54 protein-coding genes, 1 pseudogene and 2 riboswitches (2 of these 57 running past the window's edge) are annotated in these 55,370 nt (G+C 75.5%); of the genes and pseudogenes, 25 read left to right on the top strand and 30 right to left on the bottom strand.

Annotation, left to right across the window (positions count from 1 at the left end):
* On the bottom strand, positions 1–479 hold the 5' portion of the coding sequence (locus ACFVXN_RS11325) for an HAD-IIA family hydrolase (RefSeq protein ID WP_389232601.1). It extends 289 nt beyond the left edge of the window; only the first 479 of its 768 coding nucleotides appear in the window; the start codon lies at positions 477–479; the stop codon falls past the left edge of the window.
* Positions 480–523: 44 nt separating this feature from the next.
* On the bottom strand, positions 524–1,279 hold the full coding sequence (locus ACFVXN_RS11320) for a VTT domain-containing protein (protein WP_389231888.1): 756 nt from the start codon (positions 1,277–1,279) through the stop codon (positions 524–526).
* Positions 1,280–1,341: 62 nt separating this feature from the next.
* Here ACFVXN_RS11320 and purT point away from each other — a divergent pair, with 62 nt between their 5' ends.
* The 3 genes from purT (at position 1,342) to fbaA (ending at position 4,347) form a co-directional block, all read left to right on the top strand.
* Positions 1,342–2,550, top strand: coding sequence for a formate-dependent phosphoribosylglycinamide formyltransferase (gene purT / locus ACFVXN_RS11315; protein WP_389231885.1), 1,209 nt, complete (start codon positions 1,342–1,344; stop codon positions 2,548–2,550).
* Positions 2,547–3,218 (top strand): TrmH family RNA methyltransferase, encoded by a 672-nt coding sequence (locus tag ACFVXN_RS11310; protein ID WP_389231882.1) that lies wholly within the window; start codon positions 2,547–2,549, stop codon positions 3,216–3,218. The genes purT and ACFVXN_RS11310 overlap by 4 nt, the downstream gene beginning before the upstream one ends.
* Positions 3,219–3,324: 106 nt before the next feature.
* Positions 3,325–4,347 (top strand): class II fructose-bisphosphate aldolase, encoded by a 1,023-nt coding sequence (gene fbaA / locus ACFVXN_RS11305; protein WP_389231879.1) that lies wholly within the window; start codon positions 3,325–3,327, stop codon positions 4,345–4,347.
* A gap of 94 nt (positions 4,348–4,441) precedes the next feature.
* On the opposite strand, the gene ACFVXN_RS11300 is transcribed toward fbaA, so the two are convergent.
* Entirely contained in the window at positions 4,442–4,849 is a 408-nt protein-coding gene (locus ACFVXN_RS11300; RefSeq protein ID WP_389231876.1) for an STAS domain-containing protein, read from the bottom strand.
* 110 nt (positions 4,850–4,959) lie between these two features.
* Here ACFVXN_RS11300 and ACFVXN_RS11295 point away from each other — a divergent pair, with 110 nt between their 5' ends.
* Complete coding sequence (locus tag ACFVXN_RS11295) at positions 4,960–7,134, top strand: SpoIIE family protein phosphatase (RefSeq protein ID WP_389231873.1); 2,175 nt, start codon at positions 4,960–4,962, stop codon at positions 7,132–7,134.
* 25 nt (positions 7,135–7,159) lie between these two features.
* Here ACFVXN_RS11295 and ACFVXN_RS11290 read toward each other — a convergent pair whose 3' ends face one another.
* The gene (locus ACFVXN_RS11290; protein ID WP_389231870.1) at positions 7,160–7,528 is read right to left on the bottom strand and encodes an STAS domain-containing protein; all 369 of its coding nucleotides are present in this window, start codon (positions 7,526–7,528) and stop codon (positions 7,160–7,162) included.
* A gap of 92 nt (positions 7,529–7,620) precedes the next feature.
* Here ACFVXN_RS11290 and ACFVXN_RS11285 point away from each other — a divergent pair, with 92 nt between their 5' ends.
* Positions 7,621–8,043 (top strand): DUF3151 domain-containing protein, encoded by a 423-nt coding sequence (locus ACFVXN_RS11285; protein ID WP_389231867.1) that lies wholly within the window; start codon positions 7,621–7,623, stop codon positions 8,041–8,043.
* Between the two features lie 219 nt (positions 8,044–8,262).
* Positions 8,263–9,549 (top strand): adenylosuccinate synthase, encoded by a 1,287-nt coding sequence (locus tag ACFVXN_RS11280; protein ID WP_389231865.1) that lies wholly within the window; start codon positions 8,263–8,265, stop codon positions 9,547–9,549.
* Positions 9,550–9,583: 34 nt separating this feature from the next.
* Here ACFVXN_RS11280 and ACFVXN_RS11275 read toward each other — a convergent pair whose 3' ends face one another.
* Complete coding sequence (locus ACFVXN_RS11275) at positions 9,584–10,858, bottom strand: MFS transporter (protein ID WP_389231862.1); 1,275 nt, start codon at positions 10,856–10,858, stop codon at positions 9,584–9,586.
* Between the two features lie 65 nt (positions 10,859–10,923).
* Here ACFVXN_RS11275 and ACFVXN_RS11270 point away from each other — a divergent pair, with 65 nt between their 5' ends.
* From ACFVXN_RS11270 to ACFVXN_RS11260, 3 genes are all read left to right on the top strand, one after another.
* Positions 10,924–11,523 (top strand): ArsR/SmtB family transcription factor, encoded by a 600-nt coding sequence (locus tag ACFVXN_RS11270; RefSeq protein ID WP_389231859.1) that lies wholly within the window; start codon positions 10,924–10,926, stop codon positions 11,521–11,523.
* Between the two features lie 44 nt (positions 11,524–11,567).
* On the top strand, positions 11,568–12,830 hold the full coding sequence (gene purD, locus ACFVXN_RS11265; protein ID WP_389231856.1) for a phosphoribosylamine--glycine ligase: 1,263 nt from the start codon (positions 11,568–11,570) through the stop codon (positions 12,828–12,830).
* 114 nt (positions 12,831–12,944) lie between these two features.
* A complete protein-coding gene (locus ACFVXN_RS11260) occupies positions 12,945–14,480 on the top strand; it encodes a DUF222 domain-containing protein (protein WP_389231853.1) in 1,536 nt (511 codons plus the stop codon).
* A 27-nt stretch (positions 14,481–14,507) separates the two neighbouring features.
* Here the strand turns inward: ACFVXN_RS11260 and ACFVXN_RS11255 are convergent, their stop codons facing one another.
* Positions 14,508–14,726 (bottom strand): SCO4848 family membrane protein, encoded by a 219-nt coding sequence (locus ACFVXN_RS11255; RefSeq protein ID WP_389231850.1) that lies wholly within the window; start codon positions 14,724–14,726, stop codon positions 14,508–14,510.
* Between the two features lie 34 nt (positions 14,727–14,760).
* Between ACFVXN_RS11255 and ACFVXN_RS11250 the strand changes: the two genes are divergently transcribed.
* The 5 genes from ACFVXN_RS11250 to ACFVXN_RS11230 all read left to right on the top strand — a co-directional run bounded on the left by ACFVXN_RS11250 (position 14,761) and on the right by ACFVXN_RS11230 (position 19,820).
* Entirely contained in the window at positions 14,761–15,693 is a 933-nt protein-coding gene (locus tag ACFVXN_RS11250; protein WP_389231847.1) for a phosphoribosylaminoimidazolesuccinocarboxamide synthase, read from the top strand.
* A 138-nt stretch (positions 15,694–15,831) separates the two neighbouring features.
* Positions 15,832–16,899 (top strand): iron-siderophore ABC transporter substrate-binding protein, encoded by a 1,068-nt coding sequence (locus tag ACFVXN_RS11245; RefSeq protein WP_389231844.1) that lies wholly within the window; start codon positions 15,832–15,834, stop codon positions 16,897–16,899.
* 49 nt (positions 16,900–16,948) lie between these two features.
* On the top strand, positions 16,949–17,998 hold the full coding sequence (locus tag ACFVXN_RS11240) for a FecCD family ABC transporter permease (protein ID WP_389231841.1): 1,050 nt from the start codon (positions 16,949–16,951) through the stop codon (positions 17,996–17,998).
* 14 nt (positions 17,999–18,012) lie between these two features.
* The gene (locus ACFVXN_RS11235; RefSeq protein WP_389231838.1) at positions 18,013–18,999 is read left to right on the top strand and encodes a FecCD family ABC transporter permease; all 987 of its coding nucleotides are present in this window, start codon (positions 18,013–18,015) and stop codon (positions 18,997–18,999) included.
* The gene (locus ACFVXN_RS11230) at positions 18,996–19,820 is read left to right on the top strand and encodes an ABC transporter ATP-binding protein (protein ID WP_389231835.1); all 825 of its coding nucleotides are present in this window, start codon (positions 18,996–18,998) and stop codon (positions 19,818–19,820) included. Before ACFVXN_RS11235 ends, ACFVXN_RS11230 begins: the two co-directional genes overlap by 4 nt.
* A 37-nt stretch (positions 19,821–19,857) precedes the next feature.
* On the opposite strand, the gene ACFVXN_RS11225 is transcribed toward ACFVXN_RS11230, so the two are convergent.
* The 11 genes from ACFVXN_RS11225 to ACFVXN_RS11175 form a co-directional block, all read right to left on the bottom strand.
* Positions 19,858–20,745 carry an anti-sigma factor gene (locus ACFVXN_RS11225; protein WP_389231832.1) on the bottom strand — a complete coding sequence of 296 codons (888 nt, stop codon included), beginning with the start codon at positions 20,743–20,745 and terminating at the stop codon, positions 19,858–19,860.
* On the bottom strand, positions 20,742–21,326 hold the full coding sequence (sigK, locus tag ACFVXN_RS11220) for an ECF RNA polymerase sigma factor SigK (RefSeq protein ID WP_389231829.1): 585 nt from the start codon (positions 21,324–21,326) through the stop codon (positions 20,742–20,744). Before sigK ends, ACFVXN_RS11225 begins: the two co-directional genes overlap by 4 nt.
* Positions 21,327–21,453: 127 nt before the next feature.
* Complete coding sequence (locus tag ACFVXN_RS11215; RefSeq protein ID WP_389231826.1) at positions 21,454–22,755, bottom strand: hypothetical protein; 1,302 nt, start codon at positions 22,753–22,755, stop codon at positions 21,454–21,456.
* Positions 22,756–22,891: 136 nt separating this feature from the next.
* A complete protein-coding gene (locus ACFVXN_RS11210; RefSeq protein WP_389231823.1) occupies positions 22,892–23,086 on the bottom strand; it encodes a hypothetical protein in 195 nt (64 codons plus the stop codon).
* Between the two features lie 200 nt (positions 23,087–23,286).
* Positions 23,287–24,966 (bottom strand): dipeptide ABC transporter ATP-binding protein, encoded by a 1,680-nt coding sequence (locus ACFVXN_RS11205; protein WP_389231820.1) that lies wholly within the window; start codon positions 24,964–24,966, stop codon positions 23,287–23,289.
* Positions 24,963–25,520 (bottom strand): GbsR/MarR family transcriptional regulator, encoded by a 558-nt coding sequence (locus tag ACFVXN_RS11200; protein ID WP_389231817.1) that lies wholly within the window; start codon positions 25,518–25,520, stop codon positions 24,963–24,965. The genes ACFVXN_RS11205 and ACFVXN_RS11200 overlap by 4 nt, the downstream gene beginning before the upstream one ends.
* Positions 25,521–25,524: 4 nt before the next feature.
* Positions 25,525–26,964: a serine hydrolase domain-containing protein gene (locus tag ACFVXN_RS11195; protein ID WP_389231814.1), complete on the bottom strand. Its 1,440-nt coding sequence runs from the start codon at positions 26,962–26,964 to the stop codon at positions 25,525–25,527.
* A 38-nt stretch (positions 26,965–27,002) separates the two neighbouring features.
* On the bottom strand, positions 27,003–27,872 hold the full coding sequence (locus ACFVXN_RS11190; protein ID WP_389231811.1) for an ABC transporter permease: 870 nt from the start codon (positions 27,870–27,872) through the stop codon (positions 27,003–27,005).
* Positions 27,865–28,791 (bottom strand): ABC transporter permease, encoded by a 927-nt coding sequence (locus ACFVXN_RS11185; RefSeq protein ID WP_389231809.1) that lies wholly within the window; start codon positions 28,789–28,791, stop codon positions 27,865–27,867. The genes ACFVXN_RS11190 and ACFVXN_RS11185 overlap by 8 nt, the downstream gene beginning before the upstream one ends.
* Entirely contained in the window at positions 28,788–30,206 is a 1,419-nt protein-coding gene (locus ACFVXN_RS11180) for a M14 family zinc carboxypeptidase (protein WP_389231807.1), read from the bottom strand. The genes ACFVXN_RS11185 and ACFVXN_RS11180 overlap by 4 nt, the downstream gene beginning before the upstream one ends.
* Entirely contained in the window at positions 30,203–31,816 is a 1,614-nt protein-coding gene (locus tag ACFVXN_RS11175) for an ABC transporter substrate-binding protein (protein WP_389231805.1), read from the bottom strand. Before ACFVXN_RS11175 ends, ACFVXN_RS11180 begins: the two co-directional genes overlap by 4 nt.
* 295 nt (positions 31,817–32,111) lie before the next feature.
* Between ACFVXN_RS11175 and ACFVXN_RS11170 the strand changes: the two genes are divergently transcribed.
* Together ACFVXN_RS11170 and ACFVXN_RS11165 are read left to right on the top strand one after the other, a co-directional pair.
* Positions 32,112–32,834: an FMN-binding negative transcriptional regulator gene (locus ACFVXN_RS11170; RefSeq protein WP_389231802.1), complete on the top strand. Its 723-nt coding sequence runs from the start codon at positions 32,112–32,114 to the stop codon at positions 32,832–32,834.
* A 40-nt stretch (positions 32,835–32,874) separates the two neighbouring features.
* Positions 32,875–34,353 (top strand): amidohydrolase, encoded by a 1,479-nt coding sequence (locus tag ACFVXN_RS11165; RefSeq protein WP_389231799.1) that lies wholly within the window; start codon positions 32,875–32,877, stop codon positions 34,351–34,353.
* A 28-nt stretch (positions 34,354–34,381) separates the two neighbouring features.
* Here the strand turns inward: ACFVXN_RS11165 and ACFVXN_RS11160 are convergent, their stop codons facing one another.
* On the bottom strand, positions 34,382–34,945 hold the full coding sequence (locus tag ACFVXN_RS11160; protein ID WP_389231796.1) for a cysteine hydrolase family protein: 564 nt from the start codon (positions 34,943–34,945) through the stop codon (positions 34,382–34,384).
* A 213-nt stretch (positions 34,946–35,158) separates the two neighbouring features.
* Here ACFVXN_RS11160 and ACFVXN_RS11155 point away from each other — a divergent pair, with 213 nt between their 5' ends.
* The 4 genes from ACFVXN_RS11155 to ACFVXN_RS11140 all read left to right on the top strand — a co-directional run bounded on the left by ACFVXN_RS11155 (position 35,159) and on the right by ACFVXN_RS11140 (position 37,504).
* Positions 35,159–35,596, top strand: coding sequence for a hypothetical protein (locus ACFVXN_RS11155; RefSeq protein ID WP_389231793.1), 438 nt, complete (start codon positions 35,159–35,161; stop codon positions 35,594–35,596).
* Positions 35,597–35,694: 98 nt separating this feature from the next.
* Positions 35,695–35,982 (top strand): phosphoribosylformylglycinamidine synthase subunit PurS, encoded by a 288-nt coding sequence (purS, locus tag ACFVXN_RS11150; protein ID WP_389231790.1) that lies wholly within the window; start codon positions 35,695–35,697, stop codon positions 35,980–35,982.
* A complete protein-coding gene (purQ, locus tag ACFVXN_RS11145) occupies positions 35,982–36,677 on the top strand; it encodes a phosphoribosylformylglycinamidine synthase subunit PurQ (protein ID WP_389231787.1) in 696 nt (231 codons plus the stop codon). Before purS ends, purQ begins: the two co-directional genes overlap by 1 nt.
* A gap of 170 nt (positions 36,678–36,847) precedes the next feature.
* The gene (locus tag ACFVXN_RS11140; protein WP_389231784.1) at positions 36,848–37,504 is read left to right on the top strand and encodes a hypothetical protein; all 657 of its coding nucleotides are present in this window, start codon (positions 36,848–36,850) and stop codon (positions 37,502–37,504) included.
* Between the two features lie 108 nt (positions 37,505–37,612).
* Here ACFVXN_RS11140 and ACFVXN_RS11135 read toward each other — a convergent pair whose 3' ends face one another.
* The 3 genes and pseudogenes from ACFVXN_RS11135 to ACFVXN_RS11125 all read right to left on the bottom strand — a co-directional run.
* A complete protein-coding gene (locus ACFVXN_RS11135; RefSeq protein ID WP_389231781.1) occupies positions 37,613–38,884 on the bottom strand; it encodes an O-succinylhomoserine sulfhydrylase in 1,272 nt (423 codons plus the stop codon).
* Positions 38,881–39,333 (bottom strand): rhodanese-like domain-containing protein, encoded by a 453-nt coding sequence (locus tag ACFVXN_RS11130; protein WP_389231778.1) that lies wholly within the window; start codon positions 39,331–39,333, stop codon positions 38,881–38,883. Before ACFVXN_RS11130 ends, ACFVXN_RS11135 begins: the two co-directional genes overlap by 4 nt.
* Before the next feature lie 14 nt (positions 39,334–39,347).
* Positions 39,348–39,533: pseudogene (locus ACFVXN_RS11125) on the bottom strand (DUF1737 domain-containing protein); the annotation flags it as partial.
* Between the two features lie 6 nt (positions 39,534–39,539).
* A riboswitch (SAM riboswitch) is annotated at positions 39,540–39,650 on the bottom strand.
* Between the two features lie 98 nt (positions 39,651–39,748).
* A riboswitch (SAM riboswitch) is annotated at positions 39,749–39,864 on the top strand.
* A 48-nt stretch (positions 39,865–39,912) separates the two neighbouring features.
* Here ACFVXN_RS11125 and ACFVXN_RS11120 point away from each other — a divergent pair.
* Entirely contained in the window at positions 39,913–41,307 is a 1,395-nt protein-coding gene (locus ACFVXN_RS11120; RefSeq protein WP_389231776.1) for an aminotransferase class V-fold PLP-dependent enzyme, read from the top strand.
* 57 nt (positions 41,308–41,364) lie between these two features.
* On the opposite strand, the gene ACFVXN_RS11115 is transcribed toward ACFVXN_RS11120, so the two are convergent.
* Positions 41,365–42,855, bottom strand: a complete 1,491-nt coding sequence (locus ACFVXN_RS11115) for an AAA family ATPase (RefSeq protein WP_389231773.1) — start codon at positions 42,853–42,855, stop codon at positions 41,365–41,367.
* A 77-nt stretch (positions 42,856–42,932) separates the two neighbouring features.
* The gene (locus ACFVXN_RS11110; RefSeq protein WP_389231770.1) at positions 42,933–43,556 is read right to left on the bottom strand and encodes a pentapeptide repeat-containing protein; all 624 of its coding nucleotides are present in this window, start codon (positions 43,554–43,556) and stop codon (positions 42,933–42,935) included.
* A gap of 156 nt (positions 43,557–43,712) precedes the next feature.
* On the opposite strand from ACFVXN_RS11110, the gene ACFVXN_RS11105 reads away from it, so the two are divergent.
* Positions 43,713–44,117 carry a hypothetical protein gene (locus ACFVXN_RS11105; protein WP_389231767.1) on the top strand — a complete coding sequence of 135 codons (405 nt, stop codon included), beginning with the start codon at positions 43,713–43,715 and terminating at the stop codon, positions 44,115–44,117.
* The gene (locus ACFVXN_RS11100; protein WP_389231764.1) at positions 44,107–44,379 is read left to right on the top strand and encodes a hypothetical protein; all 273 of its coding nucleotides are present in this window, start codon (positions 44,107–44,109) and stop codon (positions 44,377–44,379) included. The genes ACFVXN_RS11105 and ACFVXN_RS11100 overlap by 11 nt, the downstream gene beginning before the upstream one ends.
* Before the next feature lie 18 nt (positions 44,380–44,397).
* On the opposite strand, the gene ACFVXN_RS11095 is transcribed toward ACFVXN_RS11100, so the two are convergent.
* The 3 genes from ACFVXN_RS11095 to ACFVXN_RS11085 are packed head-to-tail and all read right to left on the bottom strand — an operon-like array spanning position 44,398 to position 48,088.
* A complete protein-coding gene (locus ACFVXN_RS11095) occupies positions 44,398–45,387 on the bottom strand; it encodes a MaoC family dehydratase (RefSeq protein WP_389231761.1) in 990 nt (329 codons plus the stop codon).
* Complete coding sequence (locus tag ACFVXN_RS11090) at positions 45,384–46,745, bottom strand: 3-oxoacyl-ACP reductase (protein WP_389231758.1); 1,362 nt, start codon at positions 46,743–46,745, stop codon at positions 45,384–45,386. The genes ACFVXN_RS11095 and ACFVXN_RS11090 overlap by 4 nt, the downstream gene beginning before the upstream one ends.
* On the bottom strand, positions 46,742–48,088 hold the full coding sequence (locus ACFVXN_RS11085; RefSeq protein ID WP_389231755.1) for an acetyl-CoA C-acetyltransferase: 1,347 nt from the start codon (positions 48,086–48,088) through the stop codon (positions 46,742–46,744). The genes ACFVXN_RS11090 and ACFVXN_RS11085 overlap by 4 nt, the downstream gene beginning before the upstream one ends.
* 117 nt (positions 48,089–48,205) lie before the next feature.
* On the opposite strand from ACFVXN_RS11085, the gene ACFVXN_RS11080 reads away from it, so the two are divergent.
* Together ACFVXN_RS11080 and ACFVXN_RS11075 are read left to right on the top strand one after the other, a co-directional pair.
* The gene (locus ACFVXN_RS11080; RefSeq protein WP_389231752.1) at positions 48,206–48,994 is read left to right on the top strand and encodes a TetR/AcrR family transcriptional regulator; all 789 of its coding nucleotides are present in this window, start codon (positions 48,206–48,208) and stop codon (positions 48,992–48,994) included.
* Positions 48,991–51,192, top strand: a complete 2,202-nt coding sequence (locus ACFVXN_RS11075; protein ID WP_389231749.1) for an acyl-CoA dehydrogenase — start codon at positions 48,991–48,993, stop codon at positions 51,190–51,192. Before ACFVXN_RS11080 ends, ACFVXN_RS11075 begins: the two co-directional genes overlap by 4 nt.
* 6 nt (positions 51,193–51,198) lie before the next feature.
* Here the strand turns inward: ACFVXN_RS11075 and ACFVXN_RS11070 are convergent, their stop codons facing one another.
* From ACFVXN_RS11070 to ACFVXN_RS11055, 4 genes are all read right to left on the bottom strand, one after another.
* The gene (locus tag ACFVXN_RS11070) at positions 51,199–52,839 is read right to left on the bottom strand and encodes a pectate lyase (protein WP_389231746.1); all 1,641 of its coding nucleotides are present in this window, start codon (positions 52,837–52,839) and stop codon (positions 51,199–51,201) included.
* On the bottom strand, positions 52,836–53,705 hold the full coding sequence (gene kduI, locus ACFVXN_RS11065; protein WP_389231743.1) for a 5-dehydro-4-deoxy-D-glucuronate isomerase: 870 nt from the start codon (positions 53,703–53,705) through the stop codon (positions 52,836–52,838). The genes ACFVXN_RS11070 and kduI overlap by 4 nt, the downstream gene beginning before the upstream one ends.
* Before the next feature lie 44 nt (positions 53,706–53,749).
* Entirely contained in the window at positions 53,750–54,514 is a 765-nt protein-coding gene (gene kduD / locus ACFVXN_RS11060) for a 2-dehydro-3-deoxy-D-gluconate 5-dehydrogenase KduD (RefSeq protein ID WP_389231739.1), read from the bottom strand.
* A gap of 86 nt (positions 54,515–54,600) precedes the next feature.
* Positions 54,601–55,370 carry the 3' portion of an MFS transporter gene (locus tag ACFVXN_RS11055; protein ID WP_389231736.1) on the bottom strand. It continues 538 nt past the right edge of the window, so 770 of the gene's 1,308 nt are visible here — the last part of the coding sequence; its start codon lies beyond the right edge, outside the window; it ends in the stop codon at positions 54,601–54,603.

Raw genomic sequence — 55,370 nt, 5'->3', positions numbered from 1 at the left:
GCGGAGATCATCGCCGCGACCGCGCCCGTCGCGGGCAGGTCGCCCTCCTGGCTCGGGCCGGTGACGTCCGGGTTGGTCGCGATGAACCGGGCGCCGCCCTGGATCAGCCGGATCGCCCGGGTGATGGCCTCGAACGAGTACGTGCGGGTCTCGCCGAGCACGACGAAGTCGGGGTCCGCGGAGGTCAGCGTGTAGCCGGCCTCGTACAGCGCGGTGGTCAGCCCGGCCTCGCCGATCACGTAGGCGGACCCGCCGGGCTCCTGGTCGCGCAGGAACTGGGCGGTCGCCAGCGCGGACGTCCACAGCGACTCCTCGGGCACCTCGATGCCCGAGGACGCCAGCCGGGCGCGCAGGTCGCGGGGCGTGAAGATCGAGTTGTTCGTCAGCACCAGGAACGGGTGGTCGCCGTCGCGCAGCGCGCGGACGAACTCCGGCGCTCCCGGCAGCGCGGTGCCCTCGTGCACGAGGACGCCGTCCATGTCGGACAGCCACGAGGTGATCGGTCGGGGGGTGCTGTGCGTGGTCACTGGTCGAAGGCCTTCCGCTCGACGTCGGCGCGCTCGGCCGGCTCGTCGTACCGCGGGTCCCGGCCGGCGGTACCGCCCGCGCGCCGGGCGGCGCGACGCCCGCGCCACAGCTCGATCGCGACGGGCACGACCGAGATCAGGACGATGAGCACCGCCAGCGCCTCGATGTTGTCCCGGACGAACGCGATGGTCCCGAGCAGGTAGCCGAGCACCGTCACGCCGACGCCCCACACGAACGCGCCGATCACGTTGTACGAGATGAAGGTCCGGTAGCGCATCCTCCCGACGCCCGCGGCGACCGGGGCGTAGGTCCGCACGATCGGCACGAACCGCGCCAGGATCACCGTCCGGCCGCCGTACTTGTCGAAGTACGCGTACGTCTGGTCGATGTACTGCTGCTTGAAGATCTTCGAGTCCGGGCGGTTGAACAGCCGCGGGCCCGCCTTGTGGCCGATGAAGTACGCCACCTGGTCGCCGAGGAACGCCGCCGCGAACAGCAGCAGGCACAGCAGCCACAGCGGGAAGTCGAGGGCCTCCTGCGCGACGAGCGCGCCCGCCGTGAACAGCAGCGAGTCGCCCGGCAGCAGCGGGAACAGCAGGCCCGTCTCGATGAACACGACCAGCACGATGCCGATCAGCGCGTACGAGCCGAACGACGAGATGAGGTGCTCGGCGTCGAGCCAGTCGGGCAGCAGGGCGGGCTGGACGCCGACGGCCGGGGCCAGGGCCGCGAGGGCGGACGAGAAGGGCATGCCGCCCAGGGTACGGCTCGGGTCCCGGGACCCCCGGCCCGTGCTGCGCGAGGATGGCGGTCGTGAACCCCGTCTCCCTCGGCACCCCGCTCACCCCCGGCGCCACCCGCGCCCTGCTGCTCGGCTCGGGCGAGCTGGGCAAGGAGGTCGCGATCGAGCTGCAGCGGCTCGGCGTGGAGGTCGTCGCCGTCGACCGCTACCCGCACGCACCCGCGATGCAGGTCGCGCACCGGTCGCACGTCGTCGACATGCTCGACCCGGACGCGCTGCGCGCCGTGCTCGACGCCGAGCGCCCGGACGTGGTCGTCCCCGAGATCGAGGCGATCGCCACGCAGGTGCTCGCCGACGTCGAGGCCACCGGCGTCCGCGTGGTGCCCACCGCCCGCGCCACGCGGCTGACGATGGACCGCGAGGGCATCCGCCGGCTCGCCGCCGAGGAGCTGGGGCTGGCGACCTCGCCGTACCGGTTCGTCGACACCCTCGACGACCTCCGGGCCGCCGTGACGGAGGTCGGGCTGCCGTGCGTGGTGAAGCCGGTGATGTCGTCCTCCGGCAAGGGCCAGTCGGTGGTCCGCACGGCGGACGACCTCGAGGCGGCCTGGACGGCCGCGCAGACCGGGGGCCGCGCGGTCGCCGACGGCGGGGCTGCCGTGCGGGTGATCGTCGAGGGCTTCGTCCGGTTCGACTCCGAGATCACGCTGCTCACCGTGCGGCACGCGGCCGGGACGACGTTCTGCGCACCCGTCGGGCACGTCCAGGTCGACGGCGACTACCGGGAGTCCTGGCAGCCCGCGCCCCTGCCCGCGGCGACGCTCGCCGCGGCGCAGCGGGTGGCCGCGACCGTCACCGAGGCGCTCGGCGGGTGGGGGCTGTTCGGGGTCGAGCTGTTCGTGGTCGGCGACGAGGTGCTGTTCTCCGAGGTCTCGCCCCGGCCGCACGACACCGGGCTGGTGACCCTGGCGTCCCAGGACCTGTCGGAGTTCGCGCTGCACGCCCGGGCCGTCCTCGGGCTGCCCGCCGGCGAGGTCCTCGAGCTCGGCCCCGCGGCGTCCTGCGCCGTGCTCGCCGAGGGGACCGGCGTGCCGCGGTTCACCGGCGTCGAGGCGGCGCTCGCGGTGCCGACCGCGCAGGTCCGGCTGTTCGGCAAGCCCGCGGTGGCCGGACGGCGGCGGGTCGCGGTCACCGTCGCGCGCGGGGCCGACGTCGCGCAGGCGCGGGACCGCGCCCGAGCCGCGGCGGCGGCGCTGACCGTGACGCTGGACCCGGCGTGACCGACCCCCGGGACCCGGACGCGGCCGAGGGGCCCGACGCACCCGACGCCCCCGAGGTCGGCGTCGGCCCCTGGCCCGGCGGCCCGGAGGCGTGGCCCGACGACCCCCGGTACGACCCCGAGCTGCTCGCGCACGGCGACCGCCGCAACGTCGTCGACCGCTACCGGTACTGGACCGTCGAGGCCGTCGTCGCCGACCTGGACACCCGGCGGCACCCGTTCCACGTCGCGATCGAGAACTGGGCGCACGACCTCAACATCGGCTCCGTGGTCCGCACCGCCAACGCGTTCAACGCCGCCGGGGTGCACGTCGTCGGCCGGCGCCGCTGGAACCGCCGGGGGGCGATGGTCACCGACCGCTACCTGCACGTCCACCACCACCCGGACGTCGCGCACCTGCTGGCCTGGGCCCGCGCCGCGGGGCTGCCCGTGATCGGCGTCGACAACGTCCCCGGGTCGGTGCCGCTCGGCGGCTACCCGCTGCCCGAGGCGTGCGTGCTGCTGCTCGGCCAGGAGTCGACCGGGCTGACCCCGGCCGCGCAGGAGGCCGCCGAGGCGGTGCTGCACATCGACCAGTACGGCTCGACGCGCTCGATGAACGCGGGCGCCGCCGCGGCGATCGCGATGCACGCCTGGGTCGTCCGGCACGCGGGCCCCCCACCCGCCTGACGACGTCCGGGCGCCCGTGGGCAGGACGTCCCGGACGCCCTGCGCGCGACTCGTGCCAGACTTGGTGCGATAGCGAAAACCCCACTTCTTCTTTGGAGCCGCTGCGATGCCGATCGCCACCCCTGAGGTCTACGCCGAGATGATCGACCGGGCGAAGGCGGGCAAGTTCGCCTACCCGGCCGTGAACATCACCTCCTCCCAGACGATCACCGCCGCGCTGCAGGGCTTCGCCGAGGCGGAGTCGGACGGCATCCTCCAGGTGTCCGTCGGCGGCGCCGAGTACGCGTCGGGCTCCACGGTCAAGGACCGCGTCTCCGGCACGCGCGCGCTCGCGGCCTACGCGGCCGAGGTCGCCCAGGGCTACGGCATCACGGTCGCCCTGCACACCGACCACTGCGTCAAGAAGAACCTGGACTCCTGGGTCCGCCCGCTCCTGGCCCTCGAGGCCGAGGAGGTCAAGGCCGGCAAGAACCCGACCTTCCAGTCCCACATGTTCGACGGCTCGGACATCCCGCTGGACGAGAACCTCGTCATCGCCGCGGAGCTCCTCGAGCTGTCGCAGGCGGCCCGCACGATCCTCGAGATCGAGGTCGGCGTCGTCGGTGGCGAGGAGGACGGCCACGAGGCCGAGATCAACGAGAAGCTCTACACGACGGCCGAGGACGGCCTCGCGACGGTCCGCGCGCTCGGTGCCGGCGAGAAGGGCCGCTACCTGACGGCCCTCACCTTCGGCAACGTGCACGGCGTGTACAAGCCGGGCGCCGTCAAGCTGCGCCCGTCGATCCTGGCGGAGATCCAGAAGGCCGTCGGCGCGGAGATCGGCAAGACCGACCCGTTCGACCTGGTCTTCCACGGCGGTTCGGGCTCCACCGCCGAGGAGATCGCCGAGGCGGTCGACAACGGCGTCATCAAGATGAACATCGACACCGACACCCAGTACGCGTTCACGCGTCCCGTCGTCGGCCACATGTTCAGCAACTACGACGGCGTGCTCAAGGTCGACGGCGAGGTGGGCAACAAGAAGGCCTACGACCCGCGCGCCTGGGGCAAGCTGGCCGAGGCCGGCATGGCCGCCCGCATCGTCGAGGCGTCGCAGCAGCTGCGGTCCGCGGGCAACAAGCTCCGCTGAGCACCCGCACCACGACGAGGGCCCGGTCACCGCGCGTGCGGTGACCGGGCCCTCGTGCGTGCGGGGGGGCGTTGCGTGCGAGGGGCCCGCGGGGTCAGACGCGGGGCTCGTCCTCGACGACGTCGAGGAGCTCGCCGATCCGGGTGACCTCCAGCAGGAACTGGACCGTCGGCGGGACGTGCAGCAGGCGCACCCGGTGCGGGGTGCGGCTGGTCAGGCGCGCGAGGAACGCGACCCCGGACGAGTCCATGAAGGTCACGTGGTGCGTGTCGACCTCGATCGGCACGCCCGCCTCCTCCGCGTCCGTGGTGGCCTGCGCCAGGTCGGGCCCGAGGTCCGCGTCGACCTCGCCCGACAGGACGATCGTCGTCCGGTCCGGGGACAGGATGACGTGGACCGAACCGGGCTCCCCGGCCGCGTCCCGCGGAGCGGGTACGGTCGGCGCGGAGGCGCCTGCGTCCCCGGTGGGCCCGCCCGGCGGTGTGCTGTTACCGTCGCGCACGATGCTCCCTTCCGTCCGGGTGGCGGCCGCATCGGCCGCACCGGGTGTCTCGGCGTCGTCCGGTGGGTGGCTTCGCCGGACATGGCTCGCACGCTAGACGATCGGAGGCGGTGGTGGTCAACTCCACGCCCGGGACCGGCGAGGACGGGGCGCTCGACGGCCTGCGGCGCGCGCTGGAGCACGTGCAGGGGATGCCCGCCGTCGTCGCGGCCGCGCAGGAGCCCGACTGGCCCGTCGTCTGGGTCAACGAGGCCTTCACCCGGGCCACCGGGCTGACGCTCTCCGACGTCGCCGGGCCGGCCGCCGGACTCGTCGCGATGTCCGCCGAGGACGGCTCCGGGCTGCGGCACCTCAGCGAGGCCGTGCAGGCCCGCCGCGCCACGTCCGCGCTGCTGCGGCTCCGGCGGGCCGGGGGAGACTGGTTCTGGTCCCGCACGCTCGTGACCCCGGTCGCGGCCGGAGGCGGCACGACGACCACGCACTGGGTCGCGGCGCTCGTCGACGTCACCGCCGAGGTGGACCACGACGCCGCGGTCGCCGCCGAGGTCGAGGTGGTCCGGCGGGAGAGCGAGGACCTCGCGCTGATCGCGACCGTCTCCGACCTGGTGATGGACCTCGACGACCCCGACGGCCTGCGCGCCATCGCCGAGCTGCTGGCCCGGCGGGTCGTCGCGTGGGCCGGGTTCTACGTCGACGACGACGGCCTGCACGCCGCGGACGGCATCGACACCAGCCGGGCAGGACGCGGCTCCGTGCGGCGCAGCCCGTCCGGCGGCGCGGCCCGGCCGGGGTACGTGCGCGGGCGGGGGACGCCGGGCCAGGACCCCGTGCAGCGGCTGCTCGACGGCGAGGGCGAGGGTGCGGCGTTCCCGCTCGACCTCGACCTCGGCGCCCCGCACGATCCCGGCTCGGCGTCCGCCTGGCTCGTCGCCGACCTGCGCGACCGCCTCGGCCTCGCCCTCGACCCCGAGCACGTCGCCGTGCTCCCGCTGCCCGGGCGGCACCGCGTGCTCGGGCTGCTGGTCGTCGTCGCCGCTCCCACGGTGCCCCCGGGCCGCCCCGCGCCCACCCGCGGCGGCCTGGACGAACGCGTCCGGACCATCTTGTCGCTGACCGCGCGGCGCGTCGGCCTCGCGATGGAGAACGTGCGGCTCTACGCCCGCGAGCACCGGGTCGCCGAGACGCTGCAACGGGCGATGCTGCCCGAGCAGGCCGAGGTCGACGGGCTCGACGTGTGGTCGTACTACGCGCCGAACGTCGTCTACGCGCAGGTCGGCGGCGACTGGTACGACGTCGTGCAGGTCTCGCGCGACGTGGTCGGGGTGGTCATCGGCGACGTGGTCGGCCACGACGTCGAGGCCGCCGCGGCGATGGGGCAGCTGCGGTCCGTCGTGCGCGCCTACGCGTTCGAGGTCACCGAGCCCGGTCCCGTCCTCGAGCGCGTCGACCAGCTGGTCGGCGGCATGCGCATCCCGCGGTCGGCGGGCCTGGTGCTGTCCACCCTGACCCGCCGCGGCGGCGAGGACGGTGCGTGCCCGACCTGGCACCTCGCGTACTCGCGCGCCGGCCACCTGCCCGCCGTCCTCGTGCGGGACGGCGCGGCGACGCTGCTCGACGGGGCCGGTGGCGCCCTGATCGGCTTCGGGGACGGCCGGCGCTCGACCGCGGCCCTGGACCTGCGGCCGGGCGACGTCCTCGTCTTCTACACCGACGGCCTGATCGAGCGCCGCGACCGGTCGCTCCTCGACGGGCTCGCCGCGCTCCGGGCCGTCGCCGAGGGCGCCACCGCCGTCGACTCCGCCGGCATCGGCGAGGAGCTGCTCGCGCGGCTCGCGGACCGGCCCGAGGACGACGTCGCGGTCGTCGTCGTGCGGGTCCCCGACCTCACGGACACCTCCGGGCACGGCGGCAACGTCCGCAGCCGCCGCTGGCAGCTCCCCGGCGAACCGGCGTCCATCGCCCGGGCGCGGCACGCCGTCGTGCGGACCTGCCACGCGTGGCAGCTCGGTGACGCCGGGAACGCCGAGCTCGTCGTCTCGGAGCTGGTCGCCAACGCCGTGCTGCACGGCTGGGGCCGCGTGACCCTGCGCCTGCACGACACCGGCGACGGCCTGCGGATCGAGGTCGAGGACTCCAACCCGACGCCGCCCGTCGCGACCGAGGGCCACCCCGGACGGATCGGCGGGTTCGGGATGCGGATCGTCGAGCAGCTGGCCGACTGGGGCTGGCGGCCCTCGCGCGGCGGCAAGCTCGTGTGGGCGCGGGTGCGGCCGACGGAGCGCTGACCGGGGTCTGGGCGCTGAGCGGGGTCTAGCGGGAGGCGTCCGTCGGGAGGTCGGCCTCGTCGGTCGACCCGGCGGCGGTGCTGCACCGGTGCTCCGCGTCGATCCGGAACAGCTCGAGCGCGCCGCAGATCTCCAGGACGAACAGGTCCCGCGGGTCCGCACCGCGCAGCACCGTCGCACCGCCGCGCTTGCGGCTCGCGTCCGCCAGCGAGATGAGGAACGCGGCGCCCGTGGAGTCCATGAAGGTGACGTCGCACATGTCGATCACCAGCAGCTGCCGGCGCAGCCCGACGACGCGCGCGGCGATCTCCGGGAACTGGTCGCGCTCGGCGAGGTCGAGATCACCGGCGATGACGAGCGTCGTCGTCGCAGCCGAGGTCGCGATCTCGATCATGGGGGGTCCTCCGGACGCGGACGGGCAGGCTGACCGACTGTAACCACCCGCCCGGCGGGTCCGCACCCGCTCGCGGCTGCCACACTGGGCGGATGACCGGTGCGAACCTCCTCGAGCCCGAGCCCACCCGCCTGCCCGTGGGGGCCGACGCCGACGCCCGGGCGGTGCTCGCGCGCGGCGGTGACCTGCGCGACGCCGCCCGCGAGGTGCCGACGTCCTCGCTCGCGTGGGCCCTGCTCGCCGAGCACGCGCTGGCCGACGACGGCGACCCGGTCGCCGCCTACGCGTTCGCCCGCACCGGCTACCACCGCGGCCTCGACGCGCTGCGGCGCGCCGGCTGGCGGGGCCGCGGGCCCGTGCCCGCCGAGCACGAGCCCAACCAGGGGTTCCTCCGGGCGCTGCTCGCGCTGGCCGAGGCCGCCGAGGCGATCGGCGAGGACGACGAGGCGCAGCGCTGCACGCAGTTCCTCACCGACTCGGGCACGTCCGCGGCGGAGGTCGCCGAGCTGCGCTGAGTCCGCGAGGGCCGTCGCGATCGGCACCGCGCCGCCCGTGTCGACGCGGGCCGACGCGCGCCGAGCCGCGGACCCGCCCGACGCCGGGCCGGTCGCTCCGGTAATCTTCCGGAGGAACCGGGGTGCCTGCCGTCCGGTACCCGGACCTCCCGCGACCGAGCCACCCGCTCGGTGCCGCGCGGGCGGGCCGCCGCCGGGCAGGGTGGGAGTGGTGATCACATGCCGGCCGTCGTGGTGCTCGGGACCCAGTGGGGTGACGAGGGCAAGGGCAAGGCGACCGACCAGCTCGGCTCGCGGATCGACTACGTCGTGAAGTTCAACGGCGGCAACAACGCCGGGCACACGGTCGTCATCGGCGGCGAGAAGTACGCCCTGCACCTGCTGCCGTCCGGCATCCTGTCGCCCGGCGTCGTCCCGGTGATCGGCAACGGCGTCGTCATCGACATCGAGGTGCTGTTCGAGGAGATCGACGCCCTCGAGGCCCGCGGCGTGTCCGCCGAGCGGCTGCTGGTGTCGTCCGCCGCGCACGTCATCGCGCCGTACCACCGCACGCTCGACAAGGTCACCGAGCGGTTCCTCGGCAAGCGGAAGATCGGCACCACCGGGCGGGGCATCGGCCCCGCGTACGCCGACAAGATCAACCGCGTCGGCATCCGCATCCAGGACCTGTTCGACGAGAAGATCCTCCGGCAGAAGGTCGAGGGCTCCCTCGACCAGAAGAACCACCTGCTGGTGAAGGTCTACAACCGCCGCGCGATCACCGTCGACGAGGCCGTCGAGGACCTGCTGCGCTACGCCGAGCGGCTGCGCCCGTACGTCGCGGACACCCCCCTGGTGCTCAACCAGGCCCTCGACGCCGGCAAGACGCTCGTGTTCGAGGCCGGCCAGGCGACGATGCTCGACATCGACCACGGCACCTACCCGTTCGTCACGTCGTCCTCGGCGACCGCGGGCGGCGCGTGCACCGGCTCCGGCATCGGCCCGACCCGGATCGACCGCGTGGTCGGCGTCGCGAAGGCCTACACCACCCGCGTCGGCGAGGGCCCGTACCCCACCGAGCTGTTCGACGAGGACGGCGAGTGGCTGCGGCAGACCGGCGGCGAGTTCGGCACCACCACCGGGCGGCCGCGCCGCACCGGCTGGTACGACGCCGTCGTGGCGCGGTACTCGAGCCGCGTGAACGGGCTCACGGACCTGGTCGTGACCAAGCTCGACGTGCTCACCGGCCGGGACAGGATCCCCGTCGCGGTGGCGTACGACGTCGACGGCCGCCGGTTCGACGAGATGCCGGACGACCAGAGCGACTACCACCACGCGAAGCCGGTCTACGAGTACCTCGACGGCTGGTCCGAGGACATCTCCCAGGCCCGTGAGCTGTCCGACCTGCCCGTGAACGCGCAGCGGTACCTCACGCACCTCGAGGAGATCTCCGGCACCCGCATCTCGGCCGTGGGCGTGGGCCCGGGCCGCGAGGCGACCGTCGCGATCCACGACCTGCTCGGCTGACCCGCAGGCCGCTCGCGCGCGGTGGGGCCGGTCGTCACCCGACCGCCGGCTCCGCCGCGTCGACGTCCCGCTGGCGCACCACCGCGAGCGGGTGGACGAGCGTGACCAGGGACAGCGCGGTCGCGCCCAGCAGCGCCGCCGCCAGCCCCCAGCGCTCGGCCGCCGCGCCGGCGAGCAGCGCACCGACCGGCATCAGGCCGTAGGCGAGCGCCCGGCCCGCGCCGCCGACCCGGCCGAGCATCGCCGGTGCGACGAGGCGCTGGCGCATCGACTGGGAGAGCACGTTGCCGACGGTGCTGGTGAGGCCGATCGCGAGGAACGCCGCGGCCACCGCCGCCGGGTACGGGGCGGCGACCGGCACCACGAGCAGCAGCGCCATCGCCACCCAGCAGCCGAGCAGCAGCCGGACCTCGCCCACGCGCCGGAGCAGCGGCTCGACGAGCAGCGACCCGCCGAGCGCCCCGGTCGCGAGGGCGACGCCGAGCAGCGGGTACGTCGTCGGGGTCATGCCGACCCGCGAGCCCGCCCCGACGACCCAGAGCACCAGGAGGGTCGTGTAGCCGGTGAAGCACATGTTGAGCACGCTCCCGGCGACCAGCAGCGGGCGGAGCACCGGGTGGCGGAGCAGGAAACCGACACCCTCGCGGGCCTCGTCGAACGCGCGGCGGGCCGGTCGGACCGGGGTCGTCGCGGCGCGCTCGTGCCGGTAGCTGCCGGGGACGCCGCGCAGCAGCGTGACCACCGCGAGCACCGCCAGCGCGGCGGGCAGGCCGAACGCCCACGCCGCACCCAGGGCGAGCGCCGCGCCCCCGAGCGGCCCGCCCACGAACGAGCCGGCGACCTGCTGCGCCGCGACGACCCGGCCGTTCGCCGCCTGCAGCCGGGACCGGGGGACGACGTCGGGCACGAGGGCGGACTGCGCCAGGTCGGCGAGCACGTCGGTCACGCCGTACGCCAGGACGAGCAGCAGGAGGGCGGGGACCGTCATCCGCCCGGTGGCCGCGAGGGCGACCGCGCCGCCGAGCAGCGCCGCGCGCGCGAGCAGCGCCGCCACCTGGACCCGACGGCGGTCGTACCGGTCGACGACCACCCCGCCCGGGACGCCCAGCACGAGCCAGGGGAGCCAGGCCAGTGCGGTGACGAGGGCGATCTGCCCGGGTGAGCGGGTCAGGGTCAGCGCGTAGAGGGGGACGACGGTCTGCACGACGCCGTCGCCGAGGTTGGCGAGCGTCGTGGCGGCGAGCAGGGCGCGGAACCGGTGGCCGAGCGGCTCGACGGTCGTGGTCGTGGTGGGGGCTGAGCGGGGCATGGGTCCTCGCGTAGAGTGGGCAGAGGAAGTTATGCAAAGAAGTCTCTGCAAAGGTATCTCTGCACATGGACGACGTCAACGCCCGCCCGCCCCGCTCCGTCGGTGCCGACGCCCTCAAGGCCTTCACCCACCCGCTGCGGCGCGCCATGGTCGACCACCTCCAGGCGCACGGCCCCGCCACCGCGACCCAGCTCGCGCGGGCCCTCGGGGAGAGCACCGGCCAGACCAGCTACCACCTGCGCCAGCTCGAGCGGCACGGGTTCGTCGAGGACGACCCGGACCACGTCGGCGGGCGGGAGCGCTGGTGGCGCGCCGTCGCGTTCTGGGTCGACGGCGTCGCCGTCCGCCAGGAACCCGGGGGCGCCGAGGTCGTCGCCTCCACCCAGCAGTGGGCCGTCGCCGAGCGCCTGCGCGTGCTCACCCGCTGGGTCGAGACCGTCGAGCCCGACCCCGCCTGGGCCGGCGTCGGCAGCAGCGCCCGCGCCACCGGCGAGCTGACCGTCGCCGAGGCCGAGGCGCTGACCAGGGAGCTCGAGGCCGTCGTGCGGCGGCACCTCGAGGCGGCGCGGGACGCTGCGGCGCGGGACGAGGGGGTGGGGGACGGGCCGGTGGACCGGCGGCGGGTGCGGGTGTACCTCGACGTGCTGCCCCTGCCCACCGACTGACCCGTCACCGCCGGCCCGTGCGCGTGGTCGGTAGGGTCGGCGGCGTGAAGATCCTCGTCGTCGGAACCGGTGCCCGCGAGCACGCCCTGGTCCTCGCCCTGTCCCGCGACCCCCAGGTCGCCGAGCTGCACGCCGCGCCCGGCAACCCCGGCATCGGCGCGCTCGCCACGCTGCACGCCGTCGACCCCCTCGACGGCGCGGCCGTCGCGGCCCTCGCCGGGCGGATCGGCGCCGACCTCGTGGTCATCGGGCCCGAGGCCCCGCTCGTCGCCGGGGTCGCCGACGCGGTCGCCGCCGCGGGGATCCCGGTGTTCGGCCCCACCGCCGCCGCCGCGCGGCTCGAGGGGTCGAAGGCGTTCGCCAAGGAGGTCATGGCCGCCGCTGGCGTGCCGACCGCCGACCCCGTCGTCGTCACCGACCCCGACCGGGCCGCCGCCGCCCTCGACACCTTCGGGGCGCCCTACGTCGTCAAGGACGACGGCCTCGCCGCCGGCAAGGGCGTCGTCGTCACCGAGGACCGCGCCGCCGCGCTCGACCACGCCCTCGCCTGCCTGGCCAAGCCCGGCGGCCGGGTCGTCGTCGAGGACTACCTCGACGGCCCCGAGGTGTCGCTGTTCGTCCTGTCCGACGGCACGCACGTCGTACCGCTCGTGCCCGCGCAGGACTTCAAGCGCGTCGGTGACGCCGACACCGGCCCCAACACCGGCGGCATGGGCGCCTACACCCCGCTGCCGTGGGCGCCCGCCGGGCTCGTCGACGAGGTCGTCGCGCAGGTCGCGCAGCCCACCGTCGACGAGATGGCGCGGCGGGGGACCCCGTTCGCCGGGGTGCTCTACTGCGGGCTCGCGCTGACCAGCCGCGGGATGCGCGTCGTCGAGTTCAACGCGCGGTTCGGCGACCCGGAGACGCAGGTCGTCCTCGCGCGCCTCGCGACGCCGCTCGCCGGGGTGCTGCTCGCCGCCGCCACCGGACGGCTCGCCGCGCTCCCGCCGCTGGAGTGGCGCGACGACGCCGCCGTCACCGTCGTCGTCGCCTCGCACGGGTACCCCGACTCCCCGCGCACCGGCGACGTGATCACCGGGCTCGACGACGCCGCCGCGGTCGACGGGGTGCACGTGCTGCACGCCGGGACCGCGTCCGGCCCCGACGGGGCGGTCGTCTCCGCCGGGGGTCGGGTGCTCAGCGTCGTCGGCACCGGGCCCGACCTCGCAGCCGCACGGGCTGCGGCGTACGCCGGGGTCGAGCGGATCGGGCTCGACGGAGCGCACCACCGGTCGGACATCGCGCGGGCCGCAGCGGAGGGCTGAGGTCGGCTCGCCGGGCGGGGACCGAACCCTCCACAGGGCGGTCTCGTGCGCGTCGTCCCCAGGCGCGCGGTCGTGGGCCGACGGGAGCCGGTTCGGCGCGCCTACGGTCACGGCATGCCACCCGACCAGCACGGACCCGCGCCCGAGGCGGCCCCCGACGCCTCGCAGGCGAGCCCGTCCGCAGCCGATGACGGGCGCGAGGCGCAGCTCGCCCGCCGGCTCGCCGAGCTGCCTGCCGGCGTGGCCCTGCTGACCGAGCTCGACCAGCTCGACCTCGACGAGCTCACCGCGTTCGAGCGCGTCGAGGTCGTCGTCGCCGCCGGCCGGCTCGAGGCACTGGCCCACGCGATCAAGGCCCGCGCCGCCGCAGCGCTCGACCGGCACCCCGACATGCGACCCCCGCGGGGCCGTCCGCTGCCCGGAGCCGCGCTCGTCGCCCGGCACCTGACCGGCGCGACCCTCGCGATGCGCCTCCAGGCCAGCACCCACGAGGCGGAGACCCTGGTCCGCGAGGGCATCGCCTACGCCGGGGTGCTCGCCGACACCGGAGCCGCGCTGTCCGACGGGCAGATCGACGTGCCGCGGGCCCGCGCGATCGTGCGCGGCCTCGCCGACGAGCCGGTGCCCGTCGCCACCGCCGCGCAGGACCTGGTCCTGCCCCGCGCACCCGGCCGGACGCCCGCACAGGTGCGGCAGGACATCGCGCGGGCGCTCAACCAGGTCGACGGCGAGCACGCCGTCGACCGGCACCGCGACGCGCGCCGCGGTCGCGCCGTGTACCGGCCCCGGGCGCTGCAGCACGGCATGGCGGGCACCTGGCTCGTCCTGCCCGCCGTCACCGCCGTGCAGGTCGACGCGGCCCTCGACGCCGCAGCCCGCCGAGCGCGCTCCGCCGGGGACGAGCGGACCTTCGACCAGCTGCGCGCGGACGAGCTGTGCGACCGGGTGCTGGGACGGGGTGACGTGCCCGAGGGTGGCGACGACGCCGCGGCGCGTGCCGCCGCGCGGACGCAGCGGGACGGTTCGTTCGAGCTGCTGGAGCCCTCCGACGACGCGAAGCAGGCGGGGTCGTCCAACGGGGCTGCGTCGGTCGGGCACGGCGAGGCACGTGCTCGGGTGCTGGTCACCGTGCCGCTCTCGACGTTGATGGACCTCGACGACCAGCCGGGCGACATCGACGGGTTCGGGCCCGTCGACGCCGTGCAGGCGCGGGCGCTCGCCCTCGGCGGGGTCTGGCGGCGGGTCGTCACCGACGACCTCTCGGGCACCGTGCTCGACGTCGGACGCACCACCTACCGCCCGCCCGCCGCCCTCGCCGAGCACGTCCGGGTCCGCGACCGCACCTGCGTCGCACCGGGATGCAGCGTGCCCGCGTCGCGCTCCGACCTGGACCACACCGAGGAGTGGGACGAGCCGCGCGAGGGCGAGCCCCCGCGCCCGCCCGGGGCGACCGCCGCCACGAACCTCGGACCGCTCTGCCGCCACCACCACCGGCTCAAGACCACCGGGGCGTTCGCGCTGCGGCAACGCTCCGCCGGCGAGTTCGACTGGCGGACGCCGAGCGGCCACGCCTTCCGGGTGCACCCCGGGACGGACGCGCCGGTCGTCCACCTCACCGCGCCGCAGCCTGAGGTGCCACCACCGTTCTGAGGGTGCGCTCCCGGGGCACGTGCACGCTCAGACCAGAGTCAGCACGCCCAGCAGCGCGACCACCGCACCCAGCAGCATCGACACGGTGATCAGCACCAGGTGCACGGTGAGGAACCGCGTGGGACGGCCCGCCGCGTCGCGGGAACGGGGGTCCTTCGCGATCCGGGCGCCGAACCGCGGCCAGACGAGCAGGCTCCAGAGGCCGGCGACGACGAGGACCACGGACCAGGCGACAGGGAGCTCCATGCGGGCGAGTATGCCCGGTGCGACCTGCGGCAGGATGTCCACCATGACCGCACCCGCGCTGCCCGGCTGGACGCACACCTACTCGGGCAAGGTCCGCGACCTGTACGTCCCGGACACGACGCAGGCGGCAGGTGCCGCCGTCGCCGAGGCGCACGGCGACGTGGTGCTCGTCGTCGCGAGCGACCGGGTCAGCGCGTACGACCACGTGCTCAACCCCGGCATCCCCGGCAAGGGCGTGGTGCTCACCCAGCTGAGCCTGTGGTGGTTCTCGCAGCTCGAGGACCTCGTGCCGAACCACGTCGTCAGCGCCGTCGCGCCGGACGTGCCGGAGGCGGTGCTCGGCCGGGCGATGGTCTGCCGGCGGCTGGAGATGTTCGCCGTCGAGTGCGTCGCCCGCGGCTACCTGACCGGATCGGGTCTCGCGGAGTACCGGGCCGGGGGATCGGTCACCGGCATCTCCCTGCCCGACGGGCTGGTCGACGGCTCGCGGCTACCGGAGCCGATCTTCACGCCGGCGACGAAGGCGGAGCTGGGGGAGCACGACGAGAACGTGAGCATCGACGTGGTCGCGGACGTGCTCGGTCGGGAGCGCGCCGAGCAGCTGCGGGACCTCACGCTCGCGGTCTACGCGCGCGCCGAAGGAGTGGCGCGCGAGCGCGGGGTGATCCTCGCGGACACCAAGCTCGAGTTCGGCCTGGACCCGGTGACGGGAGCGGTGACCCTGGGCGACGAGGTGCTGACGCCGGACTCGTCGCGGTTCTGGCCGGCGGACTCCTGGGAGCCCGGGCGGGCGCAGGAGAGCTTCGACAAGCAGTACGTCCGGGACTGGCTGACGTCGTCGGCCTCCGGCTGGGACCGCGACGGTGACGACGAGCCGCCGCTGCTGCCCGAGGACGTCGTCGAGCGCACCCGGGACCGCTACCTCGAGGCGTACGAGCGGCTGACAGGCACGGCGCTCTCGCTCTGAGGGGAACGCCTCTGGCGCTCGGGCCGACCCGGTCGGTAGGTTAGGCTTGCCTCATCGTTGCGGCGCCGACGTCGGTCCGCGAGCCTGGGGCTCCCTCCGACGCGCGCTCGTCGCCCTTCCTCGGATCGGAGCACCTCCGTGCACGCTCGCACGTCCCTCCCGCGCCCTGCCGCGCGCCGCGGCCTGGCCGTCGTCGCTGCCCTCGGTGCCGCGGCCCTGACGCTGACCGCCTGCAGCGGCGGTGACGACTCCGCGGACGACGCGGGCCCTGCTGACGAGACCGCGGCCGCGTCGGACGCGTTCCCGGTGACGATCGAGTCGTCGCTCGGTGAGGCGACGATCGAGCAGAAGCCGGAGCGGGTCGTCGCGCTCGGCTGGGGCGCGGCCGACATCGCGTACTCGCTCGGCACGACGCCGGTCGGCATCGAGTCGGACGACTGGGCGGGCGACGAGGACGGCTACCAGCCGTGGTTCCGCGACGCGCTCGAGGCGGACGGCGTGGAGCTCCCTGAGACGATCACGATGTACCCGGAGCTGGACGTCGAGGCGGTCATCGCCCTCGAGCCCGACCTCATCCTCGCGACGCAGTCGGGCATCGACCAGGCGACGTTCGACCAGCTGTCGGACTTCGCGCCGGTCGTCGCCTACCCGGGCGACGCGTGGGCCACCTCGGTGGAGGACCAGATCACGATCGCCGCGCAGGCGCTGGGTGAGCCGGACAAGGGTGCCGAGCTGATCGAGGGCATCCAGGCGGAGTACGACGCCGTCAAGGCGGAGCACCCGGAGTTCGCGGACGTCACGTACGCGTACGTCTACGGCGGCGACCAGCCCGGCTCGCTGGGCGTCTACATGCCGGGCGACACCCGGGTGGCGCTGCTGTCGAGCCTGGGTCTGCAGCTCGCGCCGTCGGCGGCGGCGCTGGAGCCGGACCAGGGGTCGTTCTACGCGACGCTCGGCCTGGAGAACGCGGACACGCTGGACGACGTGCAGGTGCTGTTCACCTGGTTCAACGACGAGGACGAGCAGGCGGCGACCGAGGCGCAGCCGCTGTGGCAGCAGATGCCCGCGTTCGCGTCGGGCGCGTACCTGCCGATGATCGACCGGCAGCTCGGCATGGCCGTGACCGTCGCGACGCCGCTGAGCGTGCCGTACGCGCTGGACGCGTACGTGCCGCAGATCGCGGAGGTCGTCGCGAAGGTCTCCTGACCTCGGGCGCCACCCGGCAGCCCGGCGGCCGACCCCACGTGACCAGCCTGTGACCGACGTCGTCGCGACCCCGCGAGCCCCGCGCAGCACCGCGCGGGGCTCGCGGTCGCGCGCGTGGCTGCTCGCGGCGGGGCTGGTGGCGGCCGCGGCGGTGCTGGTGCTGGCCTGCGGGCTGAGCGTGGCGGTCGGGTCGAAGTCCGTGCCGCTGGGCGAGGTGTGGTCGGCGTGGCTGCACCCGGACGACGGCTACACCTCGGCGGTCGTGCAGTCGCGGCTGTCCCGGACGGTGCTGGGGGTGCTGGCGGGTGCGGCGCTGGCGGTGTCGGGCGCGGTGATCCAGGGTCTGACGCGCAATCCCCTGGGCGACCCGGGTCTCCTGGGGGTGAACGCGGGCGCGTCGGCGTCGGTGGTGGTCGTGACCGCCCTGGCCGGCGGGACCGCGGGGCGGTCCGTCTGGGCGGCGCTGCCGGGTGCGGTGCTGGCGACGGTCGCGGTGTACGTGATCGGCTCGGGCGGGCCGCGCGGGCGGGCGACTCCGGTGCGGCTGGTGCTGGCGGGGTCGGCGATCGCGGCGGTGCTCGTGGCGCTGGTGCAGGCGGTGACGCTCGCAGACCCGGAGGTGTTCTCGACGTACCGGTTCTGGGTGATCGGGTCGTTGGCGGGCCGCCCGGACGGCACGGTGGGGCTGGTGCTGCCGTTCGTGGTCGCGGGGCTGGTGCTGGCAGGTCTGCTGGCGCGGGGGCTGAACGCGCTGGCGCTCGGCGACGAGACGGCGACGACGCTGGGTCTGAGCTCGGGGCGGACGCGGGCGCTGGCGGGGACGGCGGCGACGGTGCTCGCGGCGGCGTCGGTCGCGGCGGTGGGGCCGGTGGCGTTCGTCGGGCTGGCGGTGCCGTTGACGGTGCGGGCGTTCACGGGCTCGGACCACCGGTGGCTGCTGCCGTACTGCGCGCTGCTGGGTCCGGTGCTGCTGCTCGGCGCGGACGTCGTCGGCCGGGTCGTGGCACGTCCCGGGGAGCTGATGGTCGGGGTGGTGACGGCGTTCGTCGGTGCCCCGTTCCTGGTGGTGGCCGTGCGCCGTGGGCGGGTGGGGCTGTGAGGGTCGCGGTCCGGGTGAGCCGGCGGCCGGTGGTGGTGTGCCTGGTGGCGCTCGTCGTCGTGGTGCTGCTCGCGCTGGTGACGGTCGCGGTGGGCGACCTGGGGATCTCCCCGGCGGAGCTGCCGGCGGTCCTGGCGGGTGACGGGTCGAAGGCGCAGGAGTGGGTGCTGTGGTCCAACCGGGCGCCGCGGATCGGGGTGGCGGCCGGCGCGGGGGCGGCGTTCGGCGTGGCCGGGGCGATCTTCCAGAGCGTCACCCGCAACCCGCTCGGCAGCCCGGACATCATCGGGCTGGGGTCGGGCGCGGCGGCGGGTGCGGCGGCGGCGACGCTGGTGTGGCCCGGCGTGGTGCCGGGTCCGGTGGGGGCGCTGGTCGGCGCGGGGGTCGCGGTCGCGCTGGTGCTGCTCGGGGCGGGCCGGGGGGTGAGGGCGCCGTTCCGGATGGTCGTGGTGGGTATCGCGATCGGGGCGATGGCCCTCGCGTTCGTGCAGCTCGCGCTGGCGCGGGCGACCACGGAGGAGGCGCAGACGGTCGCGGCGTGGCTCAACGGCAGCCTGCTGTCGCGCAACGCCGGGCACGTCGCGACGATCGCGCTGGCGCTCGTGGTGCTGCTGCCGCTCGCGCTGTCGCTGACCCGGCGGCTGCAGCTCGTGGAGATGGGCGACGACGCGGCGACGGCGCTCGGTGTGTCGCCGGGGCGCACGCGCTCGCTCGCGATCGCGGTCGGGGTGGCGTTGACGGCCGCGGCGGTGAGCGTGTGCGGCCCGGTGTCGTTCATCGCGCTGACGGCGCCGCAGATCGCGCGCCGGGTCACCCGGTCGACGGGGCCGGGCATGATGGCGGCGGCGTGCACGGGCGCGGTGCTGCTGGTCGCAGCGGACCTCCTGGCCCAGCACGCGCCGTGGGGCGTGCAGTACCCCGTCGGGGTGCTGACCGCGCTGCTCGGTGGCTCGTACCTCGCGTACCTCCTGGTGCGCGAGTGGAGGAAGGGGACGGCATGACCGCCACGACGACCGCACCGCTCGCGACCGACGGGGTGACGCTCGCCTACGACCGTCTGGTCGTCGCGCAGGACCTGTCGGTCGAGATCCCGGCGGGGTCGTTCACGGTCATCATCGGACCGAACGGCTGCGGCAAGTCGACGCTGCTCCGTGCGCTGGCCCGGACGCTGAAGCCGCGCGCCGGCCGGGTGCTGCTCGACGGGCAGCCGATGGCGCAGCTGCGCACCCGCGCGATCGCGCGGAGGCTGGCGCTGCTCCCGCAGAGCCCGATCGCGCCGGAGGCGATCACGGTCGGCGACCTGGTCGCCCGGGGCCGGTACCCGCACCAGGGCCTGCTGCGGCAGTGGTCGCCGCAGGACGCGCGGGCGGTCGCGGTGGCGATGGCGGCGACCGAGGTCACGGACCTCGCGGAGCGGTACGTGTCGGACCTGTCGGGTGGGCAGCGGCAGCGCGCGTGGCTGGCGATGGCGCTCGCGCAGGAGACGGACCTGCTGCTGCTCGACGAGCCGACGACGTTCCTGGACATCGCGCACCAGTACGAGGTGATGGACCTGTGCGCCCGCCTGCACGAGGAGGGTCGGACGCTGGTGGCGGTGCTGCACGACCTGAACCAGGCGGCGCGGTACGGGTCGCACGTGATCGCGATGCGCGGGGGCCGGGTCGTGGCGCAGGGCCCGCCGCAGGAGGTCGTGACGGAGGCGCTGGTCCGTGACGTCTTCGGCCTGGCCGCGCGCGTGGTGCCGGACCCGGAGACGGGGACGCCGATGGTCGTCCCGGTGGCCCGCGACGCGCACGTGCGGCACGGGACCGACCGGGGCTGACCCGCCGGCCCGGTCGGCCCGCCCCGGGCTCTGCGGCTCAGGCCGGGGCGAGGACGACCACCGGCTCGCTGGTCGGCTGCTCGGACCCGCCGGCGGGTTCGACGGTGAGCGCGAGCGCGTCGCCGGTGCGGTAGGCGTCGGTGCCGATCTCGAGGGTGCCGTCGACGACCCCGGTCGTGCCGCCGCGCAGCGGGACGCCGTCGCGCATGACCCAGAGCTGGTAGACCTCGTCCGTGCCGGGGGCGGTGACGCCGGTGGCGGTGACGATCGCCGCGTCGGCGGTGACGACCGCGACGGCGGTGCCGCCGGAGGTGACCGCGGCGGACGCGACGCGCGCGCCCGGCTCGGCGAGCAGCTCGGTGAGCCGGTCGGCGCGGGCCTGGACCTCGGTCGCGCGCTGCGCCTGCTGCCAGGCGATGGTGCTCGGGACGGCCACGGCGAGGGCGACGACGAGCGCCGCCGCGAGCGTCGCCAGCCGGCGACGACGGCGGGTGCCGCGCCCGGCGGGGCGGGTGGCGGCGGCGGGGGCGGAGCCGGGCCGGGTGGAAGGCGACCCGGCGGGCGACCCGGCGGGCGGCACCGCGTGCGCGGGTGCGACGTGCGGCCGTGCGCCGGGGGTGCCGGTCCCGGCGTCGGTCGCACCGGCCTGCGGGGTGCGCGCGACGAGGTCGAGCACGGTGTCGCGGACGGCGGCGGGGGGCTCGACGGCGACGGCCGCACCGAGGACGGCGGCGGTCTCGCGCAGGGCGCGGGCCTCGCGGGCCGCGTCGGTGTCGCGGGCGATCAGGTCGTCGACGGCGGCGCGGTCGGCGTCGTCGAGGGCGTCGACGGCCCAGGCGCCGATCAGCTCGCGGGTCGCGGCGTCGTCGGACCGTCGGTCGCCGGGCCGCGGGTCGCCGGGGCGGGGCGAGGTGGGGTCGGTCACGCCGCCACCCCCAGGCAGTCGCGCAGGCGGGTGAGGCCGTCGCGGATCCGGCTCTTCACGGTGGGCAGGGGGGCCTCCAGCCTCTCGGCGACCTCCCGGTAGGTGCGCCCGTCGTAGTAGGCGAGGACGACGGCCTCGCGCTGGGTGTCGGTGAGGCCGCCCAGGCAGTGCCGGACGCGCTGGGCCTCGAGGTTGGTCTCGGCCTGCTCGGAGACGACGTCGAAGTCCCGGGGGCGGTCGGCGTCGAGGACGGCCTGGTCGCGGTTGCGCTGGGCCTGCACGGAGCGGACGCGGTCGACCGCCCGGCGGTGCGCCATCGTGGTCGCCCACGCGCGGGCCGAGCCGCGTCGGGCGTCCCAGCGGGACGCGGTGCGCCAGATCTCCACCATGACCTCCTGGGTGACCTCGGCCGCGTGATCGGGATCGCGCAGGACGGCGAGGGCCGTGCCGTGCACGGCGGGGGACAGCATGTCGTACAGCGGGCCGAACGCGTCGCGGTCGCCGTCGGCGACCCGGGCGAGGGCGTCGTCGGCCGTCGCGGGCGCGGTGCTGCGGGTACCGGGGGTGGACACCTGCGACATCCTGCCGCACGGACCGGTGCTCGGCCGGGGGAGCGCGGTCACGCCCCCACGGCCGCAGGGGCGTGGCGCCGGCCCGGCGGGGAGAGGGCCGGCGCCACGCGTCTGCGGGGAGCTCGTCAGCGTGCGGTCACTTGACGAGCGCGGCGGCCAGCGAGTCGATCGCGCCGGCGAGGGTCGAGACGTGCATCCCGAGCCCGGCGGCGACGTCGTCGGCGGGCAGCTCGCCGTCGCTGATCGTCGAGAAGAACTCGCCGGCGGGGCCGCGGTAGCCGTCGAGGTCCTGCAGGGCCTGCTGGCGGGCGTCCTCGTCGCCCGTGGCGTCGGCCACGGCGTAGTCGACGAAGAACCCGATGTGCTCGCGCCACAGGTCGAGGAACGCGGCGCCGTTCTCGTCGCCGGCCAGCGAGGACACGGCCTCGGAGAGCTGCACGGAGTTGGCGTCGAGCGTGGCGGCCGCCGCGGTGAACGCGGGGGACTCCACGCCGCCCTCGGCGGTGTAGGCCGTGAACACGGCGTACGAGGCCAGGTAGACGTGCTCCTGGAGCATCGCGGTGAGGTTCGCCCGCAGGGTCGAGGCGTCGTCCATCGCGTCGCCGGACAGGCCGGCGCCGGCGGCGAGGCCGGTGGCGATGGTCGCGGCGTCCATGCCGACGTGGTCGGCGGCGGCCTTGAGCGTGTCGGACGCGGTCGGCTCGCCCGCGGCGAGCGCGTCGATCGCGGCGGACATCGTGCTCACGTGCATGGCGAGCGCCTCGGTGACGGCGGCGGCGGGCAGGTTGCCGGCGCTGATCTGCTCGAAGAACGCCCCGGCGTCGACGGTGTAGGTCGCGAGCTCGGCCTGGGCGGCAGCCGCGGCGGCGGTGTCCCCGGACTTCACGGCGACGGCGTAGTCGACGAAGTAGCCGATGTGCGCGTCCCAGACCTGCTGGAACGTGGCACCGGCGTCGTCGCCCGCGAGGGAGGCGATCGCGTCGGTCATGTCGGCGGTGTTGCCGTCGAGCGCGGCCTTCGCGGCGGCGAACTCGTCGGAGTCGGCGCCGGCGGTGTAGGCCGTGGCGACGCCGATGCCGGTCAGGTAGACGTGCTCCTGGAGCAGGGCGGTCAGCGCGGACCGCAGGGTGGCGGCGTCGGAGTCGACCTCGCCGGCGGTGCCGGTCGCCGCGGCCAGGCCGGTGGCGAGCGTCAGGCCGGTCTCGGGCATGTGCTGGGCGGCGGTACGGGCGTCGGCGAACGGGTCACCGGTGCTCACCGGCTCGACCGCGCCGGTGCCCATGTCCATGCCGTCCATGCCGTCGGCCGAGGACGACGCGGACGGCATGCTGCTGCCGGTCGACGTGTCCTCGCTGCTGCTGCAGGCGGTCAGGGTCAGGCTCAGCGTCAGTCCGGCGGCCATCGCGGCCACGGCGTAGGTGCTGCGGGTGCGTCGCATCATCGCTCCTTGGGGTCCCTCGGTTGGTGTTCACGAGGGGTTCGGAGCGGGTGGGGCGGCGGATGGGTCCCGGTTGCGGGTGACTGTGGGTGACTGTGGGTGACTGTGGGTGACTGCGGCGGGCGGCTGCCGGTGGCTACGCGGCGCCGTGGTGGGCGAGGGCGAGCAGCGCGTCCTCGGGCCGGTGGTCGTGCTCCGGGGCGGGGCCGCCGACGAAGCACCGGCAGGGGCCGTCGCGGTGCACGAGGCCGGAGTGCGGTCGTGCGGCGCACGGCAGGGGGCCGGTGACGACGTGCAGCCGGGCGTCGGTGGTCGTGCTGTCGGTGTTCATGCGTCCTCCTGGCGGGGCCGCCGGGGGAGCGGCCCGAGACGGCACCGGCGGCGAGCCGGTGTCGCGGTGCCCGCGTCCGCGCGTGGCGCGCGTCCGTGGTCTCGTGTCCATCGGACGGTGTCACACGGATCTGCGGGATCCGCCACTCAGGGGTGGGTGAAATCCTCCCGTGTGGTCGGGATCACGGGCCTGGGTAGGGGTCAGGACGCCAGTCGCGCCGCCCGCCGCGCGGCCTGCTGCGCCGGGTCCGGCACGGGTGCGGCCTCGAGCAGCCGCTGCGTGTACGCGTGGTCGGGGGACCGCAGCACGCGGCTGCGTTCGCCGACCTCGACGAGCCGGCCGCGGTGCATGACGGCGACGCGGTCGGCGAGCTCGTCCACGACGGCGAGGTCGTGGCTGATGAACAGGCAGGCGAACCGCAGGCGCTGCTGGATGGACCGGAACAGCTCGAGGACGGTGGCCTGGACGGAGACGTCGAGCGCGGACGTCGGCTCGTCGGCGATCAGCAGCTCGGGGTCGAGCGCGATCGCCCGGGCGATGGACACGCGCTGGCGCTGGCCGCCGGACAGCTCGTGCGGGTACCGCGAGGCCCACGCGCCGGGGAGCTCGACGCCGTCGAGCAGCGCGGTGACCCGGGTCCGCAGGGCGTCGCCCTTCAAGCCGGCGTGCACCCGCAGCGGCTCGGCGACGGACTCGCCGATCGTGTAGCGGGGGTTGAGGGAGGCGGTGGGGTTCTGGAACACCACGCCGACCCGGGTGCGGGCCGCCCGGACGGCGCGCGGGGTGTCCCGGCCGAGCCGGGTGCCGACGACCTCGACGCTGCCGGACGTGAGGGGCGCGAGGCCGAGGGCGCACCGGCCGAGGGTGGACTTGCCGGAGCCGGACTCGCCGACGAGGGCGACCATCTCGCCGGGCTGCACGCGCAGGGTCACGCCGTCGACGGCGCGCACGACGCGCCCGCGGCGGTTGCGGTACTCGACGACCAGGTCCTCGACGTTCAGCGCCGGGCGCTCGCGGACGTCGGCGGTGCTGGGTCGCTCGGGGGCGCCGACCCGGGGGACGGCGGCCAGCAGGGTGCGGGTGTACTCCGCGCGCGGGGTGGCGAACAGGTCGGTGACGGCCGCGGTCTCGACGACCTCGCCGTCGCGCATGACGACGACGCGGTCGGCGAGGTCGGCGACGACGCCCATGTCGTGGGTGATGAGCACGACCGCCGCCCCGGTGCGGGCGCGCAGCCGGCGCAGGACCTCGAGCACCTCCTGCTGGACGGTGACGTCGAGGGCGGTGGTCGGCTCGTCGGCGACCAGCACCTCGGGGTCGCACGCCAGGGCCATCGCGATCATCACGCGCTGCGCCTGCCCGCCGGACAGCTGGTGCGGGTAGAACCGCACGCGCTGCTCGGGGTCGGGCAGCTCGACGGTGCGCAGCAGCTCGACGGCGCGCTCGTCGGCGGCGCGGCGGGTCATGCCGGGCACGTGCCGGCGCAGGGTCTCGCGCAGCTGGGAGCCGATGGTGAACACCGGGTCGAGCGCGTTCGACGGGTCCTGGAAGATCATCGCGACGCGGCGGCCGCGGACGTCGGCGAGGGCGCGCCGGTCGAGGCCGACGAGCTCGGTCGCGTCGTGGCCCGGCCCGCTGAGCACGGCGCTGCCCGTCACGGTGGCGTTGCCGGGCAGCAGGCCGAGCAGCGCGAGCGACGACACGCTCTTGCCCGAGCCGGACTCGCCGACGACGGCCAGCACCTCGCCGGCCGCGAGGTCGAAGGACACCCCGCGCACGGCCTGCACGTCGGGGCTGCGGCCGCGGTCGACGCGGAAGGTGACGGTGAGGTCGCGCACGCGTAGGACGGGGGCGGGGGCCGGGGCGGTGTCCGTGGTCACTGGTCTCCTGTCGGGGCGTCCTGCGGGGGCAGCGAGTCGCGGTAGGCCTGCCACTCGGCGAGCATCTTGCGGTGGTGGCCCGCGAGCCACTCCATGTAGTTGCGGGCGTTGACGAGCCGGCGCCGCGGGCCCTCGTCCACGTCGGGCTGGGCGGCGAGGCCCTCGTCGATGACCCGCTGGAACCTCGGCAGGTACGAGCGCTCGCCCTCCAGCCAGCTGCCCCAGATGTCGTCCTCGACGCGGAAGTAGTGGTTCCGGTCGCCGGGGATCGCGTGCCGCTGGATGAAGCCGATCTCGACCAGCCGCCGGGTGGCCGTCGACACCGCGCCGGCGCTCGCGGTGAGCAGGCGGGCGATCTGCTGCGACGACAGGTACGGGCGGTCCACGATGATGAGCAGGCCGACGATCCGGCCCTCCATGCGCGGGCTGTTCACGCCCTCCCAGGTCAGCGCGAACTGCTCGACCCAGTGCAGGGTCCCGGCCGAGAGCTCGACCTCCTCGGGCCCGGGCTCGGCGGCGGAGGCGGGGCGGTCGGGCGTGGCGTCGCTGCTCATGCGCTCACCCTAGGGACGACGGGACGGGCGCACCGGCGTCCCGGCGACGTGTCATCCCGGTGCGGCGGCGGCGGAACTCGTCGATCGGCCACGAGGTCATCCCGTTGCGGACCGCCGCGATCGAGCCGTCGTCGGCGCGCTCGATCACGACGTCCTCGCCGGCGGAGCCGAAGCCCGGCTGCCGGGCGGTGCGCAGCAGGTCGCGGCCGGCGACGGTGAGCTCGTCGTACGCGGCGGTCGGGTCGGGCGCCGCGGGGTGCAGCATCAGCAGCCGGCCGCCGAGCTCCGCGATGTCGGTGACGCCCCACAGGGCGCCGAACCGGCCGGTGTACGCGGCGAGCGGCCGGGCGTCGGCGGGCAGCGGTGCGGGGTCGGCCGGGGGGTTCAGGGCGAGGTCGATCAGCTGGATCAGCCCGACGGCGAGGGCGTCGGCCGGCCCGTCGATGGCGTTGGTCAGGACGCTGACGACGAGCTTCTTCGCCGGGTCGATGTAGGTCCGCGTGATGTGGCCGGGGTAGCCGCCGGAGTGCCCGACGACCTCGCGGTCGCCGATGGTCCGCAGGTCGAGGCCGATGCCGTAGCGGCCGACCTCCTTGCCGTGCACGGTGACGACGGACTCCTGGCGGTGCAGCAGCCGCTTGCCGGCGTCGGACAGCAGGGTCTCGTCGCCGTGGAAGTGCGCGGCGCCGAACGTCGTCATGTCGCGGGCGGTGGAGAAGAACCCGGTCGCCGCGGCCAGCGCGCGGGTGTCGACGTGCTCGATGCGCTCGCGGGCGTCGGCGGCGTCGAGCAGGGCGGTGTGCCCGGCGGCGTACCGGTCGGCGCGGGCCGGGTCGTACTCGGCGCCGGTGTCGGCCATGCCGAGCGGGTCGAGCACGGCGGTGCGCAGGTGGTCGGCGTAGGGCTCGCCGGTGACGGCCTCGACGACGAGACCCAGCAGGCCGTAGCCGATGTTGGAGTACTTGAAGTGCTCGTTGGGCCCGTAGACCTCGCCGGCCCGGCCGACCTCGGCGAGCAGCTCCGCGCGGTCCGGGAACGGGCCGTCGAGCTGCCAGAAGTCGGCGTGCTCGCCGTCGCGGATCACCCCGGCCTGGTGGCCGAGCAGCTCGCGGACGGTGCGCCCGGCGAGCGCGGAGCCCGCGAGGTCCGGCACCAGGGCGCCGAGCGTGTCGTCGAGGCGCAGCCGGCCCGCCTCGACGAGCCGCATGACGGCGGTGGCGGTGAACGACTTGGAGTGCGAGGCGATCCGGAACAGGTGGTCGGCGCGCAGCGGCTCGCCGGTGGTCGCGTCGGCCAGGCCCCACACGTGGTCGAGGACGACGTCGTCCCCGGACCGGATCGCCACCTGGACGCCCACGGCCCGCCGGAACGCGCCCTGCTGGTCGACCCAGGAGGCGAGGTACGGCGCTGCGGCGCGGAGGGTGGCGGTGGTGCTGTCGGACATCGGGTGTGCCTCTCGGTCGGGGGTGGGTCCGCGCGGCGTCAGCCGCGGCCCTTCGGGTCGAGGACGTCGCGGAGCACGTCGCCCAGGGTGATCATCGCCAGCACGGTGACGGTGAGGAACAGGCTCGGGAACAGCAGCATGTGCGGGGACGTCTGGAAGTAGGTCTGCGCGCTGGACAGCTGCAGCCCCCAGGAGATCGACGGGGCCCGCAGCCCGAGGCCGAGGAACGTCAGGGTGGACTCCGAGACGATCACGCCGCCGACCATCGTGGTCGCCACCGCGAGCACGGGGCCGATGGAGTTCGGCAGCACGTACCGGGCGATGATCCGGCGGTCCCGCAGGCCCATCGCCTTCGCCGCCTCGACGTACGGGGCGTCGCGGACGGCGCGGACCGACCCGCGGACGAGGCGGGCCATCGTCGGCCAGGAGAACAGCGCGAGCACGAGCGCCACGGTCACCGCCGACCGGGTGCCGATCGACGTCAGCACGACCACCGCGCCGAGAAGGAACGGGAACCCGAGGAACACGTCGGTCAGCCGCGAGACCAGCCGGTCGGCGAGCCCGCCGTAGAACCCGGCGACCGTCCCGACCACGAGGGCCACGAGCAGCGCGAGCGCCGTGGCGAGCAGGCCGACGGTGAGCGACGCCCGGGTGCCGTAGACGACGTTGGCCCACACGTCGCAGCCCTGGACGTCGGTGCCGAAGACGTGGTCGCCGCCCGGGCGCAGGGCACTGTCGGCGAGGTCGCAGGCCCGCGGGTCGGGCCGGCCGAACCAGCCGGCGAACGCCGACGGGACCAGCGCGACCAGCGCCAGCACGGCGAGGACGGCGGCGCACACCCAGAACAGGGGTCGGCGGCGCAGGGTGCGCCAGACGCCGCGCGGGGCGGCCACGACGGTGTCACTCATGGCGGATCCTCGGGTCGAGCACGGACGACAGCAGGTCCACGACCAGGTTCGTCAGCAGGAAGATGATGATCAGCGCGGTGGAGACGCCGACGACGGTCGGGCCCTCGTGCGCGCGGATCGCCTGGAACAGCAGCTGGCCGACGCCGGGCAGGTTGAACACGCCCTCGACCACGACGGTCCCGCCGAGCAGGAACCCCAGGTCGATGGCGAGGAACGTCAGCACGGGGATCGCGGAGCTGCGCAGCACGTGCACGCCCACGACCCGCCGCTCGCGCAGCCCCTTGGCGCGCAGCGTCCGCACGAAGTCGGACTGCAGGGTGTCGACCACCGAGCCGCGCATCAGGCGGGTGACGGACGCCAGCCCGAACACGGCGATGACGGCGGCGGGCAGCAGGTAGGCCGTCGGCCAGCCCGCGCTCGTGCCGGCGACGGGGAACCAGCCGAGCCGGACGCCGAGCACCAGCTGCGCGGTCACCGCGACGACGAACACGGGGATGCTGGTCGCGAGGATCGTGCCCGCCAGCACCGCGCGGTCGGCGAACCGGCCTTGGCGGAGCCCGGCGACCAGGCCGAGGGCGACGCCGAGGACGACCTCGATGCCCCACGCGGTCAGCGCGAGGGTGATCGTGACCGGCCAGCGCGACTCCATCCGCGAGGCCACGGACTGGCCGCTGAAGTTCGTGCCGAGGTCGCCGGTGACCAGACCGCCGAGGTAGCGCAGGTACTGCTGGAGCACGGGTTCGTCGAGGTGGTAGCGCTCGCGGAGCTCGGCGACGACGTTGTCCGGCAGCGGCCGGTCGCCGCCGAGGGACCGGATCGGGTCCCCGGGCAGGGCGAACACCATCAGGTAGATGATCAGCGTGACGCCGAGGAACACGATCACCAGCTCGACGGCCCGGCGCAGGGCGTAGCGGCTCACGAAGTCGCCCCACGGCCCGCGGCGCGGTCGGCGAGCACCCGCGACATCGCCAGCGTCGCGCCGTACTGCACGCCGACCAGCTGCTCGACGGGCAGCACGGTCAGGCCGGTCAGCGAGTCGGCCTCGGCGGTCCAGCCGGCGTAGACCTCCCGGGCCCGCGCGGCGACCCGGTGCACCCGGGCGGTGGCGAGGCCGGCGTGCACCTCGGCGTCCAGCGCGCGCAGCAGCATCCCGCCCCAGCGCAGCCGGAACATCCGCACGACGTCCTCGTTGCTGAACACCTCGGCGGCCGTGGCCGGGCGGCGCAGCCCCGGGCGCTCGGCGCGCAGCACCTCGGACCGGCCCAGCTCGGCGGTCATCGGCACGAACGCCTCGCTGGCCCGCAGGAACGGGGAGCGGATGGTCAGGTCCGGGCGGGCCTCGTCGAGGAGGCCCACCAGCGTGCCGCCGAGCGCGATCATCGCCTCGCCCTTGGCGCGCACGACGTCGGCGTAGTCCGCGGACGTCGGCGTGGTGTCGTCGGCGAGCGGGTGCGACCAGTACGGCAGCTCCGCGACGAGCGACACGGTGCCGTGCCGGCTCGCGTACGCCGACGACGAGTCGCCGCCGACCATCGAGGCGGCGTCCATCCCGAGGGAGTCGAGGTAGTCGTACTCGTCGCGCGTGCTCGACATCAGGTAGACCGCGGGGGCGATCGACCGGATCGCCGGGGACTCGGCCTCGCCCACGTCCAGCGGCAGCCCGAGCGCCCGGGGCACGGCGTGCAGCGCGGGGACGGCGCCGGGCACGTCCTCGGACAGGTAGTAGTAGACGCCGCCCAGCTCGGCGTTGTGCAGGCTGACCATCAGCTCGGGCCGGATCTCGTCGATCACGCGCATCAGCGCCTGCGTCTCGGGGATGACGTCGTCGAACCAGGCGTCCCGGTAGGCGAACGGGAACGTCCACTCCGCCTGCTCGGCGGGCGCGGGCCGGTAGAACGCGCGGGAGTACGCGGTGCGGTCCGCCGGGTCGGCGAACCAGCCCTCGTTCAGCCGGGTGCCGTCCGGGTCGATGCACGGGATCAGGTGCCAGGTCGCGTCCGAGGCTGCCAGCAGGTCCGGGTCCCCGACGAGCTCCGACGCCAGGTGCTGCAGGGTGCGGAACCCGATCGGCTCGTTGGGGTGCACGCCCGCGAACAGCAGGTGCGGCCGGGGGCCGGAGCCGATCGTGACCATCGGGATCGGCTCGCCCAGGCGGGACGTGCCGATCCTGCGCTCGCGGACCAGGCCGGGGTGGTCCGCGGCCAGCGCGCCGAACCAGGCGAGCAGCGCGTCGACGCCGGGGAAACCGGCGACCGGGGGGACCCGGCGGGCCCGCTCGAGGACGTCCTCGAGCGAGCCCGCCGGCCCGGCGTGCGCCGTGGTGCGCCGGCTCATGCGCCCTCGGCGAGGACGACGGCGGTGTACGTCGGGTTGCCGACCGCCGAGGTGGGCAGCTCCGCGACCCGGTCCGAGACGACGTAGGAGTAGGTCTCGAAGAACAGCGGCGGGGCCGGGAAGTCCGCGATGATCCGCTCCTGCACCGCGCCGTAGGCCTCGGCGGCCGCGTCGGCGTCCGTCTCGGCGTCCGCGGCGGCGATCAGCGACGCGACCTCGGGCTCGTAGTACGGGATGCAGTTCGGGCAGCCGCCGCCGTCGACGTAGAACGCCCGCAGGGTGTTCTGCTGGCTCGGGTAGAGGGCGCCCCAGCGGGAGAAGAACGGACCGCTGATCGAGCCGGCGGTGCGCTTCTCGGCGAACTCCGCCCAGTCGGTGCTCGGCGTGGCGACCGCGTCGACGCCGAGGTTCTGGCGCAGCTGGTTCGCGATGGCCGTGTACAGCTCGTCCATGCCGGAGCCGCCGGGGTAGAAGATGTCGATCGTGCCGTCGAACCCGCCGGCCTCGTCGAGCAGGGCCTTCGCGGCGTCCGGGTCGAACGCGCACAGCTCGCCGCAGATGCCGACGGGGGTGCCCGGCTCGACGGCGGGGGTCAGCGCGGTGGCCGGGGTGAACAGGCCGCCGTAGATGACGTCGTTGATGGTCTCGCGGTCGATCGCCATCGAGATGGCCTGGCGGACGCGGACGTCGGAGTAGCGGGCGTCCCACAGCGGCAGGCCGAGGTAGGAGATGCCGGCGGCCTCGAACGAGTACAGCCGGTCGCCGAAGTCCGCGGCGGCCTGGGTCTGCCGGGCGACGGGGACGCCCGCGACGTCCACGTTGCCGGCCTGGACGTCGGTGTAGGCGGTGGTGGTGTCCGTGTAAGGCACGAAGGTGATCGAGTCGACCGTCGGCTCGGGGCCCTGGTAGTCCTCGTACGCCGTGACCGTGAGCTCCTCGTTCTCGGCGTAGTCGCCCTGGACCTCGAACGGGCCGTTGCCGACCGGGTGCGTGTTGTAGGCGTCGAAGTCGTCGTAGGCGGACTCGGGCATCGGGTAGAACGCCGTCTGCGCCTGGGACAGCTGCATCGGGAACTGCCCGTCGGGGCCGGTCAGGGTCACGGTGAACGTCGTGTCGTCGACGACCTGCAGGCCGGACATCTCGGTGGTGGTGGGCTCGCCCTCGGTCGGGTTGAGGTCCGCGTAGCCGACGATGTTCGCGAGCTGGCCGGTGTTCTCGAACGCGTTCGGGCCGTAGGCCACCGCGTTCCAGGCGTCGACGTAGGACTGCGCGGTCACGGGCGTCCCGTCGTGGAACGTCCAGCCGTCCTTGAGCACGATCGTCCAGGTGGTCGCGTCGTCGGACTCGACGGACTCGGCGGCGACGTAGGACAGGGCGCCCTCGTCGTCGGCCCAGGTCAGGGAGGACCAGACGGACATCGCGAAGTCGAACGCGATGTCCTGGCGGCCGGGGATCAGCTTGACGGGGTCGGTCACGGCGACGCGGATGCCGCCGCCGGAGTCGGCGGACGCGCCGCCGTCGGAGCTGTCGCCGTCGCCGCCGCTGCACGCGGTGAGCGCGAGGGCGAGCACGGCTGCGCCGGCGGCCAGCCGGATCCGGGACGTTCTCATGGGTCCTCCACAGGGGTCGGCGGCGCGGGGGTGCCGCCCGGGTCGTCAGGGGGAGTGGGGTGGGGCTGGGTGCCGGGGCGGTGGAGAGCGGGGACCGGCGTCGGGGTGGGACGCGTCGCCCGCGGTGCCCGGCGGCGTGCTCGGCGGGCCGGCTGCGGTGCCGCCCAGTCAGCCCTGGCCGCGGTGGCGGCGTCAATAGCCGGACTGCTGAAAGTTCAGTAGGAAATGAAGCTTTTACGTCCGTGACACACCAGGGACCTGCCGCGGCGGGGGCCCGCGGTGGTTCGATGGCCGGGTGATCCACACAGGCGACTACGTGCTGACCGACGAGGCGCGGGTGCGCGCGATCGTGCGGGACCACGGGTGGGCGACGCTGGTCTCCACGACCGACGACGGCCCCGTCGTGTCCCACGTCCCCGTGCTGCCCGCGCAGGACGTCGCCCTGCCCGGCGGCCCCGGCGCGCCCGACCCGGCACCGGCCCCCCGGCCCCGCCGCGACGCCCACGGCCTGCCCGACCGGTTCACCGTCCCCGCCGCCCCGCTGCACGTCCTGAGCCACCTCGGCCGGCCCGACGAGCTGCTGCACCAGGTCGACGGCACCCGCGAGCACCTGCTCGTCGTCGAGGGCCCGTACGGCTACGTGTCGCCCGGCTGGTACGGCTACGCCCCCGCGGTCCCGACGTGGAACTACGTGGCCGTGCACCTCTACGGCACCCTCGAGCTGCTCGACCCCGAGGACTCCTACGCCGTGATGGCCGCCACCGTCGACCGGTACGAGGCCCCCATGCCCGACCCGGTCCGGATGCCCGACGTCGAGGGGTACGCCCGCCGGATCGCCCCTGGCGCCGTCGGGATCCGGCTGCGGGTCACCCGCTACCAGGCCAAGGCCAAGCTCAGCCAGGACAAGCCCCGCGAGGTCGCGGAGCGCGTCACCACGGCCCTGCGCACCGACCCCCACTACGCGCACCCGGCGCTCGCCGACGCCATGCGCGCCGAGCTCGACCGCCGCGCCGACTGACCGTCGCGCACCACCACCGCCCCGACCGAGAGAGACCCCCGTGACCGCACCGCTCGTGCTCACCCGCGCCCGCCTGCTCGGCGCCCCGCGCACCGTCGACGTCCTGCTGCGCGACGGCCGCGTGCAGGCGGTCGGCCCGGACCTCGCGGCGACGGTCGGCGCGGGCGTCGAGCAGGTCGACGTCGACGGGCGCACGGTCCTGCCCGGGCTCTGGGACGCGCACACCCACATGACGCAGTGGGCGCTGGCCCGGCAGCGGCTCGACGTGTCCGCCGCGACGTCCGCCGCGCACGCCGTGCGGATCGTGCTCGACCGGCTGGCGGCCCGCCCGCTGACGCCCGGCACCGCGCTGGTCGGCTACGGGTTCCGCGACGGCCTGTGGCCGGACGAGCCGACCGCCGCCGTGCTCGACGCGGCGGTCGGCGAGACGCCCGTGGTCCTCGTGTCCGGCGACCTGCACTGCGCCTGGTTCAGCACCGCGGGCCTGCGGTACGCGGGCGTCGCCGGCCACCCGACCGGGCTGCTGCGCGAGGCCGAGTGGCTGCCGCTGACCAGCGTCGTCGACCACGTCACCGACGAGGTCGCCGACGCGTGGGTCGACGAGGCCGCGCGGGCCGCGGCAGCCCGCGGCGTGGTCGGCGTCGTCGAGCTCGAGATCACCGAGAACCTCGGCCCCTGGCGCCGCCGGATCGCCGCGGGCTCGGACGCCCTGCGGGTCCGGGCGGGCGTGTGGGAGCCGTACCTCGACGGCGTGCTCGCCCAGGAGCTGCGCACCGGCGACGTCGTCGTCGGCACCGGGGGTCTGCTCGAGCAGGGCCCGCTCAAGGTGGTCACCGACGGCTCGCTGAACACCCGGACCGCGTACTGCCACGACCCGTACCCCGGGCTGAGCGGGCCGGAGGCGCACGGCATCCTGTCGGTCCCCACCGAGCACCTGGTGCCGCTGATGGCGCACGCCCACCGCCACGGCCTGACCTGCGCGATCCACGCCATCGGCGACCACGCCAACACCCTCGCGCTCGACGCGTTCGAGGCGAGCGGCGCCCGCGGCTCGATCGAGCACGCCCAGCTGCTCACCGACGCCGACGTCGCCCGGTTCGCCGCGCTCGACGTGGTCGCGTCCGTGCAGCCCGAGCACGCGATGGACGACCGCGACGTCGCCGACCACCACTGGGCCGGCCGCACCGACCGCGCGTTCGCCCTCGCCTCGCTCGCCGCCGCGGGGGTCCGGCTCGCGATGGGCTCGGACGCGCCGGTCGCGCCGCTCGACCCCTGGCAGGCCGTGGCGGCGGCGGTGGACCGCGCCCGCGACGGCCGCGAGCCGTGGCACCCCGAGCAGCGGCTCGACCTGCTGACCGCGCTGCGGTCCTCCACGGACGGGCAGCCGCTGACCCTGGCGGTCGGCGCCCCCGCGGACCTCGTGCTGCTCGACGCGGACCCGCTGCACGCGCCGGTGCTCCGGGACATGCCCGTCGCGGGCACGCTGCTCGCGGGCCGCTGGACCCACCGGACCTTCTGACCCCCGCGCGGGCCGCCCCGGCGCGGTGTCAGGCGAGCGCGAGGACCTCGGCCGTCGTCACCACGCGCGCGAACCCGCCGCCGTGCAGGTTCGTGGCCGTCGCGCGGGCCAGGTCCTCGGCCCGCAGGACCGTGCCGTCGGGGCCAGCGAGGTCGAACGTGTGGGTCGCGTCCAGCGGCAGCACCACGTCGTACCCGAGGTTGCCCGCCATCCGCGCCGTGGTCTCCACGCACATGTTGGTCTGGATCCCGCACAGGACGAGCTGCCGGATCCCGGCGGCCGTCAGCCACGCGTGCAGGTCGGGCGTGCCGTAGAACGCCGAGTTCACCTGCTTGTCGACCAGCAGCGCCGGCCGGGCGTCTGCGACCACCGGCTTCAACGCGTGCCCCGGCGCGTCCGCGAGCAGCGGGGCCGAGGACACCGACGTGTGCTGCACGACGACCACCGGGCGGCCCGAGGCCTGCCACGCGTCCAGCAGCAGGCCGATGTGCTGCTCGGCGTCGGGGTTGTCCCGCCGACCCCAGAACGAGGCGTCGTCGAAGCCCTGCTGCACGTCGATCACGACGAGGGCGGTGTCCGGGGTGAGGTCCATGCGGCCATCGTCCCGGGGCGCCGGCCCGTCGACCAGGGGCGCGACCGCCGTCCGCCGTCGAGATCCCGTCGACCTCCGCGCGCGCGTGACCCGTCCGGGGGACCCGCACCCGGCTGCGTCGACCGTTCGGGTGGTGCCCGGCGGTCGTCCGGGGTGGTACCACCCAACGGTCCCTGGTGCCGCCGGGTACCGGGTCGTAACGTCGTCGACCATATGAGTCCTGACCTGCGCGTTCTCGCCCCGCACGGCTTCGCCGCCCGCACCGCGCTCGGGTTCCACCCCCGTGACGGCCGCCCCGTCGCCTGCTGGGTGGTGCACCCGACGTCCGGCGACGCCGGCGCCCTCGCGCGGCTGGACCGGTTCACGTCCGCCCTCGGGCTGGGTCCGCACACGGGAGACCGGCTGACCGAGGTGGACGACTACCGCGCCTCGCTGACCGCCGCCGGCGGCTGGGCGACGCTCTGGGTCGGCGACGAGACCGAGCTGGTCGCCGAGCACGACGACGACTGGCTCGACGCGCTGCTCGACCGCGGGTGGGCGATGGTCGTCGTGGGCTACGCCACCGAGCTGGCGGGCGCCGACAACGCCGGGGTGATGGCGTACCTGACCAGCGGGCGCGATGCGTCCGTCGGGGTCGTCCGCGCGGCCTGAGCCCGGCGCCCGGGACCCGGCACCGAGCAGGCCCCGGCGGTCGGTAGGCTGGGCCCGCACCTGACCACACCCCCCGCCGCGAACCAGGGAGCCCACCCGTGGGACGAGTCGTCGTCGATGTGATGCCCAAGCCCGAGATCCTCGACCCGCAGGGCAAGGCCGTCGCCGGCGCCCTGCCGCGGCTCGGGTTCGGCCAGTTCACCTCCGTCCGGCAGGGCAAGCGGTTCGAGCTGGAGGTCGACGGCCCCGTCACCCCCGAGGTGCTCGCCGCCGCGGCCGAGGCCGCCACCCAGGTGCTGTCCAACCCGGTGATCGAGGACGTCGTCCGGGTCGCGGACTCCGAGGCCGACGCGGCCGCCACGATCGCCTCCGGGGGTCTGGCCTGATGACCCGGATCGGCGTCGTCACCTTCCCGGGCACCCTGGACGACCGCGACGCCGCCCGCGCCGTGCGGCTCGCCGGTGCCGAGCCCGTCGCCCTCTGGCACGCCGACGCCGACCTGCGCGGCGTCGACGCGGTGGTGCTGCCCGGTGGGTTCTCCTACGGCGACTACCTGCGGGCCGGGGCGATCAGCCGGTTCGCGCCCGTCATGGGCGAGGTCGTCGAGGCCGCAGGCAAGGGCATGCCCGTGCTGGGCATCTGCAACGGGTTCCAGGTCCTCACCGAGGCGCACCTGCTGCCCGGCTCGATGATCAAGAACGACCACCTGCACTTCGTCTGCCGGGAGCAGGTGCTCACGGTCGAGCAGACCGGCACCGCCTGGACCGGCGAGTACCAGCAGGGGGAGCGCATCACGATCCCGCTGAAGAACCAGGACGGCCAGTACGTCGCCGACGAGTCGACGCTGGACGAGCTGGAGGGCGAGGGGCGCGTGGTGTTCCGCTACACCGACGGCAACCCCAACGGGTCCCGCCGGGACATCGCGGGCATCAGCAACGCCCGCGGCAACGTCGTCGGCCTGATGCCGCACCCCGAGCACGCGGTCGAGGCGGGCTTCGGTCCGGACGGCGCCCGCGGCCCGCGCTCGGGCACGGACGGGCTGCGGTTCTTCACCTCGGTGATGCGCGCGCTCGTCTCCTGACACGGGGGACCGGGATGTGGACAGGCCGTGGTCGGGGGCACCGGGCGCGGGGTACCGTTCCCGCGTGTTCCTGACCCGGGTGTGTTGTCGCTGAGCTGACGACCCCGCGCGCCCGCGGCCGCCACGGCCCTCGCTGCGCACCCCGCCTCACCCGTCGAGGACACCCCGTCATGTCTCAGGCTCAGCCCGTGCTGGACCGCGCGCTCGCGGTCGCCACCCGTCACCTGCCCGCCCCGGCCCGCCGCCACCGCGCCGCCCTGCGGCCGCTGCCGCCGGCCCTGCCCGACGAGACCCCGACGCTGCCGGCGCCGGCACCCACGCCGGTCGCCGCCACGCCCGTCCCGCCCGCCGGGCCGGAGCCCACGATCCACGTCCTGGCCCCGGACTACGGCGTGCGGACCGTCGAGTCCCGGCCGGGCTCCGATTCCGCGATCGCCCTGGCCGGCGTGCACGCCGACGTCGTCCGGCTCGAGTTCTCCGTCGCGGTGCCGTCCGTCGGGGCGCTGTCCCGGGTGGCCGCGCTGGTCGACGACGCCGTCGCCGCGTCCGGCCGCGACCGCGCGGACGTGCGGGTGCTGCTCGACCTCGAGGTCGTCGTGGCCGCCGACGAGCTCACGGCCCGCCGGAAGCGGTCGCAGCTGGAGTACCTGGACGCGCTCGCCGGGCTGGGCTGGTCGCCCGCCGCGACCCGGGTGGTGACGACCGGCGACCGCCTGGTCGCCGAGGTCCGCGAGCTGGCCCGGCGCGCGGGTGTCGACGGGGTGGTCCTGCACCCGCTGTCCGGCGGCCCGGCCGCGGCCGCGGACCTCCGTTCCCTGGTGGCCTGACCCGGGCGGCAACCCCAGGGCCGCCCCGGCTGGGTGGAGTGATCCTGCTCGGCACGCCGAGCGTGTCGGTCAGGACCACTCCACCGGAGGCCGGCTCGGGGGGCCCGGTCAGGTCAGGTGGTCGAGGGCCCGGGCGAGGTCGTCGCGGAGGTCGGCGGGGTCCTCGAGACCGACGGACAGGCGGACCGTGGACTCCGCGATGCCCACCGCCGCGCGGCCCGCCGGGCCGAGCTTGCGGTGCGTGGTGGTCGCGGGGTGCGTGACCATCGACTTCGCGTCGCCGAGGTTGTTCGAGATGTCGATGACCCGCAGCGCGTCGAGGACGCCGAACGTCGTCTTCTTCGCCACGTCCGGCGTCGCGCCCTCGGGAACCCGCAGGTCGAACGTGACGACCGTGCCGCCGCCGTCCTGCTGGGCGAGCGCCAGGGCGTGCTGCGGGTGCGACGGCAGGTACGGGTAGCGGACCTGCGCGACCGCCGGGTGCTGCTCGAGCCAGCCGGCCAGCGTCAGCGCGGAGGCGGTCTGGTGCCGGACGCGCAGGGACAGCGTCTCCAGGCCCTTGAGCAGCACCCACGCGTTGAAGGCGCTCATCGACGGGCCGGTGTTGCGGATCAGGGTCTGCACCGGGCCGTGCACGAACGCGTCGGTGCCGAGGATCGCCCCGCCGAGCACCCGCCCCTGGCCGTCGATGTGCTTGGTCGCGGAGTACACGACGACGTCCGCGCCGAACCGCAGCGGCTTCGACAGCACCGGGGTGGCGAACACGTTGTCGACGACGACCACCGCGCCCGCCGCGTGCGCGAGCCGGCTGACCGTGGCGATGTCGACGAGGTCCTGCATCGGGTTCGACGGGGTCTCGAAGAACACGACGTCCGCGGGCGTCGACAGCGCCGCCTCCCACTGCTCCGGGACGTGGCCGTCGACGTAGTCGGTGCGCACGCCCCAGCCCGCGAGGATCTCGTCGAAGATGACGACCGAGGACCCGAACAGGGCGCGCGCCGCGACGACGCGCGACCCGGACCGGACGAGCGCGGCCAGCGCCGTGAACACCGCCGACATGCCGGACGCGGTCGCGTAGCAGGCCTCGGATCCCTCGAGCAGCCGCAGCCGCTCCTCGAACGTCGACACCGTCGGGTTGCCGTACCGGGAGTAGAGGAACCGGTCGGCCTCGCCGGCGAACGCGGCCTCGGCGTCGGCGGCGCGGTCGTAGACGTAGCCCTGGGTGAGGAACAGGGCCTCGGAGGTCTCCTGGAACGCCGTGCGGACCTGCCCGCCGCGCACGGCGAGGGTGTCGGGGCGCAGGGTGTCGCGGGGGAGCCGCGGGTCCTGCCAGTCGCCGGGGCCGGGAGCGGGGGCGGGGCCGGGGGTGGGCGCGGTCACGCGGACCGCCACGGCAGGCCGGCGGCGCGCCAGCCCCAGTGGCCCCGCTGCCCGTCGGGGCCGACGTCGCCCTCGAACCCGCTGAGCACGTTGTACGCCGGACCGAGGCCCGCCGCGGTGGCGGTGGTCGCGGCGGCGACGGACCGCACGCCGGACCGGCACAAGAACACCACCGGGCGCGGCTCGTCGGCGGTGATCCCGGCGGCGGCGAGCTCGTCGAGGAACGTCGGGTTGGGGCGGCCGAACGCGTCGGTCCACTGGACGAACGCGGTCCGGTCCTGCGCGTCGAGGTCCGCGGTGTCCGGGACGCCGATGCCCTGCCACTCGCCCTCGGTGCGGACGTCGACCAGGACGGCGCGCTCGTCGGACGCGAGCAGGTCCCAGGCCTCCTGCGGGGTGAGGTCGCCGGCGTAGCCGGGCCCGTCCCCGTGTCCGTGCTGCGCGCTCACAGCGGGCGCACCGTGCTGGTCGCGGCGGCGGGCAGCACCACGGCCTGCGCGACGATGACGCGCTCGCCGTCGTGGGTCGCGGCGGGGCCGCCGTGCAGCTCGTAGCCCTCGGCGAGGGCCGCGCTCACCCGCTCGCAGAACGAGCGGTCGTCGGGTCCCGTCAGCAGCCGGTAGCGCAGGCGGTCGTCGGTGTCGGTCATGCGTCTCCTCCATCGGACCTGGCGGAAGCACCCTCGGCCGGCCCCGTGCACGGGGCACAGGACCGCGGGTTGCTGCGGCGTCGACGAGCCAGATCTCTCGGCCGCTCTGGATGGTGCGGCGATGCTACGCCATGCCGCCGCGGGGGTGCTTCACCCGGGTCGGAGGGTGGACACGTGTTGACATGCCGGGGCGGGCGCTCCCTATCCTCGGGGCAGGTCATGAGTGCCAGCACTGAGCCCCGGCTTGCTGGCCGGCAACCCTCCCTCCGCGGCGGGGTGCCCCGGGTGACGACCTGGCCGTCCACCGTTCGGTGGCCGGCAAGCGCGGGGTGACCCGGCCGTACCCGGGCCCCCACCGATTCCTCTCGGGGGTAGTCCCATGTCCGTCGCCACCACCGCCACCTGTGCCACGACCGAGGCGCCCGACCGCGCCCTCCTGCCCGTCGTCGGCGCCGACACCCGCGTGCCGCTCGTCGACGGCCGGTCCGTCGCGTACGCGAACCTCGACTACGCGGCGTCCGCGCCCGCGCTCGAGGCCGTCGCGGCGCGGGTCGTCGAGGTGCTGCCGCTGTACGCGTCGGTGCACCGCGGCGCCGGGTACCTGTCGCAGGTGTCCACCGCGCTGTACGAGTCGTCCCGGGCGACCGTCGCCCGGTTCGTCGGCGCGCGCCCCGACGACGTCGCCGTCATCACCCGCAACACCACCGACGCGCTGAACCTGCTGGCCGGCTGCGTGCCGGACGGCGGCCGGGTGCTGGTGCTGGACGTCGAGCACCACGCGAACCTGCTGCCCTGGGTCAGCGCGTTCCGGGACACGGGTCGCACGGCGACCATCCTGCCCGCGGCGCCGACCGTGGCCGCGACGCTGGTCGCGCTGCGCGACGAGCTCGCGCGCCGCCCGTACGCCCTGGTCACGCTCACGGGCGCGTCCAACGTGACCGGGGAGGCGCTGCCGCTGACGTCGGTCGTGGCGCTCGCGCAGGAGGCGGGGGCGCGCGTGGCCGTCGACGGCGCGCAGCTGCTCCCGCACCGGGCGTTCTCGCTCGCGGAGTCGGGCGTGGACTACGTCGCGTTCTCCGGGCACAAGACGTACGCGCCGTTCGGGGCGGGCGCGCTCGTGGGTCGCCGCGACTGGCTGGACGCGGGGACGCCGTACCTGGCCGGCGGCGGCGCGGTGCGCGACGTGCGCACCGACCGGACGCTGTGGCAGCCGGCGCCGGCGCGGCACGAGGGCGGCTCGCCGAACGTGCTCGGCGCCGTCGCGCTGGCCCAGGCCTGCGACACCCTGCAGGCCCTGCCGGCCGGTGCGCTCGCGGCCCACGAGGAGGCGCTGCGCGACCGGCTCGTCACCGGGCTCGCCACGGTGCCCGGCGCCCGGGTGCTGCGCCTGTGGTCGGACTCGACCGACCCGGTGGGCGTCGTGTCGTTCACGGTCGGCGACCACGACTCCGGGCTCGTCGCCGCCTACCTGTCCGCCGAGCACGGCATCGGGGTGCGCGACGGCCGGTTCTGCGCGCACCCGCTGCTGGCCCGGGTCGGCGTGGACGGCGGGGCGCTGCGCGCCTCGGTGGGCGTCGGCAGCACGGCGGAGACGGTCGACCGGCTGGTCGCGGGGCTGCTCGCGTTCGTGGCCGACGGGCCGCGCGCCCGGTACGAGGTCGTCGACGGCTGCTGGACCGTCGCCGGCGACACCCGGCCGCGCCCGGCGGTCTCCGGGATCGACGCGATCGCCGCCACCGCCGCCGCGGCGTGCGGTCCCGCCGTCGAGGACTGACGTGCTGCCCCGGACCGGTCCGAGCAGGGGACGGTCCGGTCCGGGGCCCGCAGGCGGTCAGTCGGCGGGGACGGTGCGCGGCCCGGCCCAGGCGCGCAGGCGCGCGACGGGCTCGGCCATCACGCGGGACAGCGGGCGGGTGCCGCGCGCCTCGGCGAGCACGTCCGCCGCACCCGGCGGGCGTCCGCCCTCGTGCGCGGTGTAGGTCGCGGCGACGACGGCCTGCTCGATCTCCGCACCCGAGAACCCGTCGGTGGCCAGCACCAGGTCGGGCAGCAGGGCGGGGTCGAGCGGCACCCCGCGGCGGGCGGCGTGGATCCCCAGGATCTCGGCGCGCACGTCCGGGCCGGGGAGGTCGACGAAGAAGATCTCGTCGAACCGGCCCTTGCGGATCAGCTCCGGCGGCAGGGCGGTGATGTCGTTCGCGGTCGCGACGACGAACACCGTCGCGTGCGGCTCGGCGAGCCAGGTCAGCAGCGTCCCGAGCTGCCGGCGGCCCGGACCGGCGTCGTCGCCGCCGGCGGGCACGGCCTTCTCGATCTCGTCGATCCACAGCACGCACGGGGCCATCGCCTCGGCGGTCGCCAGCGCCTCCCGCAGCCGCCGCTCGGACTCGCCGACGTACTTGTCGTGCGTCGCCGCGAGATCGAGCCGCAGCAGCGGCACACCGAACAGGTGGGCGGAGGCCTTGGCGACGACGCTCTTGCCGCAGCCCTGCACGCCGAGCATCAGGACGCCGCGCGGGGGGTCGAGGTGCGGCGCGCTGCCGTCGAACGCCGGCGCCCGACGGGCCAGCCACTGCCGGAGCCGGGCCATGCCCGCGACCTGGTCCGGGGGGACGGTGTCGAGCTCGTAGGCGAGCACCCCGTCGCGGGCGAGCAGCGCGTGCTTCGCGCGCGTCACCGCGGGCACGTCGGCCGGCAGCAGGGCGCCGTCGTCGAAGACCGCGCCCCGCGCCAGCCGCTCCGCGTCGCCGTGCGACACCCCGGCGAGGTTCGCCACCAGCAGCTCGACCGCGCGGGCGTCGACGCGTGCCGGCTGCCCGGTGGTGCGCGCCCAGTCGGCGACGACGTGGTCGACGATCGAGCGCCGCTCCGTCGCGTCGGGGAACGCCACCGGGAACCGCGCGGCCAGGTGCTCGAGGTCGTCCGGGAGCGGCACCTCGCGGCCGACCAGCACCAGCGTCCGGCGCACGGGCGCGAGGCACAGGTCCTTGAGGAGGCGGACGGTCACGGGGTCGCCGAGGAACGGGTGCAGGTCGAGCAGGACGTAGACGCCCGGCAGGCCGCCCTCGAGCAGCCCGCGCAGCATCTCGGTGGGGTCCGCGGCGAACCGCTGGGCGGTGCCGAGGTCGACGTCGCGGCGGCGCATCCCCTCGGTGACCTTCCACGTGAACACCGGCACGCCCGCGGCGGTCATCGCGTGGACCGGGCGGGCCGCGAGCACGAGGTCCACCGCGCGGGCCTCGTCGGTGGTCTCGACGACGACGAGCGGCACCCCGCCGCGCAGCAGGGTGGCGAGGTCGTGCCCCGATCCGGTCGCCGTCACGGCGGCAACCTACCGCCCGGGGCGGGGTGCGCGGGGCGGTGCTCGTGCACGTCAGCCGGACGGCGCAGCACCGGCGGTCAGCGCACCGTCACGCCCAGGTGGTCGGCGAACGCGCCGGCGAGCTCCAGCAGCTGCTGCTCGCTGATGGTCGCGCCCTGGAGCCCGGCGGTGCCGTCGACCGCCGCCAGGTCGGCCCCGCGCAGGTCGACCTGCCGCAGCTGCGCGCGCGTCACGTCGAGCCGGCCGACCCGGCAGTCCTCGAACGTCACCCGCAGCGCCCTGACCCCGGCGAGGTCCAGGTCCCCGAGCGTGCACCGGACGAACCGGAGGTCCTGGACCCGGGAGTCGCGCAGGTTGAGGTAGTCGATCTTCCCGCCCTCGACGGTCACCCGGTCCCACGTGCTGCCGTACGCCTCGACCGCGCCGAACCGGCAGTCCCGCAGGGTCACGTCGCGCCACGAGCCGGTACGCGCCCGGAAGCTCCCCGCGCGGCAGTCCGCGACCACCGTCTCGACGACGTGCGCGTGGTCGAGCAGGGCGCCCTCCAGGTCGCACCCGCGCAGCACGCACTCGACGAACCGGGCGCTCTCCGCATCCGCCCCGGCCAGGTCCAGGCCCGCCAGGAGCGCGCGGTCGTAGTCCCCCTCGGGCTCGAGCGGTCCGGCGAACGGGGCGAGGGCGTCCTCGGGGGGAGTGGTCACCGGCACAGCCTGCCACCGGGCACCGACGCGTCCGGTCGCCGGGTGGTGCGGGTGCACGGTCGCCGCCGGGATCCGCCCTGGGGACGACGGCCGTCCGGCCGGTTCGTCGACCTACGGTGGCGGTGGACGGCCGGTGCGGCAGCGAGGAGGGCGAGGGTGGACCTGTGGTCGGGCGAGTGGGTCGCGGCGTTCTTCCTGTCGCCCGCGGTGACGGGCGTGGCCGCGGTGGTGGCCGCGACGATCGGGCTGCGGGTGGCGCGGGTGCGGGCCCGGGTCGACCGGGACCTGGCGGCCGAGCAGCACCGCCGGGACGCGCGTGCCGCGGAGCTCGTGCGGGCGGCCGCGGTCGAGGACCGGGACCGCGCGCAGTGGTGGGTGGCGTTCACCTGGGCGACGGAACGCCTGGGCCGTGGGCCGGGCTCGAGGGCGACCGACCGTCTCGCGTCGCACCGCGTCCTCTACGCACTCGCGGGCGCCACCGACGACCCTGTGCGCTCTGCCCTGGTCGCGCTAGCCTGGACCCCAGATGCTACTGATGAGGAGCATGTCGATGACGAATGAGAAGCCACTGCCGGCCACGGGACCGGCCGGCTGCCGGTGCGCGAGCAGGGAGCAGGACGACTTCGCGGGGATGCCCGCGCGCCTCGCGCCCGGCGGCGACCTGTACGAGCAGGCCGTCCGCCGCCAGCAGGCCCGCCGGGACCGCGAGGCGGAGATCACCCGCCTGGTGTTCGAGCCGCTGCCCCCGCCCCCGGTGTACGGCCTGCGCAGGCTGTGGCTCGCGTGGCGGGAGCGGCGGGAGCGGGGGCGCGCGCGAGGCTGACGGGCACCCCCGCGGGTCTCACCCCAGCGGTCGGACCTCCGCGCGCAGGTGCAGCCGCCCGCGCCGGGCGTCCCAGGCCGTGACCGTCCACCCGCCGGCCGTGCGCGCCACCGCCACCGCGGGCGACCCGGGGAGCAGCACGGGCGACGCGAACTCGACGTCCCACGCGTACGCCTCCCCGCGCCGGGCGCCGACGTCGGCCAGCGCCCGTGCGGCGGTGTACATCCCGTGGGCGATCGCCCGCGGGAACCCCAGCGCCCGCGCGGTGAGCGGTGACAGGTGGATGGGGTTGGCGTCCCCGGAGACGGCCGCGTACCGACGGCCGGTCGCGGCGTCGAGCGCCCACCGCCCGGTCGGCTCCGGGGGTGCGAAGTCCGGGTGGCCGGCGTCGTCGGGGGCGGCACCCGCGACGCGCGCCCCGGGCGCCAGGTAGGTGGACACCCCGCGCCAGGCGGGCGGGTCGGTCGGGGCGGAGCCGGCGACGCGGACCTCGGTGACCAGGTCCACCTGGGCGCCCTTGCGGTGCGGGCGCAGGTGCTCGGCCCAGGCGCGGACGTCCAGCGTGTCGGTGAGCCGCAGCGCCCGCCGCTGCTCGACCCGGTTGGCGAGGTGCACCATGCCGAGCGCGGGCAGCGGGAAGTCCGGGCGGACGATCAGCGCCGTCGCGACGGGGAACGCGAGCACGTGCACGTACCCGGCGGGCAGGACGTCGCCGCCGGGCTCGCCGACGAGGTGCTGGTACGCGGTGAGGCGGCCGGCGTCGGGCCGGACGCCGTCGAGCCGGTGCAGCACCGCGGGCAGCGTCGGCGCGTGCCGGCCGCCCTCGCCCGCGCCGCCCCCGCAGACCCCGCCGCCCGCGCCGCGCCCGCCGAGCGCGCGCCGGACCGGCCCGGCGACGGCGGCCCGGCCGGCGGCCAGACCGGCCCGCGCGTACAGCCCGCCGAGCCCCGGCGCGGCGTCGAGGACGACCTCGCGCCGCGCGCCCGGCCCCGCGGCGACGGCGGTCACCGGCCCACCATGTTCTGCCCGCACACCCGCAGCACCTGCCCGACGACCCCACCGGCCTGCGGCGAGGCGAGGAACGCGACGGCCTCGGCCACGTCGACGGGCAGGCCGCCCTGCTGGAGCGACGACAGCCGCCGGGCGACCTGCCGGGTGAGCGCGGGCATCCGGGCGGTCATGTCGGTCTCGATGAACCCCGGCGCGACGGCGTTGGCGGTGCCGCCGAACGCGGTGAGCAGCGGCGCGGTCGCCCGGACCATCCCGATCACCCCGCCCTTGGACGCCGCGTAGTTCGCCTGGCCGCGGTTGCCGGCGATGCCGGACGTGGAGGCCAGCGAGACGATCCGGGGCGCGTCGGTGAAGTCCCCGGAGGTCAGCAGCGCCTCGTTGATCCGCAGCTGGGCGGCGATGTTCACCGCGATCACGGACTCCCAGCGGTCGGGGGTCATGTTGGCGAGCAGCTTGTCGCGCGTGATCCCGGCGTTGTGCACGACCACGTCGAGGCGCCCGTGCCGGCCGAGCGCGTGCTCGAGGATGCGCGCGCCGGCGTCGTCGGCGGTGACGTCGAGCTGCAGCGCCGTGCCGCGCACCCGGTTGGCGACCGCGGCCAGCGCCTCCCCGGCGGCGGGGACGTCCACGGCGACGACCGTCGCGCCGTCGCGGGCGAGGGTCGTCGCGATGGCCTCCCCGATGCCGCGGGCCGCACCGGTCACCACGGCGACGCGGCCGGCGAGGGGCTGCTCCCAGTCGGCGGGCAGCGACCCGGCCGCGGAGTCCACGGCGAGCAGCTGGCCGTCGACGTACGCGGAGCGCGCGGACAGCAGGAACCGCAGGGCGCCGAGCACGGCGGGCGCGGTGACGGGCACGTCGTCGTGGACGACCACGCCGTTGGCGGTCGCGCCGGCGCGGAGCTCCTTGGCGACGGACCGCAGCGCCCCGTCGACGCCCTGCCGGGCGGCGGCGAGCGCGGGCGCCTGGTCGTCGGTGGCGGGGCGGGACACGCTGACCACCCGTCCTCCGGGGGCGAGGGTCTTGAGCGTGGGTGCGAGCTCGAGCAGCGGGCCGGCGAGCTGGTCGGGGTGCTGGACCTCGGTCAGCGCGAGGACGACGGCGGCGAACCGGGTGCCCTCGGTCGCGTGCCGGCGCACGTCCAGGTCCCAGCCCTTGTGGTCGGGCGAGGTGCCGGCCAGGAACTGCGCGAGCGTGTCGGCGTCCGCGCCGGTGCCGAGCACCAGCACGGGGCCGTCGACCAGGGGCCGCCCGGGGCGGTGCCGACGCAGGCGCGCGGGACGGGGCAGGCCGAGCTGCTTCGCGATGGTCTGGGTGACCCCGCTGTTCACGAGGTCCAGGTAGCGGTCGCTCACAGCGCCTCCAGGACGGCGGCGACGCCGAGGCCCCCGGCGGCGCAGACGGACACGAGGGCGCGGACCGGGCGGTCCTCGCCCGCGGCGAGCAGCTCTGCGCGGCGGCGGTGCAGCTGCTTCGCGATGGTCGGGATGATCCGCCCGCCGGTCGCGGCGAACGGGTGCCCGGCGGCCAGCGAGGAGCCGTGCACGTTCAGGCGGTCGCGGTCGACGGTGCCGAGGGCGTCGTCGAGGCCGAGCCGGGACAGGCAGAACTCCTTGTCCTCCCACGCGGCGAGCGTGGTCAGCACGGTCGACGCGAACGCCTCGTGGATCTCCACGTAGTCGAGGTCGGCGAGGGTCAGCCCCTGCCGGGCGAGCAGCCGCGGCACCGCGTGCACGGGGGCCATGAGCAGCCCGTCCTCGCCGTGCACGAAGTCGACGGCCGCGGTCTCGGCGTCGACGACCGCGGCGAGGGGCGTCAGCCCGCGCTCGCGGGCCCAGTCCTCGGAGGCGAGCAGCACCGCGGAGGCGCCGTCGGTCAGCGGGGTCGAGTTGCCGGCGGTCATCGTCGCGGGGGTGTCGAGCCGGGTGCCGAACGCCGGCTTGAGCTTCCCGAGCTTCTCCAGGGACGTGTCGGCGCGCAGGTTCTGGTCCCGGACCAGCCCGCGGTACGGCGTGACCAGGTCGTCGAAGAACCCGGCGTCGTACGCCGCGGCGAGGCGCTGGTGGCTGGCGAGCGCGATCTCGTCCTGCGCCTGCCGGGTGATCCCCCACTGCGCGGTGGTGAGGGCCTGGTGCTCGCCCATCGACAGCCCGGTCCGCGGCTCGTCGGTGCGCGGCGTCGCGGGCTTGAGGTCCTGCGGGCGCAGCGCGGCGGCGGCCTTGAGCCGCTGCGGGACGGTCTTCGCGCGGGCGAGCGTCAGCAGCGTGCGGCGCAGGCCCTCGCTGACGGCGATCGGCACGTCGGACGCGGAGTCGACGCCGCCGGCGACGCCGGACTCCACCTGGCCGAGCCGGATCTTGTTGCTGATCGCGACGACGGCCTCGAGCCCGGTCGCGCACGCCTGCTGCAGGTCGTACGCGGGGGTGCGGGCGGACAGCGGCGAGCCGAGGACGGCCTCGCGGGTGAGGTTGAAGTCGCGGCTGTGCTTGAGCACGGCGCCCGCGACGACCTCGCCCAGCACCTCGTCCTGCAGGCCGTACCGGGCGACCAGCCCGTCGAGCGCGGCGGTGAGCATGTCGAGGTTGCTCGACCGTGCGTACGCGCCGCCGGCCCGGGCGAACGGGATCCGGTTGCCGCCGACGACCACGGCACGTCGGGTGCCGGGCGTCGGATCGGGCGTGCTGGGGGTCGGTGCCATGGGGGTCCTCCCGCATCGTCGTCGATGGTCTGGGTGGTGCGTGTGCCCGAGTCGGGACCTCGGTCCCTTGTGGAATCCGGGTGTCCGAGACTCACAGTACCTGATACCGTCGGTTCTGTGAGCCCCATCACACGGGACCCGTCGACGGAGACGGGCACGGACGCCGATGGCCGGTCGACGCGCTGGGAGGACCACCGCGAGGCCCGCCGCGCCGAGCTGGTCCGTGCCGCCCGCCGGGTCGTGCACCACACCGGCCCCGACGCCTCGATGGGCGACATCGCCACCGCCGCCGGCACGTCCAAGTCGATCGTCTACCGGTACTTCACGGACAAGGACGGGCTCCAGCTCGCCGTCGCGGCGGCGGTCGTCGCGGACATCCGGGACGCCCTGGACCTCGCGGCGACCGGCGCCGGCACCCCCCGCGAGGCGCTGCGCGGGATGGTCGACACCTACCTCGCGATGATCGAGTCCTCGCCGCACGTCTACACCTTCGTCACCCGCGGCGGCTCGGTCGGCGCGTTCCTCGACTCGGTCACCGAGCTCGTCGCGGACCCGTTCGTCCGCGCGCTCGGGCTCGACGGGTCCGACCCGGACGCCGGCTGGGCCCGCCTGTGGGCCGCCGGGGCCGTCGGGTTCGTCCGCGGCGCGGGCGAGCGCTGGCTCGCCGGCGACGAGGCGCCCGGCGCGGACCGCGAGGACGTCGCCGCCCGCGTCGCGGCCTGGCTCTGGGCCGGGCCGGTCGCCGTCCTGTCCCGTGAGCGCACCGGCACCCGCGGCGCCACGACCACCTCCGGCAGCACGACCACGTCCAGCAGCACGACCACGTCCAGCACGTCCGCACCTCCCGCGCGACCCGCGCAGTCCCGCGTCGACGACGACGCACCGTCCCCAGGGGAGTCCGCATGACCACCACCGCACCTCGCCCCGCCCGCTCGTCCCGGCCCGCCGCGCCCGCCCGGGCCACCGGGCCCGGCCGGCCCGCGCGCCCCGAGGGCGACCCGGCGTCGGGTCCGACCACCACCGACCCCGCGGCGACGGTCCGCCCCACCGGCGCCGGCCACGCCCGCCCGCTGCGCGACGGCGAGCCGCGGGTCGCGGTCGAGGCGCTGACCGACGTGCTGCTCGGCCGGTACGCGGACCTGCGGCGCGGGGCGCGGGACGTCGTGGCCCAGCCGCGGTTCCAGCGGGTCGAGGGGCTGCCGGTCGCCGAGCACCGCACCCGGGTGCTGGACCAGCTCCGCACCCTCGCGGCCGAGGGGGACGTGCTGCGGGCGTTCCCGACGCACCTGGGTGGCGCCGACGACCACGGCGGCAGCCTGGCCCGGTTCGAGGAGCTGGTGGCCGCCGACCCGTCGCTGCAGATCAAGGCCGGCGTCCAGTGGGGGCTGTTCGCGTCGGCGATCCTGCACCTCGGCACCGAGCGGCACCACGACCGGCTGCTCCCCGGGGCGATGTCGGTGGACGTCCCCGGGGCGTTCGCGATGACGGAGACCGGCCACGGCTCCGACGTGGCGAGCATCGGCACGACCGCGACGTACGACCCGGCGACCGAGGAGTTCGTGATCCGGACCCCGTACCGCGCGGCCTGGAAGGACTACCTCGGCAACGCCGGGCAGCACGGCACCGCCGCGGTGGTGTTCGCGCAGCTCGTCGCCCAGGGCCCGGCCGACCCGCACCCGGTGAACCACGGCGTGCACGCGTTCTACGTGCCGATCCGCGACGCCGCGACGGGGGAGTTCCTGCCCGGGATCGGCGGCGAGGACGACGGCCTCAAGGGCGGCCTGAACGGGATCGACAACGGCCGGCTGTGGTTCGACGACGTGCGGGTGCCGCGCACCGAGCTCCTCGACCGGTACGGCTCCGTGGCGCCGGACGGCACGTACTCCTCGCCGATCGCGAGCCCGGGCCGGCGGTTCTTCACGATGCTCGGCACGCTGGTGCAGGGCCGGGTGTCGCTGGACGGGGCCGCGGTGAACGCGGCGAAGATCGGCCTCATCACGGCGATCACGTACGGCAACCAGCGCCGGCAGTTCGCCGGGGCGTCCCCGACGGACGAGGTGGTGCTGCTCGACTACGGCGAGCACCGGCGCCGGCTGCTGCCGCTGCTGGCGGAGACGTACGCGGCGACGTTCGCGCACGAGCACCTGCTGGCCGCGTTCGACGACGTGTTCTCCGGCCGGGACGACACCCCGGACTCCCGCGAGGAGCTCGAGACGCTCGCCGCCGCGCTCAAGCCGACGTCCACCTGGCACGCCCTGCGGACGCTGCAGACCTGCCGGGAGGCGTGCGGTGGGGCGGGGTTCCTCACCGCGAACCGGCTCACGTCGCTGCGCGCCGACCTCGACGTCTACGTGACGTTCGAGGGCGACAACACGGTGCTCTACCAGCTCGTCGGCAAGCGGCTGCTGGCCCGCTACGGCCAGCAGGTCGGCGGCGACCCGGCGGTGATCGCCCGGCTGGTGGCCGAGAAGGCGGCCGACGCCGCGCTGCACCGGATGCCCCTGGCCCGTGCCGTGCAGACGCTGGTGGACGCGGGCGACGCGCGCCGCTCGGCGGGCCAGCTGCGCGACCCCGACACCCAGCGGGACCTGCTGGCCGACCGGGTGTCGACGATGGTCGCCGAGCTCGCCCAGGCGCTGCGTCCCGCCCGGCGCGCGGCTCCCGAGGTCGCCGCCCAGCTGTTCGACGCGCACCAGCACGAGCTCGTCGAGGCGGCCCGGGCCCACGCGGAGCTGCTGCAGTGGGAGGCGTTCACCCGCGGCCTGGACACCGTGGCCGACGCGGGCACCCGGCAGGTGCTGACCTGGCTGCGGGACCTGTTCGGCCTGACCCTGATCGAGCGGAACCTCGCCTGGTACCTGGTGAACGGGCGGCTGTCGGCCGGGCGCGCGCGGACGGTGACGTCCTACATCGAGCGGCTGCTCCTGCGGCTGCGCCCGCACGCGCAGGACCTGGTGGACGCGTTCGGCTACGGGCCCGAGCACGTCCGCGCGGAGATCGCGTCCGGCGCGGAGGCGGCCCGCCAGGCCGAGGCGCGCGAGGCGCAGCGGGCCGCCCGGGCGTCGGGCGCGGAGCCGGTGCCGGAGCCGCGGCCCCGCCGCTGACGCCGCTCAGCCGCCGACGAGGTACCGGATAAGCGTGCTCATGTGCTCGATGTACCGGCCGGTGGAGATCCCGGTCACCGGGTCGTCGGTGGTGAACGGCGAGGTGTCGGTGGCGTCGCCGACCTCGGTGCGGGAGTAGTCGCCCGCGTCGGGGGTCGGCGACCCGTCGCCGCTGTACTGGTGGCTGGTGGACAGCAGCGGCGTCGGCCAGTAGCCCTCGTCGCCGAGCGCGTCGAGGACCTCCCGGACCTCCTCGTCGGTGGGCGGTTCGCCGGTCCGGTGCAGGGTCCCCACGTTCAGGTCGGAGACCGACACGTCCTCGGTGCTGAAGTACGCGGGGAGCTCGGCGCCCGGGTGCAGCAGCGGGGACGTCGCGGTGACCTCCTCGACGGGCCGGGCGACCAGGTCGGCGTACCGCTCGCGCAGCGCCGGCACGTCGACCGACCGGAACGCGTTGTAGTGCACGATCGTGCCCGTCGGGTCCTCGTCCGCCCAGTACCGGCCGTTGACGACGTTCGACCCCGTGCGGTGCACGTACAGCGGCCGGTTCGTGCCGAGCTCGACGAACGTCGGGAACTGCCGGCCGTCCGCGGTCCACAGCTCCTCGGGCAAGCGCACCGAGTCCAGCCAGTCCAGCGCCGCGGGCACCCCCGCGAGGTACCGCTCGTCGCCGGTCAGCTCGTAGAACCCGAGCAGCTTCTCGACGTTGCCCGCGGTCGTGTGGGTGGCGAGCGAGTCGGGCTCGTACGTCCGGGCGCCGACCGGCCGCAGGTCGTCGGCGTCGTGCTGCAGGGACCAGCCGGCCTGCGGCGCCGGCTGCTGGGTGACGACGAACGCGTCCATCGCCGCGCGCACCGCGGGGAGCACCGCCTCGTCCCCGAGGGTCTGGTGCACCATGAGCAGCAGCTCGATGTTCTCCGCCGCGACGTCGTCGTTGAACGTGATGTGCCGGGTGTACGGCTCGGCGTCCGGCGACGCGGGGTACCGCTGCGGCCAGCCGCCGACCGGGTACTGGCTGTCCAGCACGAAGTCGACGGCCCGGTCCAGTGGTGGCCGCAGCGCCGGGTCCTCCTTCTCGAGGTAGAGGCGCAGCAGCAGCTGGGAGCTCTCGGCGGTGCCCGCGTCGTCGAACGTCGCGCTGCCGTCGTGGTGCTGGAACTCCTCGAGCCGCCAGCCGTTGCGGCCGATCGTGTCGTACCAGCGCTGCAGCGACTCCTCGCCGGCGAAGTCGTGCAGGTAGTTCCAGCCGCCCGCGGGGTGCTGGGCCGCGATCAGCGCGTCGGCGACCTCGCGCGCGGCGTCGTAGTACGCCTCGTCACCGGTCGCGTGGTACGCGTCGAGGTAGACGTGCCCCATCGTCGCGGTGCCCGGGGGCTGGATCCAGATCTGCGTGGCGTACGCCTCCATCTCCCCGAACTGGCGTGACCGGTCCGGGAGGGAGGACCACAGGTAGCCGCCCTGGTAGGCGACGTCGTCGGTCATGAACGACGTGGCGAGCCGCATCGTGGCCAGGACGTCCTCGCGCAGCCCGTCGGTGCCCGTCGTCGCCGGGGCGGGCGGGTCCGAGCCCGCGTCCGGCCCGCACGCGACGAGGGTCAGGGCGAGGGCCGCGACGGTCAGCGCCGCCGCCCCGCGCGCGCGCCTCACCGCAGCCCGACGGCGGGCACGCCGTCCATGTCGTCGAACGCCTGGTTCTCCCCGGCCATCGCCCAGACGAACGAGTACGCCGAGGTCCCGACGCCGGAGTGCACGGACCACGGCGGCGAGATGACCGCCTGCCGGTCGGCGACGACGAGGTGCCGGGTCTGCGTCGGCTCGCCCATCAGGTGGATCACCCGGGCGTCGGCGGGGACGTCGACGTAGAGGTAGCACTCGGTGCGGCGCTCGTGGGTGTGCGCGGGCATCGTGTTCCACATGGAACCGGCGTGCAGCTGGGTCACCCCCATCACGACCTGGCAGCTCCGGACGCCGTTCTCGTGGATGTACTGCCGCAGCGTGCGGCGGTTGCTGGTCACCTGGTCGCCGAGCTCGCGGACCGTGGCGTCCTCGGGGAGCACGAGCACCGTCGGGTACGTGGTGTGCGCGGGGGCGGAGAACAGGTAGAACTGCGCGCCGTCGGTCGCGCCGTCGGTCGCGCCGTCGGTCGCGCCGTCCGTTGCGGCGGGCGCGTCGGCGAGCACCACCTCGCGGGTGCCGCGGCCGACGTACAGGCACGCGCCGTGCGGCAGCACGTGCTCGACGCCGTCGGTCGTGATCGTGCCGGTGCCGCCGACGTTGACGATGCCGACCTCGCGCCGCTCGAGGAAGTACGCGCTGCGCAGGGTGTCGTCGGCGGGCAGGGTCAGGACCTGCCCCGCGGGGACGACCCCGCCGAGCACGACGCGGTCGTGGTGGGTCAGGACGAGCCGGACCTCGCCGGGGACGAACAGGTCCTCGACCAGGTAGGCGGCGCGCAGGGCGTCGGTGTCCATGCCGGGCACCTGCTGCGGGTGGGTGGGGTAGCGCTGGTCCACGGGGGAGTCTCCTTCAGGGGGGGGTGGGGTGCGGTCGCCGCGCGTCAGCGCACGAGCCAGCCGCCGTCGACGGGGATGACGGCGCCGTTCAGGTAGTCGGACGCGGGCGAGGCGAGGAACACGAAAGCCCCGGCGAGGTCGTCGGGGGTGCCCCAGCGGCCGGCGGGGATCCGCTCGACGATCGCGCGCTCCCGGGCGGCGTCGGCCCGCAGCTGCGCGGTGTTGTCGGTGGCCATGTACCCGGGGGCGATCGCGTTGCTGTTCACGCCGTGCGCGGCGAGCTCGTTGGCGAACGCCTTGGTCAGGCCGGCGACGGCGTGCTTCGACGCGGCGTACCCGGGCACCAGGACACCGCCCTGGAACGACAGCATCGAGGCGATGTTGATGATCTTCCCGGACCCCTGGGCGACGAACCGGCGTCCGGCGATCTGCGACAGGTGGAACACCGCGTCGAGGTTGAGCGCGAGCACCGCGTCCCAGTCGGCGGCCGGGTGCTCCAGCAGCGGGGCGCGGCGGATCGTGCCCGCGTTGTTCACCAGCACGTCGAGGCGGCCGAGCGTCGCGACGACGTCGTCGACGGTCGCCTCGAGGTCGGCGGGGGTCGCGGCCACGAGGTCGAGCTGGACGGTGTGGGCGCGGCGGCCCAGCGCGCGGACGAGCTCGGCGGTCTCGGGGGCGTCGACGTAGTCGATCACGGCGATGTCGGCGCCGGCCTCGGCGAGGGCCACGGCGGCGCGCTGGCCGAGGCCGCGGGCCGCGCCGGTGACGAGGGCGGTCCGGCCGTCGAGGCGGAACTGGTCGAGGATCATCGGGTCTCCTGGTGCGAGGTGGGTGCGGGGTGGGCGGGCGTGGGTGCGCCGCCGCGGCACGACGACGTGCCGCGGCGGCGCGGGGGTCAGACGGCGGCGGGTGCCGCGGGGATCTGCACGCGGGTCATGCGCGGCATCAGCACGTGCACGACGGTCAGCGCCAGCAGGTAGGCGACCGAGCAGACCAGGAAGATCGGCGTGTAGTTGCCGATCTTGTCCAGCACGTAGCCGGCGTACTTCGACATGAGCATGCCGCCGACGCCGCCGAGCATCCCGCCGATGCCGATCACGGTGCCGACCGCGCCGCGGGGCAGCACGTCGCTCGGCAGCGTGTAGAGGTTGGCGGAGAAGCCCTGGTGCGCGGCGGTGGCGATGCCGATGATGAGGACCGCCAGCCACAGGCTGCTGGCCTGGCCCGCGAACGCCACCGGCAGGGCCATCAGGCCGCAGACCAGCATCGTGGTCTTGCGCGCCCGGTTGATGGACCAGCCGCGCTGCATGAACCGGCTCGACAGCCAGCCGCCGCCGACGCTGCCGACGTCCGACAGCAGGTAGATCGCGACCAGCGGCGGGCCGAACGACTTCAGGTCGAGCCCGTACTGCTTGCCCAGGAAGTCGGGCAGCCAGAACAGGAACATCCACCAGATCGGGTCGGTGAGGAACTTCGCGACGGCGAAGGCCCAGGTCTCGCGCAGGCGCACGATCACGCGCCAGTCGACCTTCTCGATCGACTCCTCGGGGTCCTGGGTGATGTGCGCGAGCTCGGCCTCGGAGACCTTGGGGTGGTCCTGCGGGCGCTTGTAGACCAGGAACCAGATCGGCAGCCACAGCAGGCCGCCGAGGCCGGTGACGATGA

The sequence above is a fragment of the Cellulomonas sp. NPDC058312 genome (assembly GCF_042880135.1).
In the GTDB taxonomy this organism is placed as follows: domain Bacteria; phylum Actinomycetota; class Actinomycetes; order Actinomycetales; family Cellulomonadaceae; genus Cellulomonas.
The sequence above is the reverse complement of the archived record's forward strand: the minus strand, read 5'-3'. Positions and strand labels throughout refer to the sequence as shown.

Excerpts from the sequence above, each read along its gene's own strand:
- ACFVXN_RS11320 (WP_389231888.1), bottom strand. The coding sequence starts at position 1,279 with ATGCCCTTCTCGTCCGCCCTCGCGGCCCTGGCCCCGGCCGTCGGCGTC.
- fbaA (WP_389231879.1), top strand. The coding sequence starts at position 3,325 with ATGCCGATCGCCACCCCTGAGGTCTACGCCGAGATGATCGACCGGGCG.
- ACFVXN_RS11290 (WP_389231870.1), bottom strand. The coding sequence starts at position 7,528 with ATGATCGAGATCGCGACCTCGGCTGCGACGACGACGCTCGTCATCGCC.
- ACFVXN_RS11285 (WP_389231867.1), top strand. The coding sequence starts at position 7,621 with ATGACCGGTGCGAACCTCCTCGAGCCCGAGCCCACCCGCCTGCCCGTG.
- ACFVXN_RS11280 (WP_389231865.1), top strand. The coding sequence starts at position 8,263 with ATGCCGGCCGTCGTGGTGCTCGGGACCCAGTGGGGTGACGAGGGCAAG.
- ACFVXN_RS11275 (WP_389231862.1), bottom strand. The coding sequence starts at position 10,858 with ATGCCCCGCTCAGCCCCCACCACGACCACGACCGTCGAGCCGCTCGGC.
- ACFVXN_RS11270 (WP_389231859.1), top strand. The coding sequence starts at position 10,924 with ATGGACGACGTCAACGCCCGCCCGCCCCGCTCCGTCGGTGCCGACGCC.
- ACFVXN_RS11260 (WP_389231853.1), top strand. The coding sequence starts at position 12,945 with ATGCCACCCGACCAGCACGGACCCGCGCCCGAGGCGGCCCCCGACGCC.
- ACFVXN_RS11255 (WP_389231850.1), bottom strand. The coding sequence starts at position 14,726 with ATGGAGCTCCCTGTCGCCTGGTCCGTGGTCCTCGTCGTCGCCGGCCTC.
- ACFVXN_RS11250 (WP_389231847.1), top strand. The coding sequence starts at position 14,761 with ATGTCCACCATGACCGCACCCGCGCTGCCCGGCTGGACGCACACCTAC.
- ACFVXN_RS11230 (WP_389231835.1), top strand. The coding sequence starts at position 18,996 with ATGACCGCCACGACGACCGCACCGCTCGCGACCGACGGGGTGACGCTC.
- sigK (WP_389231829.1), bottom strand. The coding sequence starts at position 21,326 with ATGTCGCAGGTGTCCACCCCCGGTACCCGCAGCACCGCGCCCGCGACG.
- ACFVXN_RS11215 (WP_389231826.1), bottom strand. The coding sequence starts at position 22,755 with ATGCGACGCACCCGCAGCACCTACGCCGTGGCCGCGATGGCCGCCGGA.
- ACFVXN_RS11210 (WP_389231823.1), bottom strand. The coding sequence starts at position 23,086 with ATGAACACCGACAGCACGACCACCGACGCCCGGCTGCACGTCGTCACC.
- ACFVXN_RS11200 (WP_389231817.1), bottom strand. The coding sequence starts at position 25,520 with ATGAGCAGCGACGCCACGCCCGACCGCCCCGCCTCCGCCGCCGAGCCC.
- ACFVXN_RS11195 (WP_389231814.1), bottom strand. The coding sequence starts at position 26,964 with ATGTCCGACAGCACCACCGCCACCCTCCGCGCCGCAGCGCCGTACCTC.
- ACFVXN_RS11190 (WP_389231811.1), bottom strand. The coding sequence starts at position 27,872 with ATGAGTGACACCGTCGTGGCCGCCCCGCGCGGCGTCTGGCGCACCCTG.
- ACFVXN_RS11180 (WP_389231807.1), bottom strand. The coding sequence starts at position 30,206 with ATGAGCCGGCGCACCACGGCGCACGCCGGGCCGGCGGGCTCGCTCGAG.
- ACFVXN_RS11175 (WP_389231805.1), bottom strand. The coding sequence starts at position 31,816 with ATGAGAACGTCCCGGATCCGGCTGGCCGCCGGCGCAGCCGTGCTCGCC.
- ACFVXN_RS11160 (WP_389231796.1), bottom strand. The coding sequence starts at position 34,945 with ATGGACCTCACCCCGGACACCGCCCTCGTCGTGATCGACGTGCAGCAG.
- ACFVXN_RS11155 (WP_389231793.1), top strand. The coding sequence starts at position 35,159 with ATGAGTCCTGACCTGCGCGTTCTCGCCCCGCACGGCTTCGCCGCCCGC.
- purQ (WP_389231787.1), top strand. The coding sequence starts at position 35,982 with ATGACCCGGATCGGCGTCGTCACCTTCCCGGGCACCCTGGACGACCGC.
- ACFVXN_RS11140 (WP_389231784.1), top strand. The coding sequence starts at position 36,848 with ATGTCTCAGGCTCAGCCCGTGCTGGACCGCGCGCTCGCGGTCGCCACC.
- ACFVXN_RS11120 (WP_389231776.1), top strand. The coding sequence starts at position 39,913 with ATGTCCGTCGCCACCACCGCCACCTGTGCCACGACCGAGGCGCCCGAC.
- ACFVXN_RS11100 (WP_389231764.1), top strand. The coding sequence starts at position 44,107 with ATGACGAATGAGAAGCCACTGCCGGCCACGGGACCGGCCGGCTGCCGG.
- ACFVXN_RS11085 (WP_389231755.1), bottom strand. The coding sequence starts at position 48,088 with ATGGCACCGACCCCCAGCACGCCCGATCCGACGCCCGGCACCCGACGT.
- ACFVXN_RS11075 (WP_389231749.1), top strand. The coding sequence starts at position 48,991 with ATGACCACCACCGCACCTCGCCCCGCCCGCTCGTCCCGGCCCGCCGCG.
- kduD (WP_389231739.1), bottom strand. The coding sequence starts at position 54,514 with ATGATCCTCGACCAGTTCCGCCTCGACGGCCGGACCGCCCTCGTCACC.